At 69.5% G+C, this 57,671-nt stretch carries 35 protein-coding genes (1 of these 35 running past the window's edge); 14 read left to right on the top strand and 21 right to left on the bottom strand.

Annotation, left to right across the window (positions count from 1 at the left end; translation table 11 throughout):
* Nucleotides 1–275 carry the 5' portion of a carbonic anhydrase gene (locus tag ABTZ59_RS13715; protein WP_351395634.1) on the bottom strand. The gene continues 256 nt to the left of window position 1, outside the view, so only the first 275 of its 531 coding nucleotides appear in the window; its start codon is at nucleotides 273–275; the stop codon falls past the left edge of the window.
* On the opposite strand from ABTZ59_RS13715, the gene ABTZ59_RS13710 reads away from it, so the two are divergent.
* Nucleotides 268–429 carry a hypothetical protein gene (locus tag ABTZ59_RS13710; RefSeq protein ID WP_351395631.1) on the top strand — a complete coding sequence of 54 codons (162 nt, stop codon included), beginning with the start codon at nucleotides 268–270 and terminating at the stop codon, nucleotides 427–429. The two genes, ABTZ59_RS13715 and ABTZ59_RS13710, sit on opposite strands and share 8 nt — an antisense overlap.
* Nucleotides 430–468: 39 nt before the next feature.
* Here ABTZ59_RS13710 and ABTZ59_RS13705 read toward each other — a convergent pair whose 3' ends face one another.
* Entirely contained in the window at nucleotides 469–1,794 is a 1,326-nt protein-coding gene (locus ABTZ59_RS13705; protein ID WP_351395629.1) for an NsdA family TPR-like regulatory protein, read from the bottom strand.
* A 276-nt stretch (nucleotides 1,795–2,070) separates the two neighbouring features.
* Between ABTZ59_RS13705 and ABTZ59_RS13700 the strand changes: the two genes are divergently transcribed.
* The gene (locus tag ABTZ59_RS13700; protein WP_351395626.1) at nucleotides 2,071–6,384 is read left to right on the top strand and encodes an nSTAND1 domain-containing NTPase; all 4,314 of its coding nucleotides are present in this window, start codon (nucleotides 2,071–2,073) and stop codon (nucleotides 6,382–6,384) included.
* Nucleotides 6,385–6,544: 160 nt separating this feature from the next.
* Entirely contained in the window at nucleotides 6,545–6,955 is a 411-nt protein-coding gene (locus ABTZ59_RS13695) for a hypothetical protein (RefSeq protein ID WP_351395624.1), read from the top strand.
* Between the two features lie 136 nt (nucleotides 6,956–7,091).
* On the opposite strand, the gene ABTZ59_RS13690 is transcribed toward ABTZ59_RS13695, so the two are convergent.
* From ABTZ59_RS13690 to ABTZ59_RS13655, 8 genes are all read right to left on the bottom strand, one after another.
* On the bottom strand, nucleotides 7,092–8,348 hold the full coding sequence (locus ABTZ59_RS13690) for a cytochrome P450 (protein WP_351395621.1): 1,257 nt from the start codon (nucleotides 8,346–8,348) through the stop codon (nucleotides 7,092–7,094).
* Nucleotides 8,349–8,474: 126 nt separating this feature from the next.
* Complete coding sequence (locus tag ABTZ59_RS13685; protein ID WP_351395898.1) at nucleotides 8,475–10,172, bottom strand: phytoene desaturase family protein; 1,698 nt, start codon at nucleotides 10,170–10,172, stop codon at nucleotides 8,475–8,477.
* Nucleotides 10,173–10,278: 106 nt separating this feature from the next.
* The gene (locus tag ABTZ59_RS13680; RefSeq protein WP_351395618.1) at nucleotides 10,279–11,943 is read right to left on the bottom strand and encodes a phytoene desaturase family protein; all 1,665 of its coding nucleotides are present in this window, start codon (nucleotides 11,941–11,943) and stop codon (nucleotides 10,279–10,281) included.
* Nucleotides 11,933–21,430 (bottom strand): non-ribosomal peptide synthetase/type I polyketide synthase, encoded by a 9,498-nt coding sequence (locus tag ABTZ59_RS13675; protein WP_351395615.1) that lies wholly within the window; start codon nucleotides 21,428–21,430, stop codon nucleotides 11,933–11,935. The genes ABTZ59_RS13680 and ABTZ59_RS13675 overlap by 11 nt, the downstream gene beginning before the upstream one ends.
* 212 nt (nucleotides 21,431–21,642) lie before the next feature.
* Nucleotides 21,643–22,563, bottom strand: a complete 921-nt coding sequence (locus ABTZ59_RS13670; protein ID WP_351395613.1) for a sterol desaturase family protein — start codon at nucleotides 22,561–22,563, stop codon at nucleotides 21,643–21,645.
* 297 nt (nucleotides 22,564–22,860) lie between these two features.
* Nucleotides 22,861–24,246, bottom strand: coding sequence for an MFS transporter (locus ABTZ59_RS13665; RefSeq protein WP_351395610.1), 1,386 nt, complete (start codon nucleotides 24,244–24,246; stop codon nucleotides 22,861–22,863).
* Between the two features lie 475 nt (nucleotides 24,247–24,721).
* Nucleotides 24,722–27,076 (bottom strand): glycosyl hydrolase family 95 catalytic domain-containing protein, encoded by a 2,355-nt coding sequence (locus ABTZ59_RS13660; protein WP_351395607.1) that lies wholly within the window; start codon nucleotides 27,074–27,076, stop codon nucleotides 24,722–24,724.
* 92 nt (nucleotides 27,077–27,168) lie between these two features.
* The gene (locus tag ABTZ59_RS13655) at nucleotides 27,169–29,082 is read right to left on the bottom strand and encodes a glycoside hydrolase family 97 protein (protein ID WP_351395603.1); all 1,914 of its coding nucleotides are present in this window, start codon (nucleotides 29,080–29,082) and stop codon (nucleotides 27,169–27,171) included.
* A gap of 308 nt (nucleotides 29,083–29,390) precedes the next feature.
* Here ABTZ59_RS13655 and ABTZ59_RS13650 point away from each other — a divergent pair, with 308 nt between their 5' ends.
* On the top strand, nucleotides 29,391–30,128 hold the full coding sequence (locus tag ABTZ59_RS13650) for a 2OG-Fe(II) oxygenase (RefSeq protein WP_351395600.1): 738 nt from the start codon (nucleotides 29,391–29,393) through the stop codon (nucleotides 30,126–30,128).
* A gap of 145 nt (nucleotides 30,129–30,273) precedes the next feature.
* Here the strand turns inward: ABTZ59_RS13650 and ABTZ59_RS13645 are convergent, their stop codons facing one another.
* From ABTZ59_RS13645 to ABTZ59_RS13630, 4 genes are all read right to left on the bottom strand, one after another.
* Complete coding sequence (locus tag ABTZ59_RS13645; protein ID WP_351395597.1) at nucleotides 30,274–31,587, bottom strand: lanthionine synthetase C family protein; 1,314 nt, start codon at nucleotides 31,585–31,587, stop codon at nucleotides 30,274–30,276.
* Nucleotides 31,584–34,781: a lantibiotic dehydratase gene (locus tag ABTZ59_RS13640; protein WP_351395594.1), complete on the bottom strand. Its 3,198-nt coding sequence runs from the start codon at nucleotides 34,779–34,781 to the stop codon at nucleotides 31,584–31,586. Before ABTZ59_RS13640 ends, ABTZ59_RS13645 begins: the two co-directional genes overlap by 4 nt.
* A gap of 116 nt (nucleotides 34,782–34,897) precedes the next feature.
* The gene (locus tag ABTZ59_RS13635) at nucleotides 34,898–35,056 is read right to left on the bottom strand and encodes a class II lantibiotic LanA (protein WP_351395591.1); all 159 of its coding nucleotides are present in this window, start codon (nucleotides 35,054–35,056) and stop codon (nucleotides 34,898–34,900) included.
* 318 nt (nucleotides 35,057–35,374) lie between these two features.
* Nucleotides 35,375–36,697 (bottom strand): sensor histidine kinase, encoded by a 1,323-nt coding sequence (locus ABTZ59_RS13630; RefSeq protein WP_351395588.1) that lies wholly within the window; start codon nucleotides 36,695–36,697, stop codon nucleotides 35,375–35,377.
* Between the two features lie 112 nt (nucleotides 36,698–36,809).
* Here ABTZ59_RS13630 and ABTZ59_RS13625 point away from each other — a divergent pair, with 112 nt between their 5' ends.
* The 3 genes from ABTZ59_RS13625 to ABTZ59_RS13615 all read left to right on the top strand — a co-directional run bounded on the left by ABTZ59_RS13625 (nucleotide 36,810) and on the right by ABTZ59_RS13615 (nucleotide 38,863).
* Nucleotides 36,810–37,388 (top strand): pyridoxamine 5'-phosphate oxidase family protein, encoded by a 579-nt coding sequence (locus ABTZ59_RS13625; RefSeq protein ID WP_351395585.1) that lies wholly within the window; start codon nucleotides 36,810–36,812, stop codon nucleotides 37,386–37,388.
* Nucleotides 37,389–37,401: 13 nt separating this feature from the next.
* Nucleotides 37,402–37,806 (top strand): nuclear transport factor 2 family protein, encoded by a 405-nt coding sequence (locus ABTZ59_RS13620; protein WP_351395582.1) that lies wholly within the window; start codon nucleotides 37,402–37,404, stop codon nucleotides 37,804–37,806.
* A 187-nt stretch (nucleotides 37,807–37,993) separates the two neighbouring features.
* Nucleotides 37,994–38,863, top strand: coding sequence for an alpha/beta fold hydrolase (locus ABTZ59_RS13615; RefSeq protein WP_351395895.1), 870 nt, complete (start codon nucleotides 37,994–37,996; stop codon nucleotides 38,861–38,863).
* 190 nt (nucleotides 38,864–39,053) lie between these two features.
* Here the strand turns inward: ABTZ59_RS13615 and ABTZ59_RS13610 are convergent, their stop codons facing one another.
* A complete protein-coding gene (locus tag ABTZ59_RS13610; protein ID WP_351395579.1) occupies nucleotides 39,054–39,431 on the bottom strand; it encodes an HGxxPAAW family protein in 378 nt (125 codons plus the stop codon).
* Nucleotides 39,432–39,533: 102 nt separating this feature from the next.
* Here ABTZ59_RS13610 and ABTZ59_RS13605 point away from each other — a divergent pair, with 102 nt between their 5' ends.
* Nucleotides 39,534–40,001: a MarR family winged helix-turn-helix transcriptional regulator gene (locus tag ABTZ59_RS13605; protein ID WP_351395576.1), complete on the top strand. Its 468-nt coding sequence runs from the start codon at nucleotides 39,534–39,536 to the stop codon at nucleotides 39,999–40,001.
* A gap of 195 nt (nucleotides 40,002–40,196) precedes the next feature.
* Here the strand turns inward: ABTZ59_RS13605 and ABTZ59_RS13600 are convergent, their stop codons facing one another.
* A complete protein-coding gene (locus ABTZ59_RS13600; RefSeq protein WP_351395573.1) occupies nucleotides 40,197–40,823 on the bottom strand; it encodes a TetR/AcrR family transcriptional regulator in 627 nt (208 codons plus the stop codon).
* 126 nt (nucleotides 40,824–40,949) lie between these two features.
* Here ABTZ59_RS13600 and ABTZ59_RS13595 point away from each other — a divergent pair, with 126 nt between their 5' ends.
* Nucleotides 40,950–42,401 carry an amidase gene (locus tag ABTZ59_RS13595; RefSeq protein WP_351395569.1) on the top strand — a complete coding sequence of 484 codons (1,452 nt, stop codon included), beginning with the start codon at nucleotides 40,950–40,952 and terminating at the stop codon, nucleotides 42,399–42,401.
* 137 nt (nucleotides 42,402–42,538) lie between these two features.
* Here ABTZ59_RS13595 and ABTZ59_RS13590 read toward each other — a convergent pair whose 3' ends face one another.
* A complete protein-coding gene (locus tag ABTZ59_RS13590; protein ID WP_351395566.1) occupies nucleotides 42,539–43,129 on the bottom strand; it encodes an RICIN domain-containing protein in 591 nt (196 codons plus the stop codon).
* A 278-nt stretch (nucleotides 43,130–43,407) separates the two neighbouring features.
* Here ABTZ59_RS13590 and ABTZ59_RS13585 point away from each other — a divergent pair, with 278 nt between their 5' ends.
* Nucleotides 43,408–46,095 carry a LuxR C-terminal-related transcriptional regulator gene (locus ABTZ59_RS13585; protein WP_351395563.1) on the top strand — a complete coding sequence of 896 codons (2,688 nt, stop codon included), beginning with the start codon at nucleotides 43,408–43,410 and terminating at the stop codon, nucleotides 46,093–46,095.
* A 174-nt stretch (nucleotides 46,096–46,269) separates the two neighbouring features.
* On the opposite strand, the gene ABTZ59_RS13580 is transcribed toward ABTZ59_RS13585, so the two are convergent.
* From ABTZ59_RS13580 to ABTZ59_RS13565, 4 genes are all read right to left on the bottom strand, one after another.
* Nucleotides 46,270–47,103 (bottom strand): tat (twin-arginine translocation) pathway signal sequence, encoded by an 834-nt coding sequence (locus tag ABTZ59_RS13580; protein WP_351395560.1) that lies wholly within the window; start codon nucleotides 47,101–47,103, stop codon nucleotides 46,270–46,272.
* Between the two features lie 195 nt (nucleotides 47,104–47,298).
* Nucleotides 47,299–48,168 (bottom strand): LLM class flavin-dependent oxidoreductase, encoded by an 870-nt coding sequence (locus ABTZ59_RS13575; RefSeq protein ID WP_351395557.1) that lies wholly within the window; start codon nucleotides 48,166–48,168, stop codon nucleotides 47,299–47,301.
* Between the two features lie 139 nt (nucleotides 48,169–48,307).
* Complete coding sequence (locus tag ABTZ59_RS13570) at nucleotides 48,308–48,925, bottom strand: TOPRIM nucleotidyl transferase/hydrolase domain-containing protein (protein WP_351395555.1); 618 nt, start codon at nucleotides 48,923–48,925, stop codon at nucleotides 48,308–48,310.
* Nucleotides 48,926–49,140: 215 nt separating this feature from the next.
* Complete coding sequence (locus ABTZ59_RS13565) at nucleotides 49,141–49,338, bottom strand: hypothetical protein (RefSeq protein WP_351395553.1); 198 nt, start codon at nucleotides 49,336–49,338, stop codon at nucleotides 49,141–49,143.
* Between the two features lie 289 nt (nucleotides 49,339–49,627).
* Between ABTZ59_RS13565 and ABTZ59_RS13560 the strand changes: the two genes are divergently transcribed.
* The 4 genes from ABTZ59_RS13560 (at nucleotide 49,628) to ABTZ59_RS13545 (ending at nucleotide 57,568) form a co-directional block, all read left to right on the top strand.
* Complete coding sequence (locus ABTZ59_RS13560) at nucleotides 49,628–50,704, top strand: glycoside hydrolase family 5 protein (RefSeq protein WP_351395550.1); 1,077 nt, start codon at nucleotides 49,628–49,630, stop codon at nucleotides 50,702–50,704.
* Nucleotides 50,705–51,106: 402 nt separating this feature from the next.
* Nucleotides 51,107–52,984, top strand: a complete 1,878-nt coding sequence (locus ABTZ59_RS13555) for a glycoside hydrolase family 76 protein (RefSeq protein WP_351395547.1) — start codon at nucleotides 51,107–51,109, stop codon at nucleotides 52,982–52,984.
* A gap of 546 nt (nucleotides 52,985–53,530) precedes the next feature.
* Nucleotides 53,531–54,994, top strand: coding sequence for an alkaline phosphatase family protein (locus tag ABTZ59_RS13550; RefSeq protein WP_503002785.1), 1,464 nt, complete (start codon nucleotides 53,531–53,533; stop codon nucleotides 54,992–54,994).
* Between the two features lie 345 nt (nucleotides 54,995–55,339).
* Nucleotides 55,340–57,568, top strand: coding sequence for an alpha-1,3-galactosidase-related protein (locus ABTZ59_RS13545; protein ID WP_351395543.1), 2,229 nt, complete (start codon nucleotides 55,340–55,342; stop codon nucleotides 57,566–57,568).
* The last annotated feature ends 103 nt before the right edge of the window (nucleotides 57,569–57,671 follow it).

The raw sequence follows: 57,671 nt of genomic DNA, 5'->3' as shown, positions 1-57,671 counted from the left end.
AACCAGTCGGCATCCGGCGTCTTGACCTCGTGGAGATAGCTGATCCACGCCACGTCCTGGAGGGCGGCGGGGGTCACCCGGCCGCCCACGTTACGCAGGATGATCGCCTCACCCAGCTCGACCCCGAGAATGGCGGCCGGTTCCACCCGTGGATCGATGCAGGTGATCACGTACGTCTGCTTGAACGGGACGAACGGGACGGCGGGCACGTTGAGCCGGGCATCGGTCTCCGCGAACCTCTTGTTGCGCTCGATGAACGTCGAGAAGTTGGACACAGGCCTCACGTTGGCACAGGGAGCGCGTCTTCGCGATCGCGAGCTCCCGGATGCCGTCTACATCGACTCGGCCGGCGCCACCACCATCGTCAAGCTCACGACCAATCGCACCTTCGGCACCCGCAGAGCGCTGCCGTTCCACCCTCGGAACTGACCGAGCCCGATTGGCGCGAGACCGTATCTGCCGCTCGAATCAAGCTGCTTCACGAGCGCGATCATAGATTTCACGTGCCGTTGAGTTCGCCCGATACGGGCGAAGAAGAGGGGCGATTGTCGCAACCTGCTCGTCAACTCTCCCAGAATGGATAGTGGGAACCTCTTCCAAGGCTTTGCCCCAGGTGTCGCAAGCCGCTTCGAGGTGCCCTATTCCTAGTTGCCTTTCGGCCAGCAGGAAGCTGAATCGGATTGCCGACCTTCGGCTATCACTCGAATCACGAAGACGGAAATGTGATTGCAGTGATTCCACACTGCCGGGAACGTCGCCGAGTTCGAATCGGACTTGGGAAATATGGTAGGCAAGGGTCGAAGAGTTGTAGGACCCGAACGTCTTTGAGCGGGACTCCGCCTTTTCTACGGACGCTTCCGCCTCGCGAAGGTACATCAGAGACTTAGACCGGTCGCCCATTTGGGCGCTGGCGTGGGCCTGCTGGCCGGCGAGGAATGCCCGCATTCGCGGTCCTGCCTCCGGGGAAGCCGCTGCGGCAGCGTCGGCAAGCCGCATTGCATGTCGTCCGTGCCGCAAATCAACAGCCTGCACACTCATGCCCCGAAGCGTCGTGCAGAAGGTCAGATGATCCTCTGCTGCCCCCGCGAGTTCCAGTGCCTTCAAATAGTAGCGTTGGGCTAGCCCGTGGACTCCCTCGTCCACGGCCATATATCCAGTGAGATAACACAGGTCCGACGCGGCGGCCATCATTGCTTTGCGAACAGACTCCGGAGCTTCCGCCCGCAGATAGGGTGCAACGGTGTTCACGAGGAAGGCAGCCGCCATGGGGCGCGCGTGGCGGCCGCCAAATTGATCATCGAGACCGGAAATTCGCTCAGTCATGGCAGTGATCATGTTTACGTCGGGCATTCCCATGCGCTGCGCCTGTCCCTTTTGGACGGCCTCCATCCGGCCGATAACGTCAGGCCAGTCGGGAATGGTAAGGGCAACAGAGAACAACCCCGCGCCGAGAATGCTACGGCGTGAGGGGTCCATGTCTTGCCTCCCGAGGTCTACCAGCCCTTCAACGGTAGTCGGGTGGCTGTTGGACTCTTCCGGGGGTGCCGGGAATCCGGCCTCCGAGTGCGTGATGGGGCGGAGCAGTCTCCGGGCGAGTGCTTCCAGAACCAGCGGCCGAACAGTCTCCTTCGGCAGGTGGCCGCTCAACCACTGGTGCACTGACGGTTGTTGGTACTTGAGAGGGGTTCCACGCTCGGTTCCGATGCGGTTGACCTCTTGGGCGAACTGCCGCAGGGTCCAGCCGCTCTCGCGGTACAGCCGCTCAAGTCCGGCGTTCGGCTGTCGTGTCGTCACTGGTCCCCAACTCCCGTGCTCTGACTGCTTAACGCTCTTAACTCCTGCCCCCCTTCCCAACGGTACCGCTGTGCGTGGTCGGACGGTTGCCTAGTGCGAGCACGGCCACCGCAAGGGATGACACCGCACGGAGGGCCCGGAGATGGAGGCCCCGCGGTCACTCCGGCCGAGAACTGAAGTGACCGTGAAGATGCCAACGGGCATACTTGGTAACGGAGTTGGACCTAGGTCCTGTCCGGACAGGACCCGAGGGGGCGCGGTGACGCGGAGGTCTGGATGACGGGGACGGGTACGGGGGACGGGTCACGGAGTCCCGAGGAGGCACTGGCCGCTGCCGTGGTCCGGGTCAAGGGCCCCGGCGGCGAATTGGCGGGAGCGGGTTTTCTCGTGTCCCCCGAACTGGTGTTGACCTGCGCCCATGTGGTGAACGACGCCCTTGACCGGTCTCGTGAGGACACTGTGGCGGCGGGCACCGAGGTCTTCGTCGATCTGCCCTTCGCCGAGGGCGGCGGCGCGGCGGAGGTCGTGCGCTGGGTGCCGGCACGGGCGGACCAGACCGGCGATATAGCGGTCCTCCGGCTGCGGGCGCCGATTCCCGGGGCCCGCCCGGTGAACATGGCCGACACCGAGCGGGTGTGGGGCCATGACGTACGCGTGCCGGGCTTCCCGCGTCGCTCCCCGGGCGGCGTCTGGCACTACGGACGGCTGCGCGGCGGCACCGCCGAGGGCTGGATCCAGCTGTCGCAGGCGGACCCGCACGGCCTGCCCGTCGAGCAGGGGTTCAGCGGCAGCCCGGTCTGGGACGAACAACTGCGGGCCGTGGCCGGCATGGTGGTCGTGATCCAGCCCGGCGGAGTCCAGCAGAGCTTCCTGATACCCACCCGCACGCTCGTCGCCGAGCTGCCCGAACTGTCACCCGTGGTCCGCCCCGCGTCACCGTACCGCGGCCTGTCCACCTTTCAAGAGGCCGACGCGGACGTCTACTTCGGGCGGCGGGACGACATCGCCGATGTCACCGCCCTGCTCCTCGGCTCCCACCCATGTGTCACCCTCGTGGGCCCCTCCGGCAGCGGCAAGTCCTCGCTCGCCCGCGCGGGGGTGGTGCCGCGGATGCGTGAGCGCGGCCATGTCGTCCTGGTGGTGCGCTCCGGTGAGGGCGGCTCCCTGCGGGCGGCGCTCGCGTCGGAGCTGGTCACGGCCGTACGTCCCGGACTGCGCGGGTCCGCCAGGGCCCAGGAGGTACGCCGGCTGGAGGACCTGCTCGCCGAGCGCGGCCTGATGGACGCCCTGCGCATGACCGGCGGGGAGTGGGAGCGGCGCCCCCTCGTTCTGCTCGATCAAGGCGAAGAACTCCTCGCCGGACCGGACAGCGAGGTCGAGGAGGCCGTACGGCTGCTGTTTCCCGCGCACCACCCCGACGGACCGCGGGTGTGTGTCACCCTCAGATCGGATTTCACGGACTCGGCCCTCAACCACCCGCTGCTCGGCCCGGCACTCGGCCGCGGCCAGGTACGGCTGCTCGCCCCGATGTCCCGCGCCCAGTTGGAGCGGGTGATCCGGGGCCCCCTTGAGGCGACGCCCGCCGTGACCTACGACGACGGACTCGTGGAGCGGATGCTCGACGACGCGGGGGACGGCCCCGGCGCGCTGCCCCTGCTGGGCTTCGTGCTGGCGCAGCTGTGGGACGGACAGGCCGCGGGGCGGCTGAGATTCGATACCTATCGTGAAGTCGGCGGCGTGCAGGGCGCGTTGGGACGGTACGCCGAGACCGTCTGGCGGCAGTGTGTCCGCGAGGCCGACGAGACCGAGGCCATGCGGCTGCTCACCGATCTCGTCCGGTTCCTGCCGGGCGGCGAGGCCCCGATGCGCAACGTCCTGAGCCGGGAGGAGGCGGGGCCGGAGCGCTGGCGGATCGCGACCGCGCTCGCCGAGCGGCGGCTGCTCGTCCTGCGCGGCGGCGACGGGGACGCGGTCACCGTCGAACTCGCCCACGAGGCACTGATCGGTGCCTGGCAGCGCCTTGAGGCGCGGGTACGGCAGGACCGGAAGTTCCTGGGCTGGCGGGCGGAGCTGCGGCACGACGAGGAGCGCGGGCAGCTCCTGGAGGGCGAATCGCTCGCGGAGGCGGAACGGTGGGTGGAGCTTCGGGGTCTCGAACTGACCGACGCGGAGCGGCGGTTCATCGACCGCTCGGTCGAGCGGCGGATGGCGCGGGAGGACCGTGTCCGGCGGCGGGTGCGGCAGAAGCGGTGGTTCATCGGCGGCCTCGCCGTGCTGACGGTGCTCGCGGTGGTCGCCTCAGGGCTTTTCCTGTCGCGCAACGCGGAGTTGGACGGGCAACTGCGGCGGGCGGCGTCCGAGCAGTTGGCGGTGCGGGCCGAGCAGCTTGACGACGTGTCGGTGGTGACGTCGGCGCTGTTCTCGGGGGCGGCCTACCGTACGGCCGAGGAGCCGGAGGCCCGCACCGCGTTGATCAGTCAGTATCTGCGGCTGCGCCATGTGGAGCGGGTGGTGTGGGACAACCACGCCCCGGTCCGTGATGTCGCGATGAGCGAGGACGGCAAACGCGTAAACGTGGGCATGACCTCGGGCGACGCGGTCGGTCTGACCCTCGGCAAGGACACGGTGGACGAGCGCGGCCTGCCGACAGGATCGAGGATCGTCACGCTCTCACCCGACGGGCGGATCTTCGCGCGGGCGTCCGTCAACGGGAAGGTGTCCCTGGGCATCCCTCCCGAAGGCCCGGAAGGCCTGGAGAGCAAGGGTGACTGGCGCACGGTGGTCCTGCGGGACGGCGACGCCGTACGGAAGAACGCTCGCGCGGCCGTCGACCTCCGTTTCGACGGTACCGGGGACAGAGTGCTCGCCGCGCTGCCCGGCGAAGGCGTCCTGGCCTGGGAGTCCGAGAGCGGCCGGCGCGTGGGCAAGGCGCTGCGCGCACCGACGGGATGGGAGACGGCCGAGGCGTGGTTCGGTCCCGAGGGAACCGTGATCGGCCGGATCACCCAGGAAGGCGCGGCCGCGGGGGCCGAGGGCCGCCTGGTCCGCTGGAACCTCGCCAACGGCGAACGCGATGCGGCGACATGGGGAACGGACCGGACCGGGCCCGTCACCGTGAGCGGCGACGGCCGGACGCTGGTGCGGTGCACTCCCGAAGGGGTTCTCCAGTCCTGGGACCTGACCGGCAGTCCGAAAGTGCGCCATCAGTACAGCAGGAACCAACTGGGCCTGGTCTGCCCGCTGTATGTGCCGCGGCTGGACCGGACCGGCCGCTTCCTCATCAACCCGGCACAGCGCTTCGGTCCCTCCCTCGGGAGGTTCCGGTTCCTGGTACTCGACCTGATGCAGGGGCGCCCCGCCACCCTTGACCTGCCCGCGCCCGCCCAGCAGGACGAGTCGTTCACCGGCGGCTCGCAGCCGCTCGCCATGGCGCTCACCGGGCCGCCGGGCAATCTCCGGGCCGTGGTCGGCGTCGGCGCGACGGTGATGGTGGCGCGTGTTCCGGAGCCGTCCTCGTTCGACACCGCCATGCTCACCGCCCGGATCAGGACGGTGGACGCCGACCACAATCGCGTCATCAGTGTCGACGCCGACGGCAATGGACTGCGTCTGTGGGACCTGCGTGCGCACAGGCTGCTGGCGGCGGTGCGGCCGTCCCGTCCGCTGGCCGCCCTGTACGGCGCCTACAGCCCGGACGGCAAACGGGTCCTCACGCCCGCGGCCGACGGCCGTACCGTCCTGGTCTGGGAGATGGACGGGGGCACGCTCAAAGAGGTGGACCGGATCGATCTGCCACGACCGCCGGACATCGACCCGACAGGTCCCGACCCACGCTCCGGGCGCACGCCGGCCTGGGTCAACATCAGCTTCGACGGGCCGGACCACGCGGTGATCTCGGCGTTGTCGTACGTCGTGCGATGGGACCTCGCGCGGGGCCGGGAAGCGGGCACGGCCTACCGGCCCAGGGCTCAGGAGTCGGTTGAGGTCTCGTTCGCGGCCGCCGGCACCTGGGCGATGGCGCGCCCGGGGCATGGGCAGGCGGCTGTGCGCACGGCCACCGGGGGCTACGACATCGTGATCTGGGACTTCGAGGAGGGGCGGGAGGTCGCCTCGATCGAGACGAAGGGGTTCGGCGCCGTCAAACAGCTGGGCTTCGACCCCACGGGACGGCTGCTCGCGGTGCTGACCTACGACGGTGGCGTTCGGGTGTGGGACATGGACAAGGAGGGCAAGGACAAGTGGCTCACACCGCTCGCGTACCGGGGCGTCCAATGGCTCGCCGGCTTCGCCTCGGAGTCCACCCTGAGCACCCAGAGCACGCTGAACGAGTACACCACCTGGGATGTGCGCAGCGGCACCGAGCGCTACCACTTCACACCGGGGTACGGCGCGACCGCCGATCTGACCCAGGACGGCAGGTTCATGGGCCTGGTCGACGGGTCGGACGGCCACATCCTCGAACTCGACCCGGAGCGATGGCTGGAGAAACTCTGCGCGGTGGCGGGGCGGGGTCTCTCGCGGGCGGAGAAGTCTCTGACACCTCCGGGCAGCAGGACGGACCAGGTCTGCGACCAGGCCGGCGCGGATTGAGGCAGCGCCCCCTGACGGGCGCTCGACTGGACCGCGAGACCGAGCCGGTCGTGGGCCCGTTCCCCGCGTGGGCGTCATGAGTGTCCGTACTCATGCGCGTGGGACTTCCTTCACGGCACACTGTCTGTGTCATGACAAGTGATCGGGAGGGGCAGGCGTGATGCGTGCGAGAGGCATGGTGGCCGTAGCGGTGGTGGCGGTGTTCGGCCTGGCGGGGGTGGGAGCCGGGCCCGCCGTGGCGGCTGGGGGCCTACTGCCCCACCCGGGTCCGGACGGCCTGGTGTGGGTGGAGGAGATGACGGGAGACGGTGGAGTCGCGTCGGGGGGCGCGTGGGATGGACTGCCGACCGTACTCACCGTGGCCTGCGAGGGCGGCGGCGATGTGGCGGTGACGATGGAGTCGCAGGGGGCGCGGGTGGCCGAGTTCACCGTGGACTGTCCTGTCGGCAGTGCGGGTGTGGGCTCGGCGACCATGGACGCGGGTGTGGTGCGGCCCGGATCCTTCACGGTGGGGGTCGACGCCTCGCACGACGATGTCCGATGGGCCCTGACGGTGACGCAGCCCGAGTAGAGACCCGCCGGAAGCGTCCGGGTGCCCGAGCCCTGCCGTAATGGGGCGCGGCTGCCGGATCTCACGCCACGAAGCCCGGATCCGCCGCTGTTCCGGCTGATCCGGGCCGAGGGTGCTCGGGCACCCGGTCAGCGGGTCACCACGTGACGGGCAGCTCGTGCAGCCCGCTGAAGAACTCCTTGGAGCGCCAGCGCAGTTCGTTCACGGGAACGGCCAGACGCAGGTCCGGCATACGGCTGAGTACCCGTTCCAGACTCACCTGGAGTTCCAGTCGGGCGAGGTGGGCGCCGAGGCAGTAGTGCGTCCCGTGCCCGAAGCTCACATGCGAGTTGTTGGCACGGTCGAGAATCACCCGGTCCGGGTCGTCGAAAACACCGGGGTCCCGGTTCGCGGCGGAGGGGGAGACGATGACGGGCTCGCCCGCGCGGACCAGGACCCCGCCCAGCTCCGTGTCCTCCGTGGCGTAGCGCGGCAGGCTCAGTCCGTTGAGCAGCGGCACATAGCGCAGCAGTTCCTCGACCGCCTTCGGGATGAGACCGGGCTCGGCGCGCAGCCGGGCCATCAGGTCCTCCTCGCTGTCGCGGGGGAGCAGCAGGAGGGAGAAGAAATTGCCGATCTGGTTGGTGGTGGTGACGAATCCACCGACGAGGAGTTCATTGAGCAGCCCCATCAGTTCGCCCTCGGAAACACTTCCGTCCTTGTCGCAGGCCCGGACCATGAGCGTGAGCAGATCGTCGGCGGGCTCCCGGCGGCGCGTATCCACCCAGCCTCGCATGAGGGCGAAGAACTCCGTGGCCCGTCGCTGAATCGTCTCGGGCGTGGCGCTTCCCGAACACACGGTGTCGGCCCAGGCCCGAACATGAGGATGGTCCGAGTGGGGCACGCCGACCAGTTCGCAGATAAGTGTCATGGGAAGCGGGAAGGCGAAATCCTCGATCAGGTCGGCGGGCGGTCCGGTGTCGATCATCCGGTCCAGCAGACCGTCGGCGGTCCTGCGGATGTCCTCGCGCAGTCGCTCGATACGGCGGGCGGTGAATTCCTTGCTCAGCAGGGAGCGCATCCGGGTGTGGTCGGGGGCGTCGCTGGCGATGAGACCACCGCCCGTACGGGGCATCCGCCCGATTCGGGGCTGATCGCGGCTGACGGCCGTGGCGAGGCTGAAGCGGGGGTCGGACAGGACGGTGCGGACATCCTCGTGACGGGTCGCCAGCCAGGCGTCCTCACCGTAGGGAAGACGCACCCGGGCCAGCGGCTTGTCCCACAGCTGACGGTATTCGGGGTGCAGATCCAGACCTTCGCTGGTCCAGAAGGGATAGGAGAGCGGCTTTGGGTGCTGGGTGGAGTGCTGGTCCGGGCGGGGGGACAGAGGGGACGGGGGAGACAGGGGAGACATGGGGTGTCCGCCTTTCCTGGTGCGGTCTTTCCTGGTGCGGTGCTGGGGCAGTGCGGTCGCCGCCGGTCCCCGGCGCTCACGGTCGTCAAGCGTTGCTCGGCGCTGCTCGACGCTTCTCGGTGGTGCTCAGTGCGGGAGACGCACGGGCTGGGGCGGTGCGGACATGTCCGGCTCGCGCGCGGGAGACCCGGGACCCACGGGGATGAGGACATGGGTCGGCGGGGGCGCGGAATCGTCGACGGAGGCGGTGAAATCGATGCCGTCGTCGCGACAGATGAACTGCATGACCTGCCGTCCGGCGCCGGCCGCCCTGATGAGGCCGCCCGTGGTGGCCCAGACGCCGGAGAGGTAGAAGTTCTCCAGGCCGGGCAGGACTGGTCCGTTCTTCTTGACCAGTTCCTCCATGGCCTCGCCGCTCTCGACGAAGGGCTGCCAGCCGAGGAAGGTGCCCTCGTAATTGCCCGTGTAGCGGATCTGGGTGAGGGGAGTGGAGGTGTCACGTACCTGGATGGACTCCTTGATGCCCGGATAGCGTTCTTCCAGGAAGTCGACGACCGTGTCCCGGACCCGGCGTTTGGCGAGCGAGTACGCGCGCCCGCGCCGTACGGGCAGTGTGTGCAACTCCCCTCCTCTGCGCAGGCGGCTCAGCTGTTCCGGTCCCTCGCTCAGCTCGCGCCAGGGCGCGGTGTCGGAGAAGTACGTCGCGTAGATGACGGTCGTGTCGCGCGGCGAGAGCTCGGGGTAGTACCGGCTGCGGAACTGGACATTGAGGCTGGGGTGCCGGATGCCGCGCAGCCGCGAGGCGGTCTCCTCGTCAAGGAGATGCGTGGTGGTGGGTTCCCCCTGCGGAAAGGGCCGTCGCAGGCCCAGGAACACACTGACATAGCCGGGGAAGACCATGCCGGGCTCTTCGATGGTCCGGGTGAACAGCCGCCGGTAGTCGTCGTCGAGATACCGGCCACCGAGGAACTTCATCAGGGTGGTGGGGCCGTCGCAGGCCGAGACGATGAGGTCCGCGTGGTACTCGCGCCCGTCGGCGAGCCGCACCCCGATCGCGCGGTCGTTCTCGACAAGGATCTCCTCGACCTTGGCGTTGTACGTGATCTCGCCGCCGAGCCTGGTGTACCGCTGGGCGATCGACTGGGCGAGTCCCAGGGAGCCTCCCTCGGGCACCCCCGCCGAGAGGTTCGCCTGCGCGGCCATCTGGAAGTAGAAGGGCAGCACCGGGAACGCGGGGTGCTTCTCGTACAGGATGTAGTTGAACGCCTCGCGCAGCAGCGGGTCCTTGAAGCGTGACGAATACTCCGTCATCAGCACGGACATCGAGGTCCGGAAGAGGTTGAAGTACGGGATGAAGCCGGCCAGCATGCGCCAGCGCTCCCACCGGCTCATCAGGCCGACCGGCTTGAGGAACGGATAGGCGGGAAGGCACGAGCGGAACTTCCGCAGTCCCGCGCAGAACGAGCGGATGGGACGGGCGTCGGCCGGTGACAGGGAGAGCAGATGGGCTTCGAGCCGGTCCGGGTCGCAGTAGAAGTACACGGCCCGCCCGTCCTGGCCGCGCACGATGTTGAACACGTCGAAGTGGCGCATCTCCTTGCCCTGGAGGGCGCCCAGTTCGAGCCAGATCTGATGCATCTCGTTGCCGGGGCCATTGCCCAGCAGCCAGCTGACGCAGCAGTCGAACGTGAAGTCGCCCCGGCCCCAGCCGGTGCAGCAGCCGCCGGGGATCTCGTGCATCTCGAAGACCTGGCTGCGGTAGCCGTTCATCTGCGCGTAGCAGCCGGTGGACAGACCACCGAGCCCGCCACCGATGATGATCATGGATTCCCTGCGCTTGGCAGGCGCCATACGCTGCTCTCCTCCTCGATTTTCCGGACGACTGGGGCGGGGGCCCGATGCCTGGGCGCTCACCGTGCTCACCATGTGCTCACCGGACACCTCGCTGTTCGAGCTGTGGCAGCCGGCCCAGCTTTCCCGGATGCCACGGCTCCGTTCCGCCGCTCTCCCAGGCGCGGAACTCCAGCCCCAGCTCCCGGCAGATGAACTGGGTGACGAACCGTCCGCTCGCGGCGGCGCGGATCAGACTGCCACCGCCGAACCACTGCCCGGCCAGGGAGAAACCCGCCAGGCTCGGCAGCCGCATCCGGTCCTTGTTGATCAGTTCCGTGATCACGTCATCGGCGTCGGTGAAGGACTTCCAGCCCAGGATGCTGCCGCCCCGCACACCGGTGTACCGCTCGGTGGTCGTGGGGGAGGCCACATCGATGACCTCGATGGCCTCGGCGATGCCGGGGTGGTGCCGAGCCAGAAAGGCACGGACGAAGTCGGCCACCTCCTGCTTGCGCGCCCAGTACGCCTTGCGGTTGGTGCGCCGCAAGTCCTTCCAGTACGTGTAGTCGCTGAAATACGTGCAGTGCACGACGGACTTGCCCGGTGGGGCGAAGCCGTCCGAGTAGCGGGAGCGCAACTGGACGACCATGCTCTTCTGCAGGACGCTCGGCAGGGCGGCGCTGTCCTCGTCGGACAGCAAATAGGTGGTGCTGTGCCTCTCCGCGGGGTCGAACTCGCCCTTGAGCCCGACGAAGGCGGAGACGACACCGGAGTAGACCAGCTCAGGACGGTCCATCATCCGGAAGAGCTTGTCGACCCTGGGACTGGTGTACTTGCCGTCGAGCAGCCCGTGGATCGTGGTGTAGCCGTCGCAGGCGGAGACGACATGATCGGCGTAGTGCCGCTCGCCACCGCGCAGTTCCACCCCCACCGCACGATCGTTCTCCACCAGGACGCGCGCGACCCGTGTCCGGTAGTCGACACGTCCGCCCAGCGAGGTGTACCGCTCTTCCACCGATCTGGCCAGGCCCAGCGAGCCGCCCTGCGGGAAGCCCGCGTTCCGGTGGTGGGCGCTGGCCATGTTGAACAGATACGGCAGCAGCGGGAAGACCTCGTGGTCCTGGAAGAAGATGAACGGGAACGCCCGGCGCAGCAGCGGGTCCTGGAACCGGTCGGCGAAGCGCTCCATACGGGTCACGGCGGTCCGCCAGAACAGCAGGAAGTCCGGCAGGATCACGCGTAGTTCGGCCAGCTTCTCCCGGGGCGTCTGAAGTGGCGGAGGCGTGATGAACGGATAGTGGTTGATGTCGATGAAGCGCCTGAGATCACGGCAGAAGGCGCGGATGGGCCGCGCGTCGACGGGCGAGATCTCCAGCAGATGCTTCTCCAGCCGGTCGGGGTCGTTGTAGAACGTCACCGCGCGTCCGGCCGCGTCGACAACGGTGTTGAACATCTCGAAGTTGGCAATGGTCTTGCCGTCCAGGGCCCCCAGCTCCCGCCACACCCGGTTGGCGTCGTTGCCGGTGCCGGTGCCGGTGAGCCACTCGATGCAGTAGTCGAAGACAAAGCCCTGCCTGGACCAGGCCGTGCAGCAGCCCCCCGGCAGGACATGCCGCTCGAAGACACGGGTCTCGGCGCCGCTCATCTGGGCGTAGCAGCCGGTGGACAGCCCTCCGATGCCGGCGCCCACGATGATGATCCGGGGCTTGTCCCCCGGACTCCGCTCACGCCGCTGCCATACGGGCCTGGACTCATGCGACATGCGTCTCACCCCCGGCGAGACCGGTGACGCCGGTGAGGATGGCGACGGTGAGTTCCGCGTTTCGCGCGAGGTACTTCTCGTCCAGCATCTCGGCATGCGTGCCGTGCCCCCGCAGCAGTTCGGTACGGGTGGTCGAGCTGCCGTGCCAGGTGCCGCGCCGGCCCGCCGAGTAGAGGGCCGCCTTCCGCTCGTCGGAGATCACGCTGACGGTCCCCGCGACCGTGCCGAGATTGGGGGTGCGGCCGCAGAAGTCCAGATACTCCCTGGCCTGGGCGAGCGTTTCGTCGGCGACCGCCGTGGAACGGGTGTGGCGGTGCAGATGGCCACGCAACTCGTGCTCGAACGCCTCGATGTGCTCGGCGGCGAGCGAATGGGCCTCCAGGATGCGGTACGAGTCCATGATCACCACATGCGGGACCTCGCGGCCACGCCCCTCCAGTTCCTTGGCGACCTCGAAGGCCAGGTTGCCGCCGAGCGAGTACCCGAACACGGGACAGGGACCTTCGGGGCGGAGCGTCTCGATGAGGTCCGCGTAGCGGATCACCTTGTCGTCGCCGTCGATGTGGTTGAAGGCGGCGAGCTCGTACTGGGGCAGATGCGTGGCGAGCCGACGGTAGACGAGCCCATGTCCACCGGCCGGGGGGAAGCAGAACAGCGTGGGGCCCTGGCCGGTGTTGAACATCAGATAGGGCCGGCCCCCGGAGATCTTGCCGGTGATGATGTCCTCGACCGTTCTGGCCATGCCGTGCAGTGTCGTGACCTTGAAGAGCAGGCTGACCGGGACGGTGATGTTGAACTCGGCCTGGAGCCGGTGGATCAGCTCGATGAGCTTGATGGAGCTGCCGCCGGAGGCGAAGAAGTCGCTCCGCAGACCCACGCCTCCCAGCGACAGCAGGGACTGCCAGTGCGCGGCCATCCGCTCCTCGTAGAGCGTGACCGGTGGTTCGTGGCTCTCCTCGCCGGACTCGGCCCGGGGCTCCGGCAGCGCGGCGAGGTCGACCTTGCCGTTCGAGGTGAGCGGCAAGGCGTCGAGTGCGGTGAAGTGGGCCGGGATGAGATAGGTGGGCAGCCGCTCGGCGAGGTGTCCGCGCAACTCGCCCGGATCCGGCTCGCTTCCCGCCACCGGTACGTAGTAGGCGCACAGGGCCGGCTCCCCCCGGGCATCCGTACGGACCGTGACGACGGCCTGGGCGAGACAGGGCAGGGACATCAGCGGATACTCGATCTCGCCCGGTTCGATGCGGTGGCCGCGCACCTTGAGCTGCGCGTCCGCGCGGCCGAGGAGGTGGATCAGGCCCCTGGCGTCTCTGCGGGCCAGGTCGCCGGTGCGGTAGAGCCGCTCGGGGGCGGCCCCGGGACCGCGGTCCAGGAGCAGGGACACGAAACGCTCCGCGGTCTGTTCGGGGTCGCCCGCGTATCCGAGGGCGAGACCCGCGCCGCCGACCCACAACTCGCCGGTGACACCCGGTGGTACGGGGTCGTGATGGTCGCTCAGGATGTGCAGGGAGCAGTTCGGCAGGGGCGTGCCGATCGGCACCTGCTGGTTCGGTTCGAGCCCTTCCGTGGGGCCCTCGAAATACGCGCTGTCGATCGTCGCCTCGGTCAGGCCGTACGAATTGATCACCCGGGTGCCGGGGCCGCACAAGCCGCGCAGCCGCTCGTACTCCTCGACCTTCCACGCGTCGGAGCCGACGATCAGCAGCCGCATGAAGTCCAGCCGGTGGCCGCCGTACGCGCAGTGGTCCATGAGCGCGCGGGCGACGGCCGGGACGAACTCGGCGCAGTCGACGTCCTCGGCGGTCATCGTCTCGTACAGCCGGGCGGTGTTGAGCAGCAGATCGCGGCCGATCAGGACCAGCCGCCCGCCCGAGCACAGGGCGCGGACGAGGTCGCCGGTGAACACGTCGAACGAGACGGCGGCGAGCTGGAGATGGACGCCGGGCTCCGTGCCGAGGCCGTACTCCTCCTGCCAGGCGGCCTGTAGGGCGGCCAGGGCGCGGTGGTTGACGCGCACGGCCTTGGGGCGGCCCGTCGACCCGGAGGTGTGGATGACATAGGCGGGCGAGTCCAGCTCGGCGCGGGACTCGTGGCGGCGTGGCGCGCCGCTGCCCCCCGCCACGGCGGGGCCGTCCACCGCGAGGACGTCGGTGAGAACCTCGACCCCCGGGGCCGCGAGCCGTTCCCGGTCCGCGGCGCCGGTGATGACGAGGGCCGCCCCCGCGTTGTCCCGCATATGGGTGAGCCGGTCGGTGGGATGGTCGGGATCGAGGGGCAGATACGCGGCGCCGGCCTTGAGGACGGCGAGCAGTGTGACGATCAACTCGGGTGACTTGGGCAGGCACACGGCGACCACGTCCCCGCGCTCCGTACCCCGGTCGACCAGCCGGCCGGCCAGGCGCCGGGCGTGGCTTTCCAGCTCGCCGTACGTCAGATGCTCCGTGCCGCCCGACTCGGACGGTACGGAGACCGCGACGGCGTCCGGGTGTCGGGCGGCGGCCTCGGAGATCAGCCGGTCCACCGGCTTGTCATGGGGGAGCGAGCGCCCCCGCGCGGTGGAGTCATGGACGAGGCGTGCGCGCTCCCCGGTGCCCAGCAGATCGAGACGGGCCACCGGCTGCTCGGCGGGCGCGCGGGTGAGGGCGTCGAGGACATTCATGTAGTGCCCGGCCATCCGGCTCACGGTCTCGGGCAGGAAGAGATCGGTGTTGTACTTCAGGACGCAGTGGAAGCGCCGCTCCGCCTCGTCCTCGTACGCCGACAGCGTCAGGTCGAACTGGCCTTCCTCCTCGGGCAGTTCGATGTAGTCCAGGTGGTATCCGTACTGCTCGGAGGCCACCTTGTGGGCCAGCAGGATGAACATCGCCTGGAAGACCGCCGACCGGCTCGGGTCGTGCTGGAGGCCCAGCTCCTCCACGAGCAGGACGAACGGGTACTCCTGGTTGTCGAGCCCGCCGAGGACGGTTCTGCGGACCTGGGAGAGCAGCGCGGCGACGGACGGGTCGCCCGACAGGTCCGCGTACAACGGCAGCGGATTGACGAAGTAGCCGTAGACGGAGGCGAGTTCCTCATCGGTGCGGCCGGTCACCGGGCTGCCGACGATGATCTGCTCCTGGCCCGAGTAGCGGTGCAGGAGGACGTAGTAGGCGCTGAGCAGCACCATGTAGACCGTCACGTCGTGTGCGCGGGCCAGGGCGTGCACGCGGGCGCTGAGGTCCGTGTCCAGGACGAAGAACTCGGACGCGCCGTTGTGGGTCTGCACCGCCGGCCGAGGTTTGTCGGTGGGCAGATCGAGGGCGGGTACCTCGGCGGGCAGGCTGCTCCGCCAGTAGTCCAGCATGCGGCGCGCGTCGGGAGAGGCCAGGAACCGGTTCTGCCGGTTCAGGAAGTCCAGATACCGGGCCGGTACGGGCGGCAGTTCGACGGGGCGGCCCTCGCGCGTCCCCTCGTACAGCGCGAGCAGTTCCTCGATGAACGTGAAGGTCGAGATGGCGTCCGAGATGATGTGGTGGACGGCCTTCATGATGATCCAGCGGTCCGGGCCCCGCTTGAACAGCCGGATCCTGATCAGCGGATCGTGCTCAAGATCGTACGGACGGCGGTACTCACGGACGATCAGGTCGTGAATGTCGTCCCAGTCGCGGCCCTGCACGTCGAACATCCCCACGTCGGGTTCGCCCGCGGCCGAGACGCGCTGCACCGGCCGGCCGTCCTCCAGCGAGAAGTTGGCGCGGAGCATGGGGTGCCGCGCCACGAGCGTCCGGACGGCGTCGAACATCAGCTCCGGTTCCAGCCGGGTCCTGACCTCGACGGCGCCGCCGATGTTGTAGGCGAACCCGTCAGGGTTCAGCTGCTTGAGGAACCACAGCGCCTTCTGGTTCTGGGTGAGGGGATGACACGACTCGTCCTCGTACACCTCGACCGCGGCGTTACCCGGGACGCCCGCCGTATCCGCCGTCTCCGCGACGAGAGTCGCCGCCGCCCGGTGCAGCTGACCGCTCAGCTCGGCGGCGGGAGCGCCGCTGAGCAGAGCCACCAGAGGCAGGGCGACACCGGTCTCGGTGAGGACACGGGCGCGGAGCTCCATCGCCAGGAGCGAGTCGAGACCGAGGGCGGCCAGGCTGTTCGTCCGCTCGACCTGTTCGACGGGCGCACGCAGCACGGTGGCCGCCGCGGCCGTGAACCGCTCGGTGACCAGCTCGGCGCGGCGCTCCTCGTCCGCCGCGCGGAAGACATCGAGGAAGCTGCTGTCCTCGTCGGGTCCGGCGCCGCCGTCGGCGCCGTCGGCGAGTTCCGAGACGAGCGGCGGCGGCGACGCGTACCAGGCGAGGAAGACCTTCCAGTCCACCACCGTGGCGACCAGCAACTGGGCTCGGTCCTGGCCGAGGACACGCTCCAGCACGGCCATCCCCGTGTCGGGCGAGAGCGAACTCATGCCCCGGCTGGCGCGGTAGTGCTCGACCAGCCCCAGCTCCTCGATCATGCCGGTCGCCCAGGGGCCCCAGTCGATGCTGAGCGCGGGCAGTCCGCGGGCACGGCGGTGGTGGGCCAGCGCGTCGAGGAACGCGTTGCCCGCCGCGTAGTTGGTCTGGCCCGCGGTGGTGAGCAGCGAGGCGATCGAGGAGAAGAGGACGAAGTGATCGAGCGGTGCGTCGCGCAGATGCCGGTGGAGCAGCCAGGCACCGGCCGCCTTGGGCGCGAGGACGGAGTCGAAGGCCGCTCGGTCCATGGCGGGCACGAGCGTGTCCCGCACATGCCCGGCGAGGTGGAACACACCGCGCACGGGCGGGGCGTCCTGGCTCCGGTAGGCGTCCAGCCACGCGACCAGGGCTGGTTCGTCGGTGATGTCCAGCCGCGCGTGGACCGCGTGCGCGCCCAGGGCCTCCAGCTCCTTGACGAACCGCGCGTTGCGGCCGGCGGGCGAGTCGCCGTCCAGGTCGCGCCAGGTCGCGCGGTCGGGGAGGGGGGTACGGCCGACGAGGATGAGATGACGGGCGCCCCGCCGCACGAGGAAGCGGCACAGGAGCCTGCCCAGGGCGCCGAACGCCCCGGTGACGAGGTAGGCGCCGTCCGGACGCAGCCGTGGTGGCAGAGGGCGGGTGAGTCCGCTGGGGCGGGTGAGCCTGCTGATGAGGCGGCGGCCGGGGCGCAGGACGATCTCGTCCTCGTACGGACCGGGATGCGCGGCGGCCGTCAGGATCTCGTCCAGTAGGGCCCGTGCCTCGGCCCTTCGCCCATCGGCTGCCCGCGCGCCCTCCGGGACGAGGGGGAGGTCGATCAACGTGCCCCGGTGCGCGGTCAGTTCCTGATGGCGCAGGACGCGGCCGATGCCCCAGGCGGGGGCGCCCAGCGGCTCGACGGCGTCACCGCGATCGGCGGCCTGCGTACCGCGTGTGACGATGTGCAGGGCGGCGGGCGCGGCGATCTGACGCCGGTCCTCCTGAAGCGCCCGCGCGAGGACGACCAGGGAGTACGCCCCGGTGGTGCCGTGCTCTTCGAGGCGCCCGCGCTCGGTCTCGTCCAGGGCCGGCAGATCGAGATTCCAGAGGTGCACGACGGTGTCGACGGCGGCGCCGGAACCCGCCGAGTCCTGCGCCAGGTCGGCCAGCAGCCTGCGCAGGTCGTCGATGCCCCCGGGCACCACGGTCGAGGTGTCCGCCCGTCGGTTGATCGTGTACGAGTCACCGGGGCGTACGAGGTGACAGCGGCCGCCGCCCGCGGTGACCAGCTCCGCGAGCGCGTCCGCGACTCCGCCGGGCGCGTCGGCGAACAGCAGCCAGCCGCCGGGCGCGGGAGCGGTGGCCGGATCGGACTCCAGAGGGCTCGCGGTCCAGGTGGGTTCGGCGAGCCAGTTGTCGATCGTGCCCAGCCCCACGGCGGCCGACGCCTGTTCCACGTCGGCGGCCCGGAAACCGCTGACCCGTCCGAGCGGGAGGCCGTCGTCGCCGTACAGGCTGATGTCTCCGACCAGTTCGCCGTCCCGCTGCCGGGTGACATGGGCATGGGCCCACAGCGGCCGGTCGCCGACCGGGCCGGTGCGTACCTCGGCGATGGACAGGGGCAGCAGGATGCCGGTGGAGCCGCCCGCCGGGCGGTCGTCCCCCACCGGGGTGGGCAGGGCGCGGGGACCACCCAGGCTCCCGGCGGCGAGAAGCGCCTGGAAGCAGGAGTCGAGCAGAACGGGATGGATGTGGTGGCCCGCCGCGTCGTCACCGATGGCCTCGGGCGGACGGATCCGGGCCAGCGCCTCGCCCCGGCCGGTCCACACCTCCTCGATGCCCTGGAAGGCGGGACCGTAGTGGTAGCCGAGCGAGCTCAGCGACGCGTAGCAGGCTCCGCTGTCGAGATGACGTTCGCCGCGGGCCCTGACCGCGTCGATGTCCAGCGGCGCCAGGGCGGCGGGGCGGTGGTCGGCGCGGGCCACACCGCTCGCGTGGACCGCGCGCTCCCCGCTCTCGCCCGTGCCGGTCGCGACGGTGAACGAGGAGTCCTCCAGGGAGAGTGCCAACTGCACGGTGCGGGACGCGTCGTCGGGAAGGAACAGGGCCTTGCGCAGTTCGATGTCGCCGAGCGCGGTCTCGGTGCCGCCGGTCAGGGTCCGTACCGCCTGGGCGGCCATTTCGAGATAGCCGGCGGCCGGGAACAGGGCCCGCCCCTGGATGCGGTGGTCGGCCAGATACGGGGCGGTCTCCAGGTCGAGCTCTGTCTCCCACACCGGCTCCGCGGTGGCCAGCCGACGGCCGAGGAGGGGGTGGTCGACCCGGCCGAGCCTGACCAGCGCCACGGGATCCGGTTCCGTCCAGTACCGGTCGCGCTTCCACGGGTAGGCCGGCAGCGATACAGGCCGTCCCGCGGGCTGGAGCACGCCCCAGTCGATGTCGAGGCCGAGGCTGTGGAGGGCGGCGAGCGAGGTGGTGAAACGGATCTCCTCGTCCTCCTCACGGCGGATGGAGGGCAGGGTCACCACCTCGGTGGACCGCTCGGCGTCGCTGTCCGCGAGGCATTCCCTGATCGCGTGGCCCAGTACGGGATGCGGGCCGATCTCCAGGAAGACACGGTGGCCGTCGTCCGCCATGCGCTCGACGGCCGAGCGGAAGAGAACACTGTCGCGGACGTTGTGCCACCAGTAGTCCGCGTCGAGTTCGGTGCCGTGGGCCAGGCCCTCACGCGCGGTCAGATACAGCGGTACCTGGGCGGGGCGTGGTTCGATGCCGGAGAGGCAGGACAGCAGCTCGTCCTTGATCTCCCCCATGCGGGCGCTGTGGTAAGGCACCCGGACGGTCAGGAACTTGGCGAAGACGCTCTCCGCGCTCAGCTCTTCGGCGAGTGCGCCAAGAGCCGTCTCGTCCCCGGCGAGGGTGACCGCGGCCGGGCTGTTCACCGCGGCGACGGACACCAGATCTCCGTACGGCTGGACGCGGCGCGCGGCCTCGTCCTCCGTGAGGCCCACGGCGAGCATCTTTCCGGTACCCGTCAGCCGCTGTTGCAGACGGCTGCGGTGCACGACGATCCGCGCCGCGTCGCGCAGGCTGTACACGCCCGCCTCGTAGAACGCGGCGACCTCGCCCGTGCTGTGACCGACGACGGCGTCGGGGTGCACTCCATGGGCGCGCCAGAGGGCGGCGAGGCCGATCTGTACGGCGAAGTTGGCGGGCTGGGCGAGCCAGGTCTCCGCCATGCGGGAGTCGGCCGCGTCCACGCTCATCGCCTCGATGAGCGACCAGCCGGTGAGCGCGGCGATCTCACGGTCGCAGCGTACGACGGCGTCCCGGTAGACGGGCTGGGAGGCGAACAGTTCGCGGCCCATGCCCCACCACTGGGGGCCCATGCCGGTGAACACCCAGGCCGGTCGGCGCAGGTCCTCGCGCCGTCGGCCCACGAGCACGCGGGGGTGGGCCTCGCCCCGTACATGCGCGGCGAGCGCCTCGTCCAGGTCGTCACGGGAGGAGTAGACGACGGACAGCCGGGCGTCATGGTGCTGGCGGCGGTGCGCGAGCGTGTGTCCGAGGTCCGCGAGGGATGTGGTCTGCCCGGGGGCGGCCTGGGCGGGCCCCGCCAGGTGCCGGCGGATCGCCTCGGCCAGTACGGGCAGGCCGGACGCGTCGCGCGCGCTCAGCGGGAGGACGCTGTGGCGCGGGCGGGGCGCCGAAGGCCGCGCTTCGGTGGTGGGCGGCGGTGCTTCCTCCAGCAGGACATGCGCGTTGGTGCCGCCGAAGCCGAACGAATTGACGCCGGCCCGCGCCGGTCCCTTGTGCGCGGGCCAGTCGGTGACCTGTGCCGGAATGGTGAAGGGCGCGGCGGTGAGGTCGATGGCGGGGTTGATCCGCTCAAGGTTGATGTGCGGCGGGATCGTGCGGTGTTCGATGCTGAGGGCGGTCTTGATGAGCCCGGCGATTCCGGCGGCCGATTCCGTGTGCCCGATGTTGGTCTTGACCGAGCCGACATAGCAGGGGGCGTCCGGTTCGCGGCCGACGGCCAGGGCCCGGCTGAGGGCGTCGGCCTCGATGGGGTCGCCGACCGGGGTGGAGGTGCCGTGTGCTTCCACGTACTGGAGGCTGCCCGGTGCGATCCGGGCCTCGGCGCACACCCGCTCGATCAGGGTGACCTGGGCGTCGGCGCTGGGCACCGTGATGCCAGGGGTGCGTCCGTCCTGGTTGACCCCGCTCGCGGTGATCACGGCGTGGATCGGATCACCGTCCCGCAGAGCGTCGGACAGGCGCTTCAGCGCCACGACACCGACGCCTTCGGCGCGTACGTATCCGTCCGCGGCGGCGTCGAAGGTACGGGAGCGGCCTTCCGGGGACAGGAAGCCGCCCTTGGTCTCGGCGATCGTGTACTGCGGCGTCAGATGCAGCAGGGTGCCGCCGGCGAGGGCGAGGCCACTCTCACCCCGGCGCAGGCTCTCGCAGGCGAGATGCACGGCGACCAGGGATGAGCTGCACGCGGTGTCGATGGAGACGCTGGGGCCGCGGAAGTCGAAGCAGTGCGAGATGCGGTTCGACACCATCGTCATCATCGTGCCGGTCGCCGTGTGCGCGGCCAGGGTGTCGAAGCGGAGGTCGGAGAACTGGAGGATCTTGTAGTCCAGGGTGAACGCGCCGATGAACACACCGACATCGGCTCCGGCCAGTTCGGCCGGCTTCTGACCGCCGTCCTCCAGCGCCTCCCAGGTCACCTCAAGCAGCTTCCGCTGCTGTGGGTCCATATGGTCGGCCTCGCGGGGGCTGATGCCGAAGAAGGCGGGATCGAATTCGTCGAAGCCGTCGATGTATCCGCCCCGGCCACCCACCAGGCGGCCGGGCTTGGTCCTGTCCCGGCTGCCGAGGGTGGTCACGTCGTACCGGTCGCGCGGAGTCGGTGTGATGCAGTCCTTACCGTCCAGCAGGTTCTGCCAGAAGGTCCGGTGGTCACCGGCGCCGCCGGGGAATCGGCAGCCGATGCCGATGAGTGCGATCTTCTCGGGAGGCGTGGTGGGGAGCGATTCAGCCATGGAAGGGTCCTCGGTTCGTCAACACGCAACGTGCGCGAAGGGCAGGCGCGGGCACCCTGGACTGTGCGCCGAAGCGGAGGCGGCTGTGCGCCGAAGCGGGGGCGACTGTGCGCCGAAGCGGGGGCGACTGTGCGCCGAAGCGGGAGCGGAGTCCGGGTGCGGTACGCGCGATGCCGATGCGTGGATGTTCGCGATAGCGGGGGGCCGGGAGGTCAGCCGGCGGTTTCACCGGTCTTCGCGGACCGTCGCCAGGGATGCACCAGGGTGGCGACGATCGAGCCGGTCCCGGGGAACGAGTCCGGGTTCACGAGGCCGACCGCGGCCGGTTCGCGACCGGGCCGCCAGGTGAAGCTGCCGAATACCCGGTCCCAGATGGAGAGGTCGGAGCCGTAATGTCCGGCCTCGGCCAGATCGGTGCTGTGGTGCAGCCGGTGCAACTCGGGTCCCACGAAGAGGTGGTTGAGCGGGCCGAGCCGTACGGCGACATTCGCGTGGACGAAATACCCCTGGGCGACGACGAACAGGCCCACTCCGAAGACGGCCGTCTCCGAGAACCCGACTAGTGCCAGTGCCAGTTGGGTGAAGCCCTGGGAGATCAGCACGTCCATGACGTGATTGACGCCGTTGTTGGCGACGTTGACCTTGTCGGGCACATGATGCACGCCGTGCAGCCGCCAGAGCCACGGATTGGTGTGTCCGAGCCGGTGTACGGCATAGCTGGCCAGCGAACCCAGCAGCAGGGCGAGGGGTATCTCTCCCCAGAGCGGAAGCACGGGGTCCGCGGTGGCCACGACGCCCACGGCGGCCACGACCAATGCCTGCGCCAGTCCGCCGCCCACCGCCGTGAGGACGTAGTACACGGCGTACCAGCGCCACTCACGCCGACTGGGGTGCCAGCTGCGCTGGTACGGGATCAGCCGCTCCAGCCCCGCGAGGTAGCAGAGCATCGTGAGCTGAAAGACAAAGGTGACCCGGCTCGGGTCCCAGCCGTACCGCACGGTCAGGGAGAAGACGACCACAATCGAGATCAGCAATATGGGATGAGCGGCCCGGGCCAGCAGCGCACGCGCGGTGTCGCGCGCGCCCCGCCCCGACTGGGACCGGCCCGCGCCAGATATCGTAGAACCGGACATTTCACCCCATCGTTCACGTTCGTGGGTTGCCAAGAGGGCATTCATTGGCACCCCGCACAGCAGAGATGCTTGTAACAGCATGCTGTGGATCAACTACCCGTAGCAATATCGCCTGGTCAGCGCACGGGGGCGCACCGGGCCATCCGGCCTTCGGCGCGCGCCCCCGGCGCACCTCCCCCCACCCGCCGCCAACACGCCCCGATCCGCGGCGAGATGACCGCCGACGACGAAACGCCGGCTCGATCCGGATGGTCGACAGCGCCTTGCCCGGCGGGTGACCGGACGTGTCGGGGAGACCTACGGCTTCCTGGTCGTGGCGCGAGTGGACGGGGAAGGGATGAGGGGCGTCGGTGAATCCTCGGGCCTGGACGCCGTACTGATGTCCTCCAGCGACAGCCCTCTGGTCCGCACGCCGAACGCGACGGCGATCGCGGCCAGCAGTATCGCCGCCGCCCCCACGATGAACACGGCACCCACTCCGGCGCCGTAGAAGAGGGGGATCATATAGAACGGCGCTGCCGCGCTGGACAGCCGGTTCAGCGAGAACAGCCAGCCGTTGGCCGTGGTGCGCAGGCTCGTCGGGAACTGTTCCAACTGGTAGATATGGGTGGCATTGGTCTTGATGTTGGTCACCACGGTGAAACAGAAGCCGAGAACCGTGATCATCACCGGTGACTGGGCGTATCCGTAAGCGAGTCCGATCACCGCCATGGCCGTCAGCGCCACGCACAGGATCCACTTCCGCTCGGCCCTGTCCACGATGTGCATGGACAGATACGAGCCGAGCGGCGATCCGAGGAGCGACAGCGTCATGAACGTCAGCGAGCTGCCGAGATCGAAGCCCTTCGCCTCCAGTGCGAGCGTGGCGAGGTTGTGGAAGCCGTAGTATCCGATCGGCCCGAGAGCCCACAGCAGGGCCATCAGGGCTGTACGGCGGGCCAGGGGAGCCCGGAAGAGCGCCCGGACGGGCAGGCTCTTCTCCACGGCCGGAGGCATGGCCTCTTCCTTCGTGGGCATGGGCGGCGGCCTCCACCCCTCCGCCTCCGCGGCCTTCTCGAAGACGGCGGTCACCCTGTCCGCTTCCGCCGTCCGGCCGACCGTCTCCAGCCACCGTGGTGACTCGGGCAGACCTCTGCGGACGAAGAAGGTCAGCAGCGCGCCGAGGGACCCGATCGCGAACATCCACCGCCAGCCCGCGACACCGAACGGGGCCTTGTCGACGAGCAGCAGGCCCAGCAACCCGACAACGGGTACGGCGACATGGGCGCAGGTGTATGCCCTCGCCGCGTAATAGCCGCGTCGGGCCGGCGGCAGAATGTCGGCCAGATAGGAGTCCGTCACCGGAAGTTCGCCACCGAGTCCGACGCCGATGACGAAACGGCAGGCGATCAGGGTCCAGATGTCCGGCGCGCAGGCGCAGGCGATCGTCCCCGCCGAGTACAGGCTGAGCGTGATCATGTAGGCGCCGCGTCGCCCGATCCGGTCCGCCACCCGTCCCACCACGACCGCGCCGACGAAGCTTCCGACGACAGTCGAGGCGAGGAACACCGACAGAGTGGGGCCGTTGAGGGAGAAGGTGTTCTTGAGCGTGCTCAACAGGACACTCGTCAGGAAGAGTTCGTAGATTTCGAAGAAGTTGCCGAGCGCCATCACATTGACGAAGCGCTTGTGGTGTGCTGTCACCGGGAGTCGGTCGAGCCGGGCTCCGATTGACGGTCCGACAGTATCTCGCGAACTGCGCATACGTTCTTCCCCTCAGGGGTTCCGAACGGATCCCCTTGGTCCGGGAATTACTTGAGCGGGGCGATCTACCGAGAGAGTAGGGAGGTTGTCGATGTGACACGCGCAACTACCCTCTGTGCCCACTGGAAGTAGGTATCGACGCACGTCCGTACGAGGGTCACGGGTGGCACAACGCCTCGACCTGGAGGAGGGGTACGGCGGCGGTTGAGTGTCTTCTGCCTGGTAAGCACGGCTGGTTACTCTTCGTATCCGCCTTGGGGGTCAATCACATCAAGGCATTTACGGATCGACAGAGCGGCCCGGACCTGTCCGGCACTGTCCGCCGACGATTCCCGAACCGAAAACGGGCGGCCGACCGCCCATGTCGGGGAGACAAAGGCGGCCGGCCGGGATTCCTCGGCTGCGACGAGACGGGTCAGCTGGGCAGCCCCCATCGGGGGGCCGGTTCGTTGGGTGTGACGGGGCGGACGGTGAGGTCCGGGGCATCGCCCGCCGCGGTGATGAGCGCCGATTCACCCTTGCGGAGGGGGATGCGGATCTCGCCTTCGCCGGTCTGCTCGTACCCTGTGCGCCGTCCCCGGCTGTCCCGGACCTCGATGGCTCCCGCGATGCCGTGGCGCACGACGCACCTGGCGCCCGCCTCGCTGCTGAGCCGTACCCAGCGGGTCGTGCCCTTCTCCCGTACCGCGCTGAGCAGGAAGGCACCTTGAGTACGGAAGTCGTGCACGGCCAGATCACGCCAGACGGCGGGGAGCGCCGGGAACACCCTGATCGTGCCGCCCCAGGACTGGCACACCATGTCGTGCAGCGACTGGGCGGCGGACAGCGGGGTCTCGATGACCGGGCCCGACTCCTTGTACATGGTGTTGGGCTGGATGAAGCGTGTCATCAGTTGGCCGAGATAGCCGAGCGCGTCGTCGCCCTTGCCGAGAAGCGCCGACATGGAGGCCGCGCCGGTGAAGGTGTAGCCCTGGAGGGCTCCTTCGAAGCCGACCCAGTGGGCGAGCGAGTTCTCGATCAGCGCCCGCTCGTCGGCGGTCCGGCCCGTGACCTCGTACAGCGGATAGACGGCGAGCATGTGCGAGTAGTGGCGGTGTGACTTGGCGAACGGGACCCCGGCCCCGATCATGTAACCGTCGCCGTCCACCGGGTACGGCGTGAGCCTGGCCAGCACCTCGCGCCAGCGGTCCGCCAACGGGTCCCGCTCGCCCAGCAGTTCGGCCGAGTCGAGAAGGGTACGACAGCCCCAGCGCAGCAGCATCAGATCGTAGTTGCAGTCGGGCGCGTTGACCCCGTACTCGGGGGAGAAGGTCGCCGGGAGATGCAGCTTGCCGTCGGCGCCGGGGGACAGGAAGTGCAGATAGTAGTTGACGGCCCTGCGCAGCAGTGGGAAGAGGACATCGCGCAGGATCGCCTCGTCCATGGTGTGCCGGTAGCTGAGCCAGACGTTGTGCAGTGCCCAGGTGAGATTGCCGACCTCGGGGGTGGGCGGGTCCTGGCCGGGAATGCCGACGCCGTAGCCCAGATCTCCCGAGGTGGCACCGCCGTTGACGAGTTGGGGGTCGGTGGTGCGCGGAATGCCGTACGAGTCCCCGCGATAGGCAGGGGCGACCTCCTTGCGCAACTGATCCCGGAACTCACTCAACGCGCGGGTGACGGCGTCGAGTTCGAGATGGTTCGAGCCGTGGATCAGCCAGTACTCAAGCTGGACGTTGAGGTTCCACCAGGTGTTGGGCCAGGGCGTCGGCTCCAGCCACGGCCCGGAGGTCGCCATCACCGGCGCGTCCTTGCGGGCGGCCGCCGCGACCTTGTAGAGCTGGAGCCAGTAGAAACGCTGCAACCGGGCGTCGGGCAGCGACAGGAAGCCCTTCCGGTAGTAGCGCTGCCACCAGGCGCGATGAGGAAGCGCGTGCACGCCGTACGGCACTGCCCGAGCCGTCCGCACCGCGCGCAGCGCACGATCGCGGGCGGTGGTCGCGGGGTGGGAGTGCGCGACCGTCACATAGAGGGTGCGCCTGCCGTGCCGGACCACTTCCTGCCAGGCGGTGACATGCAGGCCGCCCGCGAGCAGCGGCTGTACGGCGGCGGTCACCTCCCCGTGTCGCTCGATCGTGGCAGGTGGATTGGCCGTGTACCCGGGCGGGAGTGGTTTGGAGGCGGCGCGCGGGCTGATCGCCACGGCGGGATGGAAGACCCAGCGAAAGCCGCGCTCTCCCTCGCTCGGTGTGACCTCGACGGCGAGCAGATCGGTCGAGGAGTGCACGAGAGCGTGCAGTGTCAGCGAGCCCGCGGTGGTGGTGAGGGTGCCGGTCAGCTCGGCGTCGCGCAGCCGCAGCCGCCAGTCGAGGCCGGTGATGGTACCGACGGGCTCCAGTGTGAAGTAGCCGATCGGCAGCCGGGCGAGGCCGAAGAGCGAACCGAACTCCGGCCGGTGATCCTGGACTTCGGAGTGCTGGACATTGAAGCGGATCGCGTTCGCGCCCGGTTCGGCGTAGATGCCGGAGCCGAGGAAGCCGTTGCCGAGGAACGGGCCCTCGTACCACGTCTTCGGCATCCGTTGCCATACCGGGTCGGCGTCGTCGAGGACGGTGCGCCAGGCGTCCGGGGATATGTGTGGTTCCGTCGGTGTGTGGTGGAGTGATCCGGATTCCCCCGCGGGGGAGGCGGCTCGGGCCGATACGGCCGTGCCGCCTCCCACGGCCAATGCGCCGCCCAACGCGGTGCCTGTGGCGAGCAGAGCCCTTCTCGACGGATCGGGTGCGGTGGCCATGGTGCCTCCCGGTGGCTCACATGAGGATGACGTGATGGATCCGAGCTGTCTCTTGAGGGAAGGTGGGGACGAGGGATCCGCCGGCCACAGCACTAGCGACGCGGGCGGTCGCAGCTGGTGCGGCCCGGGTACCAGCGACACGCCAGCGCCGCGAAGCCGCCGTTCGCGACCACCGGCACGGAGAGCTTCGCGTCACCGCGCAGCACCCTGCCCTCGCGCACCAGGCCACCGGCCCCGTCGGTGACCGTCTCCACCAGCCACGTGCCGTGGCCGAAGCGCAGCGGCACCTCGGCGGTGCGGGCCGCGCCGGCGAAGATGCCGCCGATGAACCAGCGTTCGCCGTCGCGGCGGGCCAGCACCGCGCTCTCGCCGGGGTCACCCGCCAGCAGTCTCGTCTCGTCCCAGGCCGCCGGGATCTGCTCCAGGAAGCGCCGGGCCTCGGGGCGTTCGTCGTAGGACTCAGGTGTGCCCGCGAGGTTCTGGATGCCGGACTCGTAGAGCACGGCGAGTCCCGACTCGCCCGCGTCCGAAGCCGCGTTGGGACGTTCCGCGCGATGGAAGGCGCCCGGGGTGTAGTCCATCCCGCCGATGACATTGCGGGTGAAGGGGAGCGTCGCCAGATGCTCCGGGGTATTGGTCTTCTTCTCCTCGCCGTTGACCCCCTCCATGGTCATGACCTGCGGCCATGTGCGGTGGATGCCCTTGGGGATCGTCGAGCCGTGGAAGTTGACGAGGAGGTGGTGTTCCGCGGTCGCGGCCAGGATCGCGTCGTACCAGCGGAACGTCTCCTGTGCCTCGGAGTCCATGAAGTCGATCTTCACGCCTTTGACGCCCCACCTCTCCAGCGTCGGCAGCCACTGGTCCCGCTCCTCGGGGGTATCGAGGTCACGATGGTGGATCCAGACCTGGATGCCGACGCCGTGCTCACGGCCGTACCGCACGAGCTCCGGCAGCCAACTGGTGGTCTGCCAGTCCGGATCGGTGACGTCCCACTGATCCGGGTCGAAGTACCAGCCCGCGTCGACCACGGTGTACGGCCAGCCGCGCTGCGCGGCGTAATCCACGTACGCCTTCTGTTTCTCCAGGCTCTGCCCAGCCGGCCTACCGCCCGCGAGCCAGGTCCACAGCGCGGGCGCCGGCTTGATCCAGGAGGTGTCACGAACCTTCGAGGCGGGGGCGATGTCGTCGACGAACGTGGACTCGGTGACGGTCGCCAGATCGCCGGTGATCACCGTGCGCCAGGGCGTGGTGAGCGCCCCGTCGACCCGCACCCGCTCGTCCCAGAGCTTGACACGGTAGGTGGCCGACCCCGCGTCGTGCGTGAGACGGGCGCCCGAGTAGGTCCCGGTGAGGTCGGACTCCGCGACCAGCGCGTAGCTGTCACCGGCCTTGAACAGCGCCTGCGCCATGTACTCGCCGGCGGGTGCGCCGGCCGCGTCGTACTGGGCGAACAGGTTCTCGTTGTCCTTCCGGTACTTGCCGAGCCAGGCCGTCGAGCCCGCGGGCAGGGTGAACCCGGAGTCCTCACCGACCACATCGCCGGTGTCGGCAGGCAGGACGTAGCGGTAGGCCACCCCGTCGCCGGAGACCCGCACGAGCAGATCGAGCCTGGTGCCGTCCGCGGTGCCGAAGCGGAAGCGCGTCTCCGTCATCCGGGCATGGCGGGTGCGGTCCTTGCCGACGGTGGTGCGGTACGACTCGGAGACCGTACGGTCACTGCGCCCGAGAAGGCGCAGACCGGTGGAAAGGTCCGCTCTCTCCGTGACGATGCCGAGGGGCGAGGGCTCGATGACGATCTGCCCGTCACGGGTCACCTCCAGCGACAGGTTCCCGCCGGAGGGATCGAGCCTGACGACGGCAGCGGGACCGCGCCCGGCAGGAGCGGACGGGGCCGAGACTCTCCAGGTGGCAGGCTCGGCGCCGGCGGGCAGCGCGGCGACCAGCACTGCCGCGAGCGCGAGACACAGCATCAACACGGTGGTGCGCATACGGACATGGATCGCCATGCGGATCCACCCCTCCTCAAGTCATCGGATGAATCGGAGCGTGGCGGAGATATGTGGGCCTGTCAATGAACATGACACGCAATTCATCGGGTGGCTGGGTGGCCCAGTCGAACGATCCGGACCCTGGCCTGCGCCGTCACCCCCGCGGTGTGACGTCGAACGCACCCCCGCAGTGTGATGTCCGAATGCCGCCAGCAGATGATGCCGCCCGCCCACAGCATGGACCGTGAAGAAAGAGCTCAGCGCAACCAGTTCCCGCGTACGCGCGACGGCGCCCGACGTCCGCCGCCCCAGGGAGGACACCCACCATGACCGGCACCACGACCGCCACCCACCGTGAGCCCACGCTCGCCACGCGGGTCGACTCAGCGGACTGGGAGGCACTTACGGATGAGGTCAACGCGTACGGCAGCGCACTGACCGACCGGCTGCTCACGTCTGACGAGTGCGCCGCGATTGTCGCTCTGTACGACGAGGCCGAGCGGTTCCGTACCACCGTCGACATGGCCCGCCATCGTTTCGGCTCCGGCCAGTACCGCTACTTCACCCATGAACTGCCTCTCCTCGTAAAGGAGTTGCGGGAGGCGCTCTATCCACGCCTGCTGCCTGTCGCTCGCGACTGGGCGGCCAAGCTCGGCCGACCGGCGCCCTGGCCGGACACCCTGGAGGAGTGGCTGGGGCACTGTCATCAGGCCGGCCAGACCAAGTCCGCGCAGATCCTGCTGCGGTACGGCGCCGGGGACTGGAACGCCCTGCACCGTGATGTGTTCGGCGAGGCCGTTTTCCCCCTCCAGGTCGTCATCGGCCTTGACGTGCCCGGAATCGACTACAGCGGTGGCGAGTTCATCATGACCGAGCAGCGCCCGCGAGCCCAGTCCCGTGGATCGTCCACGACGCTTCCCCAGGGCCACGGGCTGATCTTCACCACCCGCGACCGGCCCGTCGCCTCCCAACGCGGCTGGTCCGCCGGCCCCATGCGGCACGGGGTGAGCACTGTCCGCTCCGGCCGGCGGCACACCCTTGGTCTCGTCTTCCACGACGCGTAATGACGGATCGGACCACTGACGTGTGGGGGGTGCCTGTCCGTCTCGCGCCAGCGGTGGAAAGCCACCGCCGAAGCGGCGCAAGCGCGGACGGCCCCACGAACTCTTCGCCCGCCCGGCCGCCCGCCCGGCCCAACGGCCCCGCGCCCTAGGCGAGCAGCAGGGCCATGTCCCAGTCGGTTGTGGTGCGGCCGTCCGCGTACGCGTCGAGTGCGAGGGCGGTGCCGGTGGCACCTTCCAGAAAGGCCGGGGCGTCGGTGCCCTGCGGGGCGCTGGTGAGGGGGGCTCGGAACCCGAACCGGTACTCGGGGCGGAACTGGGCGAGAGTACGGGCCGCCATGTCGTCGACGAGCTCGGTCAGACGCTTGTCTCCGATGGACTCGTTCAGCACGGCGAGCAAATGCATCATCCCGGCCCACCCGTGACACACGTGGGGATTGTCGATGCTCCAGCTGTCCGGATCGGTGGTCAGGAACGGCAGCAGGGAACGGTGCGCCAGTCCGCGCCACTCGGCTCGGTCGAGTGCGAGACCCGCGAGCTGGAGCGAGCGGGAGATCCCCGGGGCGCCGTAGCACCAGGAGGGGCGCTGGCGCGGCGACGGGATGCCCGGCCCGGCCACCCAGCTTTCGAGGGTCAGATGAGGAGGCCAGAGCGGTCCGCCCGCGCTCTCGAACGTCCAGCGCCTGAGGAGGTCGACCAGGCGCTCGATGGCCTCGCGCTGCCCGTCGACGACCACACCCCGCTGCCAGGCCAGCGAGAGCAGGGCGAGCGGCCCCGCCACACCGTGCGAGAGCCCGAGGTTCAGATGCCCGTCGGGCATCTCGACCTCCTGCCCCAGCTTGGGCGCTGCCCACGTCCACCAGCGGGGGACCTGATGGCCGCGGTGGCTGATCTCGCCGTGCGCCATTTGAGTCAGATAGGTGAGGACGAGTCGCAGTTCCTCCTCGCACTGCTCACGGCGCGCCAGCAGATAGCGGCCGACGCCGCTCATGACGCGGACCACCTCGAACTCGCCGTTGGTCGGCATCGGGGCGTCACGGACTTCGGGAAGCGCACGGCGGACCAGGCGGCGCTGATGCTCGTCGAGCCGGCCGAGAGCGGAGCGGTAGCCGCCGGTGGCGCGGTGGGCCACGAGCACGGCGAAGGCGACGGCGCCCGGGCCGTTGTAGATGCCGCCGGGGGCATGGGCGGTGGCGGCCGTGGCTCGCATCGCCCGGACGAGGTACGCGTGCGCTCGGGCGGCGTCGGCGGGGCCGGGGGTGCCGCGGCCGGTGAACGCCAGGGACACTCCCGGATAGCCGCTGGAGAGGGCCAGGTCCTGCCAGAGGGGTTCGTCCAGGCTGATGTGCGAGGAGTCGCCCGGAATACGGGTGTCGGCGGCGGTGGCCTCCGGGTCGGCGAGCCGGTCGAAGACCTGCGCGGCGACGTCCCGGGCCTCGTCCGCGTAACGAGGGGCGGTCACCCGGTCACCTCCCTGTTCCTGTCGGTATCGTTGCCCGCGCCCGCGCCCGCGCCCGCGCCCGCGCCCGCGCCCGCGCCCGCGCCCGAGCCCGTGTCCTTGTTCTCGTTGTTGTCCTTGTTGCGGGCGTGGGCCAGGCGCCCCTGATGGTCGCGGGCTACGCCGCGCAGCACGGCGTAGCCGGTGTCCTCGCCGGTTCTGTCGATGCCGAGGAGGCGGTTGTGCTGCATGTGCAGCAGCGCCATCACGGCTTCGGCGTGCTGTTCGGTACCGGGCGCCCGTCCCTCGTCGGACATCAGCAGCGCACCGTACTTCCCGGTCTCCGGCGTGGTGCTCCACAGGGCCGTGACGGGGGCGCCCAGCACGGGCGCCGCGCTCTGGGCGGTACGTCCCGGCACGATCAGCGACGTGGCCTGCTCCCGGTACTTCCGGTAGGCCGCGTGGGCGGGCCCCTTGGGCAGAGCGCGGCTGATCCAGGCCGACCAGTCCCAGTCGCCGAGTGATTCCAGCAGCAGCGCGTGGTTGACGGCCGCGAGTACGGGGGCGGGCAGGGCCAGAGCGCCCCGCGCCCGCATGCCGAGCTGGGCCAGTGCCGACTGGCTGTCGACGCAGAACATCCGCTCCGCGTGGGCGAGTGCGTCGGGCCCGCCATAGCGGTCGGTCTCGGGCCGGTAGGTGTCGAGGACCATGCCCTTGATCAACCCCGTCTCCTGCCAGGCCCGGCTCACCGCGGCGAGCCGGGGCAAGGCCGTGGTCCGCAGGGCTTCGGCCTCGCCGTGCAGGCGGAGGCGGATATGGGGCTCGGGATCGCGGTAGCGGAGGTAGTGCCAGCTGCGCAGATTGTCCGCGACCTCGCGCACGAGCGTGGGGAGGGCGGCGTGCAGCAACTCGTCGTGCGTGTCCTGAGTCCCGTAGAACTTGGCGTAGAGCCAGTCCTCACCCGGCAGATGCTGAACGGTGTGGTCCGTGGGCCGGGGCGCCGGCACTGGACGGCGCGGTCGGCGGGCCCTCCCGTTCTCCTGGTGCTGACCCGACGCGGTGGACCGGACGAGCGGAATGACGACTTCGGCGCCGTGTCCGCCGGACCAGCCCAGTTGGCGTCCGCCGTCCGTCAGATCCTCCATGATCGCCAGCGAGCCGCCGCCGCGGACTTCCTGGCGAAACACCTCCCGGCGCCAGGAATCGGTGAGATCCACCCGGTACATACGGTCCCACCTGGCGAGGTTGACCTCGTCGGGTACGCGGTAGCGCTCCCGCCACGCCGCGACCGCCTCCTCCCACCCGGACGTGCCCTCCGCCGCGTCCCGCAGGTGCCGGTCGGGCACCCAGCGCCGAGGGAAGACCGTGACGCGGCCGTACGTCACACGGGGGAGACAGGGCAGTCCCTCCAGCCCGCACCAGTTCCAGCCCGTCCATGTCCTGGCTCTGCCGGAGACGAGTTCCACCAGCAGCCGGGCGACCGGCGGCGCCTCCCGGTCGAGAGCGAGCATGTGCGGCACGACGGGCAGGACCTCACGTCCGTCGTCCGGCAGTGTCAGCCGCAGTCCGAAAGGCCCGGGCGAGACGAGGAGTTGACGCCAGTCCAGGGTGCCGGGCGCGTTCCGGTCGGCGTACACACCCACCGGTATCCGGTGCGGCAGCAGGCGCGGGACCTGGGCCATGTTGAGCCCGCGCACCGTGTGTGGTCGGTACACCACCTGGGCCGGTACCGTATCGGCGTCGCCGAGACCGGCCAGGAGGGAGGCCAGTTCGTCCTCCATCCCGACGAGTTCGGCGAATCGCCCGACGGTCGCTCCGGCGACCCAGGAACCCGGATACGGCGGGGACAGGAGCGTGAAGTCGCCGCGGTCGATGGCCTGTTCGCTCTCCGCCAGCAGGTGGAAGCAGAGCTCCAGCGACCTGGGCGGGGGCGGGTGCGCGTCGGCCGTCCGGCCGGCGGCCAGCCGGTCGACGAGACCGGGCGTGAGCCGGACTTCGTCGTCACCGCTCAGCAGCGCCTCCTGCACCAGGTCGTGTGTGAGCAGACGGCGTTCCTTGGGCAGCCGCTCCGGTTCCTGGTGTCCCGTGGACTCGCCGTCGGGGCGCTCGCCGTAGCCGGGCGGGAAGCCGATCCCCCGGTGCCGGTCGACGAGTTGGCCCAGCGGGACCACGCCGCCGGTGCCGTACGCCTCCAGGAATCGGTCCCAGTAGGTACGCATATGGGTGTGGGTCTGCCAGTCCGCGGAGATCTCCCACATGGCGGAGGCGTAGCGGGCGGCCTCGTCGGTCACCGCCCGCGAGATCCGCAGGTCGGCGTCCATCCGCAGGTCGACGTGGACGGGCAGCCTGACAGCGGTGCCCTCGGGGTCGGTCAGCCGCATGAGCCTGCGCCAGGCCGCGCGGCCCTCGCCGGGTTTCGTCGCGGCGTAGTCGTCCAGCGCCGCGCGTATGGAAGCGAGTTCGGCCTCCGCTCCCGGCACGGGGGCGATCGCCGCCGCGATGCGTTCGTACAGCGCCTCGTTCAGGTCCTGTGGGGTGATGGAGGTCAACAGGAAGCCGTGCCGTACGAGTTGGGACAGCGCGCCGTCCACTTGGCCGGGGGTGAGCCGGGGGAACGAGGCGCGGGCCCGCTCCAGGAGCACGGTGTAGCGGACAGGCCGCGTCGTCCGCTCGCACACCCAGGCCACCAGGGCCGTGTTACGGACGGAGGCCTCGCGCCCGTTGCCCGGTACGACGAGCCGTTCGCCCCGTGTTCGGCACAGGTCGCTCAGCACCACGTCGACGCCCCGGCGAACGTCCGGCAGTTCGAGCCATTCGTCGACGCGCCGGGTCAGCCAGGCGGCGTCCGGCCGAACCGCCTTCTCGCCGGGGCCGGACAGTGTCACCCGTGTGGTGTCCGCGACCCGGGCGGGTGAGACTCCGGCGAAAAGCCCGAAGGGCGTGGGCCTGGTCTCGGCTCGCAGAGCGTACCGGGAGAGGGAGAGCGCGGTACGGCGCAGCCGCTTGGCCCCGAGATCGGCCCCCGCGTCGAGCCGGTCGAGCGAGTCGGCGAGGGCCCCGCTGGCGACGTGCAACGCCTCGCGCAGCAGCGGGTCGGCGGCGGCTTCGCGTATCCGCGCGGCCGAGTCGCCGAGGGGAGGACCTGCCGGTCCGGTGCGGGGCATCGCCGTGATGCGTACGAACAGGCACTCCTGCGGCGTGTAGTGGTCATCCCGCACGTGTTCCGGCTCCCTCGTCGATCCCCTCGATCCCTCGATCACTCGATCCAGAGAACTGGCACGACCCGCGTGGGGTGGGGCAGCGACCCCGCCCCACGCGGGCGCGAGGGCACGCCCTAAAGGCAACAGATGTTGCAGGGCGATCCGAACGTGCTGGGTGAGGTGGCGCCACCGGACGCGAACGCGGGGCCCTCGCCTTCGGTCTCCGAAATCTGGATGTCGAGATCCAGGTCGGCGAGGTCGGTGGTGTCTTCCAGCAGAAGATTGGTGCTCATGAGGCTCCTCCCGTTCAGTGGCTCGCCGACGTCGGATGGACGCCGGCGACATGTGCGGTCCTGTTCGAACCAGACAGGAGCATATGCATGGGCGCGAGCCGAACACCATGTGCGGACCGACAAGTTGACCGAAACGGGCGCTCCCTCACACCGTGACGGAGACCTTTCCCACGGTTCCACCGCCTGTGTGAGGAACGGGCGCCCTGACGTGAAGCATGTGCTTCGCGAGCTGTCGGCCGAACGGAGACTTCGCGCCACGATCGCATGTCACACCCCCGGCGCGACGACACGCTTCGTCGTCGGCCCGTACCACGGTGGTCATCGGTGGTCCTTCCGCGTTCTCGGGGGAGCGGCGGGGCGCGGGCGGGAGAGTCGCGCGGCTGTCAGGAACCGGCCGTGTTCCTGTTCCACCGTGAGTTCGCCTCCGCCGTCGGCCACCCGTTCCTTGAGCGTGGCGAGTCCTCTGAGCTGGGGAAGCGGGGTCTCCTGCGCGCCGTCGTTGACGATGGTGATGCCCGTCGCGGAGAGGGTGATCCGTACCTGTTCGGCCTGTGCGTGCCGCAGGATGTTGGTCGTGGTCTCGCGGAGGACCTGGCCGAGAAGCTCGCCCGCGCGGGCGTCGACCTCGGCGCCTGCGCGAGCGCCGACGTCGGCATCCCGGTCGACACGCACGCGGATGCCTGCGGCTTCGAAGAGGTTCCTCGCGTTCTCCAGCTCCGCCGGGAGACTGAGTCGTCGCTGTGCGTAGGCGAGCTCCTTGGTCTGGGTGATGGTGTCGGCGACCAGGGCGTGGATCTCGCGCAGTTCCTCCTCGGCTCGCCCGCTATCGCTGCGCACCAGCTTCTGGGCCAGGGCGGTCTTCAACTTCACCATATGAAGGGTGTGGCCCTGGATGTCATGAAGATCGCTGGCGAACCGCATCCGTTCGCGGATGACGGCCAGTTCCGCCTCGCGTTCCCGTGACTCCTCCAGTTCCTCGACGAGGTCGTAGAAGCGCTTGTTGGGGAACATGAATCCGGTCAGCACCGCCGTGAAGCCCGCGGGGACGATGACGTACGGGAGCAGAATGTCGGGGACACTCTCCTGAGTCACCAGGGGCCGGGCCGCTCCGACCAGGGCGACGAAGACGGTCAGCGCCACGGCTGCCGCGCCTCGGTGGCGCCGCATCCTGGATACGGCGAGCGGGCCCACGACGCTGACGCCGAAGAACGCTGACCTGCTGTCGGTAGCCAGCGCCCCGAAGGCCCACACGGCCGCGGTGATGATCAGGCAGGGGAGTGTGACGCGGGAGATGCCCCCGCGGACCGCCCACCGCACGAAGGCCAGCAGGGCGGCCGCCACACCAAGGCTGAGGAAGGCGACGTCCCACCAGGTCCGCGAGTCCATCGCCACCACTACCATCCCGCCGACGGCGATCGGCGGAAGCAGCGTGGTGAGGTTCAGTCTGCGCAGCCGTCCCTGCGCCGGTTCGGTGTCCTCGGACCCTGAGTGTGCCGCTGCCCGGGCCGGCTTCACCGGCGGGCCGTAGGCGGCATGCGCGGAGGACTGGTGTCCATGTGCGAGGTCTCCGGGATCGAAGAGCGAGAGTCCGCGCCCCAGTATTCTTCCGGCGCCGCGCCACCGCCAGTGACACCGTGTCATGGGTTCGGGCGAAGAAGGTGACGGTGAGGTCGTGACGCGGCCGGGGAAGGGATTACCGGGGAAGGGAATACGGGGGAAAGGAAATTACGGGGGAAAGGAAAGGAGATCCACCATGCCGACAAAGGGACACGCGACGCGGCCCACGACTCAGCTCGACGCCCGCTACAGCTCCGCGCTCCATCCCCGCCCGGGTGCCGCGGACGTCACGGCCACCGAGTGGGACGAGGCCCAGCGGCAGCTGGAGGCCGCCGAGATCTTCTGGGTCTCCACGGTGAGATCCGACGGCCGGCCGCATGTCACCCCCGTGATCGCCGCCTGGCACGACGGGGCGCTGTACTTCTCCACCGGTGCGGGGGAGCAGAAGGCGAGGAACCTCGCTCATGACGGGCGCTGCGCGCTGATCACCGGGGGAAACTCGCTCACCGAAGGGCTCGACCTCGTGGTCGAGGGCAAGGCGGAGCCGGTCGTGGATCCGGCGGTGCTGGAGGAGGTGATCGCGGCGTACGAGGCGAAGTACGGCTCGCACATCACGTCGCCCGAGGGCACCTTCCACGGGATCGGGGACGCCTTTCGGAAGGGGGACGTGATGGTGTTCGCGGTGGCCCCGGCCACCGCGTACGGCTTCGGCCGGGACGACGGGCGCTACTCCCATACGCGGTGGACGTTCCAGACCGCTCCGGCCGCTCGCTGAAGGGACAAACACGATGAACGCTGACAACCGGACCAGGGCCGCGATCGAGGAACACTGGCAGGCGTCGGAACGTGGGGATACCGAAGCCGAGCACGCCATCTACGCCGTGGACGCGATTCTCGACTACCCCCAGTCAGGTGAACGATTCCGGGGCCGCGAGACGATCTCGGCGCAACGTGGGGGGCACCCCGCCGATCGGCACTTCACCGTCCACCGCATTGTCGGCGGCGGGGATCTGTGGGTGAGCGAGTGTGTCATCACCTACGACGGGGTGCCCACTCATTCAGTGAGCATCATGGAATTCGCCGACGGGCATGTGGCGCACGAGACGCAGTACTTCGCGGACGCCTTCGGCGCGCCTGAATGGCGGACCGCACTCGCGGAGCCCATGCCGGGCAGGAGTATCGCCAGGGCCTGATCCATTGGACCCGGTTGGCCTCGATCGCCGGCCTCGATCGTTCATGAGCCCGCGGCAGCTCGCTGACGCGGGCCGCGGCTATGACGCGCGACACAGCTCGCGCTCAGGCGTGGCCTCCACAACCGGCGTGGAGCGTTGTGGGTGGAGGCGGCGATGAGTTTTCGATGGGGAAAGCGTCTACATGGTTATGACAACGCACATACTCAAGACTCCCGAGGCCGATCTCGCCTACGACGTCCATGGCCCGCTGCCGACCACCGACGGACGCCCGCCGCTGGTCATGATCGGCCAGCCCATGGACGCCACTGGCTTCGCCGCGCTGGCGTCGCACTTCCCCGAGCGCACCGTCGTCACCTACGACCCGCGCGGCCTCGGTCGCAGCACCCGCGGGGACGGCCGGGTCGACCATGAGCCCACGATCCAGGCCGCCGATGTGCGCGCCATCATCGAGGCGCTCGGCGCGGGCCCGGTCGACATGTTCGCGAGCAGTGGCGGTGCGGTGACCGCGCTCGCCCTCGTGGCGGCGTACCCCGATGCCCTGACCACCCTGGTGGCGCACGAGCCACCGCTCATTCCGCTGCTCCCCGACGCCCTGGCCGCCGAGCGCGCCCGGGCCGGTGTCCGTGACGCGTACGAGGCGAAGGGCTGGGGCGCGGGCATGGCGGCCTTCATCGCGATGACGTCGTGGCAGGGCGAGTTCACCGACGAGTACTTCGCCCAACCCGCGCCGGATCCCGCCGCGTTCGGCATGCCGACCGAGGACGACGGCTCCCGTGAGGATCCGCTGCTGTCCGACCGGTCCTGGGCGGTCAGCGGCTATCGGCCCGACGCCGACGCGCTGACCGCGGCGCCGACGCGCGTCGTGATCGCGGTGGGCGAGGAGACGGGGGACACGTTCACCGGGCGCACCTCGGTGGCGGCAGCCCAACTGCTCGGGCGGCCGGCGACGGTGTTCCCGAGCCACCACGGCGGCTTCCTCGATGGCGAGTTCGGCTATGCCGGGCAGCCTGCGGCCTTCGCGCGCAAGCTGCGCGAGGTCCTTGACGGCGTCAACTGAGTCGCGGTGGAACGGCCGCACCGGACGGGCACCGCACGTGCTGCCCGTCCGGGGGGCCGACTACTCCGGGGGCGGGGAGAGCATTGATGAGCACGCCCGGCCGGTTTCATGACGGCGCGCACGGTCGAGATCTCCGGTACGGACAGCCCCCATCTCCGGTACGGACAGCCTCTGCCCGTCGACACCGGCGTCAGGACAACTGGTCAGCCTGAGATTCCGTACGCGAGGCCGGAACAGCGGGCTTGGGTACGGCAACGGTGCGTACGGGATCGCCTCGCCGGCCCGCCAGTTGGCACCAGAGGCAGCCCACGTGCCCGTGGCGTGCGGAGCGGTCGCGCACCCTCAAGCCCCACTGGTCGGTGGTCCGCACGCCGGGCGGCTTGCCCCAACCCGCGAGGTGCAGGCCCCATACGACCAGAGCCGCCAACCCCATGATGACCGACCCCACCCAGATCCCCGGGCGCCAACCGACGATGCCCACGCCGGCGACCGCGGACCCGGCTGTGGCTATGACGCAACCGGTCCATCCCGCGATGGTGTGGCCCTCGTCGTACTGATGTCCGCTCACGTGCCTGCCTCCTCGCGCCCGCCAAGCCGCGGGACGGCTCGGATCAGGGTTTATGATGTCTTAGCAAGTGAGGAATTTATCTTAGTGCTCTAAGGGAATTCAATGGAGGGCAAGCCCCGTCCCGCCGCCTCCGCGTCGGACGCGAGCAGTGCGCTGGACGACCTCGTCACGTCGAGAATCGTCGGCCAGCAGGAGTTCGCCCGGACCCTGGGGCTGAGCGTCACGGACCTCGTCTGCTTCGCGTACGTCCTGGAGGCCGGGGACTCCCCGGTCACGGCCGGCGATCTGGCCGGGCGCGCGCATGTCACGACGGGAGCGGTGACCGGTATCGTCAACCGCTTGGAGCGCGGTGGACTGGTGACCCGCAGACCGGACCCGGCCGACCGGCGCCGGGTCCGCATCACCGCGGTCCCGGCCGCCGCCGAGCGTGTGCGGGCCGTCTACGGGCCGTACTACGCGCTCCTCGCGGAGCTCCTCGCGGACTACACGCCCGACGAGATCGCCGTACTCGCCGACTGGTTCACGCGCGCCGGTGCGCTGACGCGTGCTTACCTGGACGAGTCGTGTTAGACGGCGGCTCCGGACAGGACCTAGACGGCGGCTCCGGCCGCTACCGGCCTCGACGGCAACGTCGTCCACGGACGCGACGCGACGGATGACCAGGCTGTCGCCCTGCTCCCGAAACCCACTGCGCCGTGTCAACTGGTCAGCGCCGGCGAACACGACCACGCCGACGAGGCGGCCACCCGGGCGGTTGCCTGGTGGTCAGTCGGCGCCCGCCCGGGATACGTCGAGGGGGGAGCGGTGCCGATCCACGATCCCCTCGACGATCCTCATCAGTCGATCCCCCGTCTGATCGATGCTTCCGTTCTGCGTGCTGACCTGCGCGCCTTCGAGTGCGAAGGTGATCTCGGCCGCGGCCTGCTCGGGGTCCGGCAGCCCGGCCTCGGCGCACATGCCGACGAGTCTGCGGGTCTGGAGCGCCTTGTGACTCTCGATCACCTGCCGTGCGGGATGGGAGCGGTCGGGCAGCTCGGCGATGGAGTTGATGAACGGGCAGCCCCGGTGTGAGATCGCGGGCAGTCCCTCGGCGATGAAGCGGGCCATGGCCAGGATCTGCTCGCGGGGACGGCCGGGGTACTCGGCCTCGACCCGGTCGAAGGCCGCCTGGTAGTCCGCGGCGACGATCCGCAGCCATTCCGCGACCAGCGCGTCTTTGGTCTCGAAGTGCCGGTAGATCGCCATCTTGGTGGTCGCGGCCCGCTCGGCGATCGCCTGGACGCCCACTCGTTGGATCCCCTCGCTCTGGAAGATCTCTTCCGCCGCGTCGAGGATGCGCTCGCGAGGCGGCAGTTTCGCCACCCTGCTCGGCCTTCTGGCGGTCGATGCCATGACTGCTCCGTGACGTCCGGTCGGTCGTGGGGCCCACGACCACTCCTACGGTACCAGTCTGTTCCATGCGATACCGTTGGGTATCGTCAGGTACTCAACGGTATCTAGTTTCCCCTGGGAGTGACGGTGAGAGTTGCCGAGTACGTACGCTTCGACGCGGTCGGGCTCGCTGAGTTGGTGGCCAAAGGCGAGGTGACCCCTGCCGAACTGGAAGCAGCCGCACGCGAGGCCGCGCGGGCGGTCGATCCGCGGATCAACGCCATCGTGGAGACCTGGCCGGCCGACGACGAGCCCCATCCCGGAAGCGCACCACTGGCCGGAGTCCCTTTCCTGATCAAGGACATCGGAGTCGCCATGGCCGGGAGGCGAATGGAGCTGGGCAGCCGTCTCGCGGCAGGCAACGTCGCCGGCGCCGACTCCTCCCTGATGCTGCGCTTCCGTCGCGCCGGCCTCGTGACGTTCGGCCGTACCGCGAGTCCGGAGATGGCCTACAGCATCACCACCGAACCAGTGCTGTACGGCGCGACCCGCAACCCGTGGGACGTGGAGCGGAGCGCGGGCGGATCCAGTGGGGGCGCGGGCGCGGCGGTCGCCGCCGGGGTGGTCGCGATCGCGCATGGCACCGACGCCGCCGGCTCGCTCCGTGTCCCCGCCGCCTATAACGGTCTCTTCGGGCTGAAACCCACCCGTGGCCGGGTCTCCATGGGGCCTGACGCCGACGAAGTCTTCAACGGCCTGGCGGTGCACGGCAGTGTCAGCCGCACCGTACGCGACAGCGCGGTACTGCTCGACCAGATCCGCGGCCCGGAACCGGGTGATCCCTACTTCGCGCAGCAACCGGCCCGGCCGTACGCGGAGGAAGTCACCCGCCATCCGGGTTCGTTGCGGATCGGTGTCCTCACCCAGGCGTGGGGCGGACGCCGCACCACCACACCAGTGGCCGACGCTCTCTCTCGTACCGTCCGTCTGCTCGAATCCCTCGGCCACCAGGTGGCGGAGGTCAAGGTCGATCTCGGGGTCGGCTGGGAGGAGTTCGTCCTGGCCAACGCGCGTCTGTGGACGGCGAATCTCACGGCCTCGGTCGACGAGCTGGCCGCCGTCTTCGACAGGCCCGTCGACTCCTCGACCCTTGAGCCGGTGAGCCTCGCCGGTTACCACTACGGGCAGCGTGTCAGTGGCGCCCAGTTCGTCTCCGCGCTCGCGGTCAGGAACCGGGTCGCGCGGAGCCTGGCACGGTACTTCGACGCTCACGACATGCTCCTCACCCCGACCGTGCCGGAGCTTCCCGTGCCCCTGGGCACCTACGCCGAGGGCGCGGAGGCGCTGGACGGCCTCGGCTGGATCGGCCGCGTCCTCGACCGATCGCCGTTCACCGTGGCGTTCAATGTGGCGGGTACGCCCGCCATGTCCGTGCCTGCGACGGCCGACGCCGGGACCGGGCTCCCCATCGGTATGCAGTTCGCTGCCGGATACGGATGCGAAGGCCGACTCTTCCGCCTCGCCGGACAACTCGAACAGGCAAGTCCATGGTCGGGCCGGACCCCCACCGTGTGGGCGGGGAACCGCACGGGCCACTGAGGACGAGTCCCCGTCCCCCTCGTCCCCGTCCCCCCCCGTCGCCGTCGCCGTCGCCGTCGCCCCGTCCCCCGGCCCGGCGGCAACGCGCTGGGCGACCGCGGCCCCCGCCCAGGCCGACGAATCCGTTCCGACCGTGCCTACACCTCGGCGATATACCAAAGACGCGACGGGTCGGTGTCGCAGTTGTAGATGACGGTGGGCGTGTTGTTCAGGACACCTCCGCCCGCGGGGCTGAGGCACTTGCCGCTGTTGTGGTTCACGAGGTGGTACCGGTAATTGCCCTTGTCGACGAAGTACCAGAGCCGCGACGGGTCGTTGTCGCAGTTGTAGATGACGGTCTGGGCGTTGTTGTCGGAACGACCGCCCTCGGGAGTAAGACACTTGCCGCTGTTGAGGTTCAGGATCTGGTAGATGTTGTTGCCCTTGTTCACCAGGTACCAGGTGCGTGACGGGTCGGTGTCACAGTTGAAGATGACATTGACGGCGTTGTTGTCGGATCGACCGCCCTCGGGGGTGAGGCACTTGCCGCTCTTGTTGTTCACGAGGAAGAGGGGGCCCAATGCCGCCGCCGCACGCGACGACGCCGTCGTTGAGGGCGACGCCTGCGCCGCCGCCGGTGCCCCCGCCGGGCTGGATGCCGAGGCACTCGGTGCCGAGAGGACGCTGCCGCCGATCGCGGCCACAGTCGCCGCGACCAGTCCCGCGGTCCTGAAATGAATTTTCGCCATTGTCTGCTTCCCTTTCCGAGTGCGGATAAATGAACGCGCGCGGGCATCCTGGATCGTCGCGGCCGTGTGTCCGGCGAAGCGCGACAGGTCGACACGCTGTCGATCCGCGCTGTGCCTGGATGTCGAGCCGGAATCGATTCTCGGGTGCCGCGCGAGGCGTTGTGAAACCTACCTCTGAGGGAGATTCATGTCGTGAGTAGCCGGGTACTCAGAGTCCGCGTCCCTCCGTATGATGTCGGGCCTGGTGTGCGGGGCCGATCCGTGCAGAAGGGCTGTCGATGAATGGCCGAAATGACCGTCAGGCATCCTCGGAACATTTGGGACATGAGGCCGGTTCCTCTCCTCGCTCCTGGCCCCTGACAGGTCGGGACGACGTGTTGAGCGAGTTGATCTCGCGGCTGGAGCACTCCGACCGGACCTGTCTGCTGATCACGGGTGCGGCGGGGGTGGGCAAGTCGCGGCTGGCACGCGAACTGCTGTCCAGGACGGAAGCCTCCCAGGGACAGGCCATGGTGGCATCGGCTTCCGAGAGCACCGCCCAGATCCCCTTCGGGGCCCTGGCACATCTGCTCCCCGCGACCTGGCCCAGCGCCAGCGGGCGCCCCAACCTGCTGCGGGTACTTGCGGACGCGCTGCTCGCCGATACCGACGGTGGACGGCGAATCCTGCTCGTCGACGACGCGCATCTGCTCGACGAGGGCTCGGCCGCCCTGCTGCTGCACCTGGCCGTACGCGGCGGTACGCGGCTCGTTCTCACCGCACGCTCCGGTGTGACGATGCCCGACGCGATCGAGGCACTGGTACGGGGGGACTACGCCGCCAGAGTCGACCTGCGGCCACTGGAGCCCGATTCCGTCGGGCAGCTGTTGGAACGGACGTTGCGTGGTCAGGTGGGGACCACGACCGTGCGTCGGCTCTGGGAGTGCAGCAGCGGCAATGTGCTCTGGTTGCAGCAACTGGTCGACGCCGGACTCACCTTCGGAGCACTGACGGTGATCGAGGAGGTGTGGTCCTGGCAAGGACCGTTCCAACTCAGCACGCGGCTGGTCGATGTGGTGAGTCAACGCATCGGACAGCTCCCCGCGGACGTGCAACGCGCCGCCGGACTGCTCGCCTTCGGGGAACCGCTGGGCGTGCCGGTCCTCGAAGAACTCACCAGCGCGACCGCGCTGGACGAACTCGACCGCCGCGGCCTCGTCATCAGTGAGCGGGACGGTCGGCGCATACACCTCCGGCTGGCTCATCCCCTCTACGGCGAGGTCCTGCGCGGGCGGACGCCGGCCCACCGGCGCCGACAGTACTGTAAGGAGCTGGCCGCGGCGGTCCGGCGGAGGGGCCTGCGGCGGCGTGAGGACATCGCCCGCGTCGGCGGCTGGCTTCTGGAAGCCGGTGATCTCAGCGATCCGCGGTTGCTCGTCTCCGCGGCCGATCACGCCGTACTGACGATGGACTTCACCCTGGCGGCGAAATTGGCCCAGGCGGCCTGCGACGCCGGTGGTGGGGCGCCGGCCCGGCGCACACTGGCCATCACGCTCGGCTACGCCGGGCACGGTGTGCGAGCGGAGCAGGTCCACAGCGACCTTCCCCCGTCCGTCACATCCAGCCGCGATCATCTGGAGTCGGTGCAACTGCGCGCGGCCAACATGTACCTCTCGCTCGACCGGCCCGCTGACGCGCTGGAGTTGCTGCGCCGTACCGAACAGGCGATGACCGATGACGCCGCACGAGCGGAGCTGGCCGCGCTGGGGGCCATCCTCCTCGCGGTGCACACCGACTGGCCGGCGTACGCGCAGGCCGTCACCCGCGCCCGGGACCACACACCGTCGAGCCCCCGGACAGCGCTCCGATTACGGTACGCCGAGTGCGTCGACCACTTCTGTCACGGGCGGACCGTCGCAGCACGGCAGTTGATCGACGCGGCATTGTCGGCGTCCGCAGGCGATGACGACATACCCATGGTGCGGGCCGGCCTTCTGGGCTGGCTGTGCATCATCCAGGCATTCTCGGGTCGGCTGGGCGAAGCCGAAGCGACCGCCGTCGACCAGTACCGACAGGCACAGGACTCCGGTTGGGTCGGTCACCTGGGCGCCTGGCAGTTCTATCTGGGCAGAGTCGCCGCCCGCCAGGGGCGTCTGAGATCCGCTCAACGACACATGCGGGAGGCGGTTTCCACGCTGCGCGACGACAGCACCTGGGGCCAGCAGGCGTTGATCCTCGGCGAGTGGGCCACCGTCGAGGCGCTGATCGGCGACGCCGACAAGGCGAAGGCGTTGCTCGACCAGGCGCATCTGGCCCGCGTGGAGTCCTACCGCGTATTCCACATCCCGGCCTTCCAGATGGCCCAGCCGTGGATCCTGGCGGCCCAGGGCCGGGGCAGTGACGCCGCACGTCAGGCGATACGCGCGGCGGGCGACGCCAGGAAACAGGAAGCCCCGCTCTGGGAAGCGGAGTTGTTGCACCTGCCGATACGGCTGGGCCGCCCCGCGACCGTATCCGCCCGACTGGCCGAACTCGCCGCCGCCTCGGACGCCCCGCACATAGGGATCTACGCCGAACACGCCGCCGCGCTCGCCAGCCGTGACGCCTCCGGTGTGGAGCGGGCCTGTACCGCGTTCGAAGCCGCCGGTATGCATCTGCACGCCGCGGAGGCGGCAGCCCACGCGGCGCTCCTGTGGTCGCGCGACTCGGATCCGGCGCACGCCCAGCAGGTCGCCGATCGCTGCCATCAACTCGCGCAGCGCTGCGAGGGCGTCACCACACCGGCCGTCCTCGCCTGCTGGACCCCCGAGCTGACCGATCGCGAACGCGACATCGCACGTCTCGCCGCTATCGGCCAGAGCAGCCAACGTATCGCCGGGCAACTCGGCATCACCGTACGCACTGTTGACAACCACCTGCATCGGGTCTACCGCAAGACCGGTGTGAGTGGGAGGAGCGAACTGCGGAAGGTTCTCTCCATTTCTTGAAGGGCGTGGATGATCCGACCTGGAGGGGCCTGGGGGATCCGGCTCCCAGTCCAGCAAGTGCGTACCGCTCGACGGCAGGAGGTGGTTCCGCCAAGAGTCGGGCCCTCGTCGAGCGACGCGAGGAGCTGCCGACAGGTGTGCCAAGGCGCCTGGTTCCCGGGCGCGATGGCTGTCTCACCACCCCCCGGCGAAGAAGTTGGCGAGCGCCTGGGGTGAGTCCGCCGCATTCGTGGTGTTCGCGAAGGCGATGACGAGCACAACGGCTGTCAGGAGCGCGGAGGCGGTACCGCCGAACTTCATCGCACGCCTCGCGCGTACGTCGGGCGACGTCTTCAGCCGCCTCCACAACACGACACTCGCACCGGCCAGCGCGAGCGCGACCAGGGCGGCCATGCCGGCCAGAACGGCGTGGTACGTGGCGAACTCGCTGATCATGAAGGTGAGGGCGGGGGAGTGCTGACCGCCGGGATGGACAGCGAGTTGCTGTTGAACCTGGGCGAGGGTCGCGCTGAGTTCGCCGTCCGCGCCCTCGCTCGTCAGCATGGGGAGCAGCGAGGCGAACGGAGCCGCCGCGCCCTGCAGATTGGCCACCAGCGCCACAAGGGCGAAGAGCCCGAGCAATGCGACGGGGGCCCCGGGCAGCAGGAAGGGGACGCGGCCGGCCTGCCCGCCGATCCGCTGCCGAAAACGCTTCCAGAGGACGACACCGAGGGCCACGGCCACTACCAGGAGCAGCGCGGAGACACCGGCCTTGACGAGATGGAAGCGGAACCAGAAGGCGACAGTGGTTTCCAACTGGGCGGGGAAGTCCTGGCTGCCGGAACCCCAGTAGGCGACGAAACCCCGGCTGAAGGAATCGCCGACGTTCGCCGTATTGACGGAACTCCGGGCCAGCGCGTTGGGCGCGAGGAAGAAGGCGACGAGGAGCGCTCCGGCCAGCGAGATCAGGAGGCCGATCTGCCTCCGTGGCGCGGCGGCGAGGCGAGACAGGGGTTCGAGGCTGTTCATCGAGGACTTTCGGCTAGGGAGAGGCAGCGTCTTTCCGGTGGGGGCCGGAGGCCGGAACCCCCGGAACGGGAAGCTATCCCGGGGGCGATCGTCCGGTCTCTGGAGCCAGCCTCCCTCTACGAGGTGGGGCTACCCCGACCAGAGGACACGCCCCCCGATCACTTCCTCGTCGGCAGACGAAGTCTCACGATCAGATCATCGGATCACGGGCGGTCCCGCCTCGATGCGGCGTAGCACCGGGGACAGACGATCCAGATCGGGGCCGGTCTGAACCTGCCGCTCGTCCCACCAGGTGGCGCCGGCGTCGTGCAGCGGGCCGATCACGTCTTTGGCTTTGGCCGCTTCCGGGGGCGTGGCGCCGCCGAGCACGAACTCGAAGGGGTGCTCGGCCCCGGCCGCCGTACGCTGCTCGCGCACGTAAGCGACCAGTTCCCGTACCTCCGCCGCATCCGCCACGTGACCATGCCGGGCCGTCTCGAACAGGGGCACCGCGCCGTCCCACCGTGCTGCCCGCCGCATGGGCGCACGTCGCGGCCAGAACCCGCCGATCCACACCGGTGGACGGGGCTGCTGCACGGTGGCGGGCAGCAATGCCACGTCCCGGACCTCAAAGTGCCGGCCGTGGTGGTTCACCGGCCGGCCGGACCAGAGGTTCCCCAACAACTCAAGTCCCTCGTCAAGCCGTTCGGCGAGGACGCGCGGCTCGGCGGTGTCGCCGAAGCTGCGGTATTCGTCCTCGACCGGACCGCCCAGGCCAGCGGCGAAGATGACCCTCCCGCCGCTGAGGTGGTCCAAGGTGGCCACTTGGCGGGCGAGTTGCTGGGGACGGTAACGGGGGACCGGTGTCAGTAGCGTGCCCAGTCGGATCCGGGAGGTCGCCAGCGCGGCGGCGGTCAGCACCATCCAGGGATCCCCGAAGGGGCGCCCCTGGTGCTGTCGGTGCAGTACGTGGTCCCAGACGAAGAGGCCGTCCCAGCCGGCCTGTTCGGCGGCAGTCGCTACGGTCGCGACGTTCCGCGGGTCGGCGAAGTCGCCGAAGTTGGGGATGTTGATGGAGAAGCGCATCCCAGCAGGATGCGCGGCCGGTCAGCTGGGGCGCAATCGGATTCACGCCGCGTCGCGTCCGGACACGCGCTCGGCGGTGCCCGCTACGGCATGGGGACGGGCGGCGCCGGCCGGATGTACTGCGGGCAGGACAAGTCCGTCACAGGCTCGTGAAGAGGTCGTCCAGCGGGGCCGGTGTCCGGCCGGGGGCGAGGTTGTCGACCAGGAGACGGCCGTAGCGGATCTTGCGGCCCTTCTTCGTGCCGAGGAAGCGCCGCAGCTGCTGTTGGCGGGGCCGACCCTGCTGCGCGGGCTGGCGCAGGAACGTCTCCCAGGCGCGCAGGTCGCCCTCGGCACGGATGATCTCCTCGACCTTCGCCGTGCCCAGCGCGCGGATGAGTTCGTCCTCCAGGTCCGCCACGCACACGAAGAAGCCCCGCCCCGGCGCTCCGGCCCGCGTCAAGGCACGGTCGTAGAAGCGCTGCTCGCCCTCGTCGCACAGTCCTGTCAGGCGCAGCCCAAGGCCGGGCGGCCCGAGAAGTCCGGCGTAGCGGCCTATGCTCATCGCCCCGCCGATCGACACCGCACACACTCCTTCGGCGGCAAGGTCCCGGCCAAGCTGTGTGGCCAGTGCCTCGACGGCCGCGAGGTCACTGGCACCTTCCAACAGCACCGCGGTACCCAATCCCAGCCGCACGGCCAGGTCACGCGCCGGTTCACCGGGGCCGCCGGCCGCCCAGCGATCGACCGCGTCCCGGAACGCCCACATGTCCACCATGGAGCGAGTCTGCACGCTCACCGACCCGCACGACACACAATATTTCGACCGCCCGAGCATCGGCCGATGTCTCGCCCGGGCCGGAACAGCAGTTGGGGTTCCCGCCGCGGTACCAGGTCCTGTCCTGCGGACATGCGCGAGCCCGCTACACGGCGGTGACATCAGCCGCCGCGCGGCGGGCGCTCCCTGATCCGGCCTGATCCAAACGAAAGGCCCTAGCCGTCTGAATCGCCGAGTTGGTTCGGGTTACGGCTCCGGCCCGTACGCCTCGCCCGGCGCACCGCCTCGCCCGCCGCCAGGGTCGCGGCGGACACCGCGCGCACCCAGCGCGGGCCACCCCGCGCCGCCCACACGACACAGACGCACCCTCCGAGGGCGAGCACGAGGACGCCGGACAAGATGAGCACGGCCATGCGCATCCCCTTTCTTCTGTTGAGGTGTCCGCGCCATCCTCTCAGTCCGTGAAACAGGGCCCCGGAGTGGGCCAGGAATCCGGCGCTCCATCTCCGAACAGCGGCGTCGGGCACGCGCATCCGCGACGCCGCCGGTTGGCGGCCGTCACGACCCCGGGAAATAAACCTAACTAGCCCTTGACGGCCAACTGGAAACAAACCTAACTTTCAATAACCACCCCCCGTGGAGCGCACCACGTCCATGGACCCCACGCCCGGATTGTCATGTCCGCCTCATGAAGGGTCAGCCATGCCCTCAACGCTCCTCAAGAGACTGCGTCCCACCGCGATCCTCACCCTGGCCATAGCCCTGTTCCTGGGCCTCGGTGTCACCGCCCAGGCCGGTGCCTCCGCTCCGGCCGCCGGTCAGGACCGCATCACCCCGGCCGCCCGCGCGGCCGACACTCCTGTCAGCATCAACGGCAAGGTCCGCGTCTGCGGCACCAAGCTCTGTAACGCCTCCGGAGTCCCGATCCAGCTGCGCGGAATGAGCACCCACGGCACCCAGTGGTACGCGCAGTGCGTGACCGACGGCTCGCTGGACGCCCTCGCCAACGACTGGAACGGCGACATCCTCCGCGTTTCCACCTATGTACAGGAGGGCGGTTACGAGACCGACCCGGCCAAGTTCACCGACCTCGCGAGCCGGATCGTCGACCAGGCCACCGCGCGTGGTCTGTATGTGATCGTCGACTGGCACCAGCTCACCCCGGGCGACCCCAACGCCAACACCGCCCGGGCCCGCACCTTCTTCACCGAGATGGCGCGCCGTCACAAGGACAAGGTCAACGTCCTGTGGGAGATCGCCAACGAGCCGAACGGCGTCTCCTGGTCGCAGATCAAGAGCTACGCCGAGACCATCATCCCGGTGGTCCGGGCCCAGGACCCCGATGGTGTCGTCCTCGTCGGTACCCGCGCCTGGTCCTCGCTCGGCGTCTCCGACGGCGCCAACGAGACCGAGGTCGTCAACAACCCGGTGAACGCCGGCAACATCATGTACACGTTCCACTTCTACGCCGCGTCCCACAAAGCGGAGTACCTGAACACGCTCTCCCGGGCCGCGGACCGCATCCCCATGTTCGTCACGGAGTTCGGCACCCAGAACTACGCGGGTGAGGGCGCCAACGACTTCACCCAGTCGCAGCGTTACATCGACCTGATGGCCCAGAAGAAGATCAGCTGGACCAACTGGAACTACTCGGACGACAACCGATCCGGCGCCGTCTTCAAGACCGGTACCTGCGCACGCGGTCAGTGGACCGGCACCTCGGTCCTCAAGGAGGCCGGCATCTGGATCCGCGACCGGATCCGCAGCGGCGGCTTCTGAGTGAGCGCCACCGCCCGGGCTCTCCCGGGCGGTGGCCCAACGGGCCCTCTCCCAGACCCGGGAAAGGGCCCCGTCCGTCATGTTTCCATCGGACAGGGATGCCGAGCCGATTGACAGTGACCTGTCAAGGCGCTTCACTTCCCCGAATAGGTACGAATCAGCCCAGGGGTCCCGGTCGACAGGCAAGGCCGTCGGGTGATCGACGCGCGCGCCCGCTCATCGGGTCCCTGCCACGAGAGTGAGGCGACTTCGATGCCGGATACGCGCGGAGACAACGTTGTCGGTGGCCGATCGCGACGCTCCCTGCCGGGCGCCCGCTGTGGGCGGTTCGCACTGGATCGGAGGCCCGTGGGCGCCGTCCGCCGACGAGCGTGGTGGCACGGCGCGGGGCGGTGTGCGGCTGTGGGAGTACACCTGGTCAGGTTCCTTCTGGCGGCCGTCGTCGCCGCCACGGTCCTGGTTCCGGTATCGGCGACCGCCACCACCGCCACCGCCGCCACCCCGACCGCCTCCATCCGTTCCACCGCTTCCGCCGCGGTGTGTGCCCTGTTCTGCGACACACGGGATCCCTCGCTCGCCCGGCAGGAGAGCTTCCCCGTGCCGAACAAGGATCTCAACGGCCGTCGGCTGGAGCTGCATGTGTCGGACGCGGACGACATGGCGTGGGCGAGCATCGACGACGGGGCCACGGGCGACTCGGTCTGGCTCGACCGTTCCTGGGACGGCGGTGCGACCTGGGAACCGCTTCTGGGCAAGGCGAGTGTCCCGAGCACGTGGACCGGTACCAGAACGCTGATGTACAACATCACCGACCCCGTGAGCCACCGGCGGGGCTTGGTGCGTGCGTGTGGCGACGCCAACGCCGTCACCTGCACGAACTGGGCCTACCAGAGCGTGTGCGACACCTTGTGCGACGGCGCCGACACGGGACAGGCCGCGGGCGACGACCAGCCCGTACCCCCCACTTCCCTGCACGGTCGCACCATCCGGCTGCACGTCGACCAGAAGAACTCCATGGCCTGGGGCAGCATCGAAGGCGGCGGTCCCGGCGACGAGATATGGCTGGACCGCTCCTGGAACGGCGGGAGCAGTTGGCCGGACGGGTCCTCGCTCGGCCGCACCAGCGTGCCGGCCGGGGCAACCGCGTCCCACACCACGATGTTCGCCACCCGCGACCCCCGAGGCCTCCTCTACGGCGGCGCGGTGCGCGCCTGCGGCCGGGAGGCCAGTCATCAGGAGGGCAGTTGCACCGCGTGGGTGAGGCCGGTGCCGTCCAGGTCTCGTGCGGCGGCTGACGCACTGATGTCGTCCTATGACCCGTACGAGGGCTGGTGGAAGAGCAGTTGGTGGAACTCCGCCGCCACCCTCACATCCCTGATCGACTTCGCCCGGCGCACCGGAACGCACGACTATGACTGGGTCATCGCGCGCACCTTCGACCAGAACAAGGGAACGTTCCCCGCCGGCGCGCGAGGCACGGACCCGATCGAGGGCCACTTCATCAGCCGGGCCATCGACGACGCCGCGTGGTGGGGGATGGCCTGGCTGGCCGCGTACGACTACACCCGCGATGCCCGCTATCTGAACGAGGCCGTGACCATCACCAGTTACGTGCACCAGTACTGGGACACCAGCACCTGCGGCGGCGGAGTGTGGTGGGACCGCGAGCGTACGTACAAGAACGCTGTGACCAACGGGCAGTACCTGTGGCTGACCGCGTCACTGCACCAGCGCATCGGCGGCGACACCGTGTGGGGGCAGCGGGCGACGACGGCCGCGGCGTGGTTCCGCTCCAGCGGGCTGATCGGCTCCTCGGGTCTGGTGAACGACGGGCTGGACTCCGCGTGCCGCAACAACGGTGGCACGGTGTGGAGTTACAACCAGGGGCTCGCCATCGGCGGCCTGCTTGAGGCGTCGAAGGTGAGCGGCGACAGTTCGCTGTCGGCCCTCGCCCGTACGTTGGCGGATGCGGCGATGTCCAGCCCGCGACTGACCACGAACGGGGTTCTCACCGAGTCCTGCGATGTCGGCCAGGCGGCCTGTGACGACAACCAGAAGCAGTTCAAGGGCATCTTCATGCGTTTCCTGAACGACCTTCAGCACGCGACCGGATCCGCCGCCTACCGTTCCTATGTCCAACGGCAGGCGGACTCCCTCTGGGCCACCGACCGTGACTCACTCAATGCCCTCGGCGTGCGGTGGGCAGGCGGCAGTCCGAACCAGACGGACTGGCGTACTCAGGCCAGCGCCCTCGGCGCGCTCACCGCGGCCGAGGGGTGACTGACCGTCCGCACGGCAACGACGAGCGGCCCGACAAGCGATCTCCCGGCGCCGGGGCCTGAGGTGGCGCCGGGGCCTGGGGTGGCGTGGAGGCTGCCCCAGGCGAAACGCCGGCGCCGTGCTCGGGTACGGGTACGGGCCCGGGTACGGGCCCGCACCCGAGCACGCGTGCGCGCGAACGTCGGCCCTCGTAAGCCGGAAGTTCACGGGTCGGGCCGAGAATTCATCCGCGGTCAAAGGGAGTTCACTGGAGCCCACCGGAGTTCACCGGAGCGCCCTGGCAACTCGATGACGCATGACGGAAAGATAACGGGTCTGGACCCAAGTGCCGGGCCGGGCCTGGGTAGTGCGTACGCACCGTTCCCAGGTTCGGTTCCGGCCGGACGCGCCCGGCGGACGTACGACCGTCGGCTCTTCCCTTCCGCCTTCCCTCATTCCGGAGGACCCGTGACCCCGCCCGTGACCCCGCCCGTGACCCCGCCCGTGACCTCACCCACGACCTCACCAACGGCCTCACCCAGGACCTCAGGCGTCTCCCGTCGCTCGGTGCTGATCGGCGCCGCCACCCTGGCCGCCCTCGCGGGGCCGCTCCCGGCCGTCGCCCGCGCTGCCGCCAAGACCCCGAAGGTCCTGGTCATCGGCGTCGACGGCGCGCTGCTCAGCAGAATCAAGGACGCCGACGCACCGAACCTGGACAGGCTCATGGCCACCGGTCTCACCGCGCCGAGCACCCTCTACGCCAACCCCATGGCTCCCACGATGTCCGGCCCCGGCTGGTCCACGATCATCACCGGCGTCTGGCCCGACAAACACAAGGTCAAGGACAACAACTTCACCGGGCAGCAGTTCGCCCGGTACCCCGACTTCCTCACCCGGATCGAGACCGCCCGACCCGCCCTGCGTACCTGTGCCGTCTCGTCCTGGGCGCCTCTCACCGACACCGTCTTCTCGTCGAAGGTCGACACCCGAATCTCCACCCCGGGAGCGGAGTACGACACCGGCACCACGTCACGCGTCGTCTCCGAACTCGGCTCCGGCAATCCGGACGCCGTGTTCGTGCAACTCGACAACGTCGACCACGCGGGCCATTCTTACGGCGCCGCCAGTCGGCAGTACCTGGACGCCATCCACGGCGTGGACAGCCAGATCGGCCAGATGCTGGCCGCGGTCAACGGCCGGTCGACGTACGGCTCCGAGGACTGGCTGATCATGGTCACCACGGATCACGGACACACCGACGCGGGCGGCCATGGCGGGTCGAGCCGGCCCGAGCGCGAGACCTTTCTGATCGCCACAGGACCGACGGTCACGGCGGGTTCCACGCGCCACGACATCCGGATGCCCGATGTCGCGGCCAGCGTGCTGGCCCACCTCGGCATCGCCATCGACCCCGCCTGGGACCTGGACGGGCGCCCCCTCCAACAGCCCGGCCCCGACGACTTCGCCGCACTCCGCGGCTCGCTCCTCACGCGTACGGACGAGACCGGTATCGGGGCGGACGTCCTCGGTTACACCCATACGCCGCCCAGCGGCTGGTCCATCGACAACTCCAGGATGGGCACGGGCGGGGTGACCGAGTGGCGCGGCTGGTCCTTCACCACCGACGAGTTCTGGACCGCCACGCAGCGCGATCAGCAGCGCGAGTGCCATGTCCGGGCGCGGAACGTGTTCGCGGTCGCCGACGGCGACGAGTGGTCGGACAAAGCGGTCTCCGGGACCTTCGACTCCACCCTGATCAGCCGGGCGTACCCGGTCAACGGCGGCGCCACCGCCACACTCACGTACGCGACGTTCTACCGGCACGAGGCACCCCAGAAGGGCGACGTGCTCGTGTCCTACGACGGCGGCGCCCCTGTCTCCGTGAGGACGTACACCGCCGACGCGACCTCACGCGTCGAGAGGATCGCTCTCCGGGTCCCGGCGGGCGCCACCAGCGCGCGCGTCCACTTCCGCTACACAGGCGGCAACAACTGGTTCTGGGCTGTCAGTGAGGTGTCCATCAGCGGGTGACGCACCGCGAGGGGGCCGGGGGAGGACGGAAGTCGTCCTGTCCCGGCCCCTCTTGTCCCGGCCCGGTGGTGCCCCGGTCTCGCCTCCGCGTGCCAAGGTGGTCCAGCGGCAGGCATGAAGGAGAATGTTTACTTCTGTCGTTCCTCTTGTTCTTTATTGGTGACGGCCCTACCTTCCAGCTAAGACCTCGGATGAATGGCTCGGATGATTGGCCTCGGACACCCCCGGAGGAACGGCATGAGACTTACGCGACCGGGTTTGGTCCGCACCGTGTTCGGCGGGCGAACCGCCATCCGTGCAGCTGCCTGCGCGCCATTCTGTGCTGCCGCCACTCTCATCGTCGGGGTGTTCGGCGCGCCGATGGGGACGGCCGCCGGGCATTCCGTCGCGCGTCCGGGGACCGCCTCGGTCATCGGAGGTATCCCTGGCGCGGCCGTCGTCGACAACAGAGGCCGCACGGTCATCGACGTCACGGACTTCGGCGGGGACCCTTCGGGCAAGGCGGACTCCGCCGCCGCCGTCAACGCCGCGATCGCCCACGCGAAGGCCGTCGGCGGCCCCACCACCATCCACTTCCCGGCCGGTACGTACCACATCTGGCCCGAGCGGACGCCGAAGCGGGAGCTGTACGTCAGCAACACGGTCGGCAGCGACCAGGCGTTCAAGACGAAGAACATCGGCATCCTCGTCGAGGACATGCGGAACGTCATCGTCGACGGCGGCGGGTCGAGGATCGTCAACCACGGCTTCCAGACCGTCTTCGCGGCGATCCGCTCGAAGGACGTGCGCTTCACCAACTTCTCGCAGACATGGGTCGCCCCCAAAACGGTCGACATCACGGTGGCCGACACCGGAGTCGTCGCCGGGCGGGCGTACCGGATCATCGACATCCCCACGACGTACGACTACACCGTGGAGGGCACCTCGGTGCGCTGGAACGGCGAGCGGAGTCCGGCCACCGGACAGCCGTACTGGACCGGCACCGACTCCTTCAACTACTCCCAGGTCCACGACCCCGCGACCAACAGGACCTGGCGCACGGCCAATCCGGTCTTCCGGAACGTCACGAAGATCACCGAACTCGGCGGCGGCAGGCTGCGGTTCGGCTACAGCGACGGCACCGCACCCGGCGACCTCGGATACGTCTATCAAATGCGCGAGGACACCAGGGACACGCCGGGCGCCCTGTTCTGGGAGTCGTCGCGTATCACGGCCGATCACCTCCGACTCGGTTACCTGCACGGCTTCGGCATCGTGGGCCAGCTCAGCGAGGACATCAGCATCGACTCGGTCACCTTCAAGGCCGAGCGCGGCGGCGGCCGTGTCACCTCGGGCTTCGCCGACCACATCCAGATGTCCGGCGTCAAGGGCACCGTACGCGTCACCAACAGCCTCTTCGACAACCCCCAGGACGACCCGATCAACATCCACGGCACCTATCTCCAGGTGACCGCCGCCGAGTCGAGGACGCTGGAACTGCGCTACATGCACCATCAGACGTCCGGATTTCCCCAGTTCCACCCGGGTGACACGATCGAGCTCGTCGACCGGCGCACCATGCTCGCCACCCCCGGCGCGACGGCGAAGGTGGTATCGGTGACCGGACCGACCGGCAGCGGGGTCCCGGCGGGCGCGGACCCGACCACCTATCTGCGGGACATGACCGTGGTCCTCGACCGGGCGCTTCCCGCCGCGGTACTGACGGCGCCGGGCGACTACGTGGCCGAGAACACCACGTACACACCCACCGTCGAGATCACGGGCAACACATTCCAGGCCGTGCCGACGCGCGGAATCCTCGTCACGACGCGCAGGCCGGTGCTGATCGAGAACAACCGCTTCGACGGCATGAGCATGGCCAGCATCTACATCTCGTCCGACGCCCGCGCCTGGTACGAGTCGGGCCCGGTGCGGGACGTCACCATCCGCGGGAATGTCTTCGACCGCCCCGCGAGCCCGGTCATCTTCTTCGACCCCACCAACCAGGACTTCGTCGAAGGACAGCCGGTGCACCGCAACGTCCTCATCGAGGACAACGACTTCAACCTCACCGGCGGGACCATCGTCTCCGGCCGCGGCGTCGGCGATCTGACCTTCCGTGACAACCGCGTCGAGCGCTACGCCCATCTGCGGCTCACCGGCCCCTCGCGGGCCCTGAGCGTGGGCGATACGACGACCGTGACCACGGACGCGCCGCCCGCGAGCCATCCGTCCCCGCTGTTCACCTTCGACGGCGCGGCCGACATCACCCTCGCCGACAACACCTACGGCAGGGGCTTCAACAAGCGGGTCAACACGGCCGACATGGACGCCTCCGAGGTCACGGTCACCGGTGACGGCCTGACCCTCAACGCCGACAACATCTCGTCCGCGCCGGTCGCCGTCAGCTTTTCGAGCTCCCACTCGAACGTTGCCACCGTCGACAGCGATGGTGTGGTCAGGGCGGTGAGCCGCGGTACGGCGACGATCACGGCCCGCGCCACCATCGGTGGTGTCCGCGTGACCTCCAACCCGGTCCGGGTCTCCGTCACCACGGCCGCGAAACCGCCGACCGGCCAGGCGTCGCGTCCGTGAGAGGGGACCTAGTCTTCTGAGTCTGGAATTCTGTTCAGATGTGTAGGGTTGTGGGGTGGCGCGTACTGGGCGGCCGAAGGCCGAGTTGATCCTGTCGGACGAG

The sequence above is a fragment of the Streptomyces sp. NPDC094034 genome (assembly GCF_040303865.1).
Taxonomy (GTDB): domain Bacteria; phylum Actinomycetota; class Actinomycetes; order Streptomycetales; family Streptomycetaceae; genus Streptomyces.
Note: the sequence above shows the minus strand (reverse complement) of the source record. Positions and strands in the feature narration are given on the sequence as shown.

What these genes read in the sequence shown, in the direction of transcription:
- ABTZ59_RS13590 (WP_351395566.1), bottom strand. Translation starts at nt 43,129, where the DNA reads ATGGCGAAAATTCATTTCAGGACCGCGGGACTGGTCGCGGCGACTGTG.
- ABTZ59_RS13615 (WP_351395895.1), top strand. Translation starts at nt 37,994, where the DNA reads ATGACAACGCACATACTCAAGACTCCCGAGGCCGATCTCGCCTACGAC.
- ABTZ59_RS13575 (WP_351395557.1), bottom strand. Translation starts at nt 48,168, where the DNA reads ATGCGCTTCTCCATCAACATCCCCAACTTCGGCGACTTCGCCGACCCG.
- ABTZ59_RS13670 (WP_351395613.1), bottom strand. Translation starts at nt 22,563, where the DNA reads ATGTCCGGTTCTACGATATCTGGCGCGGGCCGGTCCCAGTCGGGGCGG.
- ABTZ59_RS13600 (WP_351395573.1), bottom strand. Translation starts at nt 40,823, where the DNA reads ATGGCATCGACCGCCAGAAGGCCGAGCAGGGTGGCGAAACTGCCGCCT.
- ABTZ59_RS13660 (WP_351395607.1), bottom strand. Translation starts at nt 27,076, where the DNA reads ATGGCCACCGCACCCGATCCGTCGAGAAGGGCTCTGCTCGCCACAGGC.
- ABTZ59_RS13580 (WP_351395560.1), bottom strand. Translation starts at nt 47,103, where the DNA reads ATGAACAGCCTCGAACCCCTGTCTCGCCTCGCCGCCGCGCCACGGAGG.
- ABTZ59_RS13655 (WP_351395603.1), bottom strand. Translation starts at nt 29,082, where the DNA reads ATGGCGATCCATGTCCGTATGCGCACCACCGTGTTGATGCTGTGTCTC.
- ABTZ59_RS13685 (WP_351395898.1), bottom strand. Translation starts at nt 10,172, where the DNA reads ATGATCATCATCGGTGGCGGGCTCGGTGGTCTGTCCACCGGCTGCTAC.
- ABTZ59_RS13690 (WP_351395621.1), bottom strand. Translation starts at nt 8,348, where the DNA reads ATGTCTCCCCTGTCTCCCCCGTCCCCTCTGTCCCCCCGCCCGGACCAG.
- ABTZ59_RS13635 (WP_351395591.1), bottom strand. Translation starts at nt 35,056, where the DNA reads ATGAGCACCAATCTTCTGCTGGAAGACACCACCGACCTCGCCGACCTG.
- ABTZ59_RS13565 (WP_351395553.1), bottom strand. Translation starts at nt 49,338, where the DNA reads ATGGCCGTGCTCATCTTGTCCGGCGTCCTCGTGCTCGCCCTCGGAGGG.
- ABTZ59_RS13700 (WP_351395626.1), top strand. Translation starts at nt 2,071, where the DNA reads ATGACGGGGACGGGTACGGGGGACGGGTCACGGAGTCCCGAGGAGGCA.
- ABTZ59_RS13620 (WP_351395582.1), top strand. Translation starts at nt 37,402, where the DNA reads ATGAACGCTGACAACCGGACCAGGGCCGCGATCGAGGAACACTGGCAG.
- ABTZ59_RS13560 (WP_351395550.1), top strand. Translation starts at nt 49,628, where the DNA reads ATGCCCTCAACGCTCCTCAAGAGACTGCGTCCCACCGCGATCCTCACC.
- ABTZ59_RS13625 (WP_351395585.1), top strand. Translation starts at nt 36,810, where the DNA reads ATGCCGACAAAGGGACACGCGACGCGGCCCACGACTCAGCTCGACGCC.
- ABTZ59_RS13585 (WP_351395563.1), top strand. Translation starts at nt 43,408, where the DNA reads ATGAATGGCCGAAATGACCGTCAGGCATCCTCGGAACATTTGGGACAT.
- ABTZ59_RS13680 (WP_351395618.1), bottom strand. Translation starts at nt 11,943, where the DNA reads ATGTCGCATGAGTCCAGGCCCGTATGGCAGCGGCGTGAGCGGAGTCCG.
- ABTZ59_RS13695 (WP_351395624.1), top strand. Translation starts at nt 6,545, where the DNA reads ATGCGTGCGAGAGGCATGGTGGCCGTAGCGGTGGTGGCGGTGTTCGGC.
- ABTZ59_RS13605 (WP_351395576.1), top strand. Translation starts at nt 39,534, where the DNA reads ATGGAGGGCAAGCCCCGTCCCGCCGCCTCCGCGTCGGACGCGAGCAGT.
- ABTZ59_RS13675 (WP_351395615.1), bottom strand. Translation starts at nt 21,430, where the DNA reads ATGGCTGAATCGCTCCCCACCACGCCTCCCGAGAAGATCGCACTCATC.
- ABTZ59_RS13650 (WP_351395600.1), top strand. Translation starts at nt 29,391, where the DNA reads ATGACCGGCACCACGACCGCCACCCACCGTGAGCCCACGCTCGCCACG.
- ABTZ59_RS13630 (WP_351395588.1), bottom strand. Translation starts at nt 36,697, where the DNA reads ATGACACGGTGTCACTGGCGGTGGCGCGGCGCCGGAAGAATACTGGGG.
- ABTZ59_RS13570 (WP_351395555.1), bottom strand. Translation starts at nt 48,925, where the DNA reads ATGGTGGACATGTGGGCGTTCCGGGACGCGGTCGATCGCTGGGCGGCC.